The following is a 57,671-nucleotide window of genomic DNA, read 5'->3' as shown; positions in this document are numbered from 1 at the left end:
GCCGCTTCAAATATAGCATTATGTGCCATTAAAGCATTTTCAAGATCGACCGAAGAAATCCATTCTCCCCCGCTTTTAATAACATCCTTCGTACGGTCAACAATTTTCACGCAACCTTCCTCATCCACTGTGACAACATCACCAGTATATAACCATCCATCGCGAAAACCTTCGACAGTACGATCATCGTTATAATAGCTTTCAGCGATCCAAGGTGCTCGTAAACATAATTCTCCCATCTCAGTACCATCCCACTTCACTTCACCATTTGTACCGACTACTTTCATCTCGACACCAGGTACAAGATATCCTTGTTTGGAGCGAATTTCTAGTTGCTCTTCATACGATAATTCCGTTTCATAACTTTTTAAACGTGCAAGTGTTACGAGTGGACTCGTTTCAGTCATACCATATGCATGTATGAACGGAACATTATGTTTCTGTTCATATGCTTTAATAACACTTTTCGGCGCCGCTGCACCTCCGCATAGTATTCTCGTCATACTAGATAAATCGTAACTATGATTTTCTAACTCTTGTAATACGCCGAGCCAAATTGTCGGCACACCCGCAGCTAACGTCACTTTTTCTGATTGAATCATCTCTAATAAAATTTTTGGAGTAAACATCGGTCCAGGAAGAACTTGTTTTGATCCAAACCAAGTAGCCGCAAAAGGAAGTCCCCAAGCGTTCACATGAAACATCGGGACGATTGCCATTGCTGCATCACTTTCCGATAAAGCAGCTGTATCAGCTAAACCGAGTGCCATACAGTGTAATACAGTACTACGATGCGTATATACAACACCTTTTGGATTTCCTGTAGTCGCTGACGTATAACACATACCAGCAGGTGTATTTTCATCAATATCTGTTACAAATTGGAAATTCGGATCACCTTCTTCTAATAGCTTTTCATAATGATATACAGGCTTCAGCGCCGTATTTGGGAGTTCATCTTTATCAGTCATAATAATGTAAGCTTGTACAGTTGATAATTGTGATTGAATATTTTCAACAAGTGGTACGAGATCTTCATCTATAAGTAGAATTCGATCTTCTGCGTGCTGAATAATGTATGAAATATGTTGAGGAGATAAACGAATATTAATTGTGTGCAAAACAGAAGCAATACCTGGAATAGCAAAATACGCTTCCACATGCCGATGATGGTTCCATGCTAACGTTCCTACACGTTCACCTTCTTTAATTCCAAGCTTTTTCAACGCACTGGAAAGTCTTCTCGTTCTTTCCCCTAACTGCTTATACGTTAACGTTGTAACTGTATCATGTGTCCGTGAAACAATTTCTTTCTTCGAAAACAGTTTCTCTGCTCTTTCCATCATAGAACTAATTGTTAGCGGTACATTCATCATCATATTGGTTATGTCCCCCTTTAAAACGTTTTCATTTTTTCGTTTATTATAACAGACTTCTACAAATAATTACGACATTTTTCTGTATTTTCTGAATTATTTCTTTGGAAATAATTCAGAACGATAAAAAACATGTTTTGAATACATTGATTCGAAACATGTTTTTTATTTTTTATAAACTATCTACCTTTTTCCTTACTTTCTTTTTCAATTTAAAAATAAAACGATTACTGTATTCCTTATTTTCTACTAAAATCCGATACGTCTCTAACACCCCTAACACACGAACAAAAAGATAAAATCCGATAGCAATAAGTACAACACAATAAGGATAATACTGTACGAGTTCTCCCGAAGTGATTCGTTTTTTCTCAAATAAAAACGGTATCGCTCCTGCTGCAATAAAACAAAATCCAACGATCACTACTGCCGCATACTTCTTCTTAATAGTCGCATATCTTTTGGTCAATTCTTTTAGAAAGTTTTGATCAAATAGTAGTTCTTCTTTTTTCAATACATTGTATCGACTCTCTTCTATCGTTACAGGTGCCATCATTGCTCCGATCCCAAGTACTGCAATGATAATGACAAGAAACGTAGACATTGTTGCATTTTCTTTAAATAATAAGTACGGTATTGTAGATAAAATAAGCAAGCTAAATCCTAATGCAATATATTTAGAAATTTTTTGTCCATACACTACATACCCTTCTGCCATTTCCTTACTTACATAATAACCATTTTCCTTTTCGTTACTTTGCTCAGCAGTTTCTTTTAATAAATAGTCAAGTGATACTTCAAATACATTTCCAATCATTATTAACTTTTCAGTTTCAGGAAAACCTTGACCGTTTTCCCATTTACTAACCGCTTGCCTTGTTGTGTTTAATTTCTCGGCTAATGCTTCTTGAGAAAGACCCTTTTCTTTTCTTAATTTAAAAAGCTTCTCACCAAATCCCATATGTGTATCCCCCTTTGTTTTCTTAACTAAATTGTATGTAAACATTCCCCTTATCTCTATCTTCCTGCGGTTGCACTTTGTCAACTTACGGTTGCGATTGTGTTATATAGTGGTTTTGTATACGATTTAGCTATTATTCTTCTATGATTATGGCGTTAATAAACCACCCTCTCCTAATAACCAATTATAACAATTTAAGGTAATTATTGTTATAAAAAATCAAAAAACTCCTTTATTCATTTAAAGGAGTTTTAAATATGAAATATTCCAAGAGGAGCTGTTTTTTCTTCCTCCTATTGCCTCACAATTTCTTCTATATATTTTTATGTGTCATATAACGAACTATGTACAGTATATGTTTTCATCTCTTTATCTGAGGCATACTCATATATATGTAAAATATTACTCTTATTAACTACCCTAATAAAACCACTACTCAATAATCATAACGGCTTCTGCTTAAACTTTTCATAATGTCGTACTTTTAATGAAAGGATATTTCCGCAGTCTGTACAAATATAAGCATCCACCGGTGAAGATGTGAACATCGTTTCCTTTTTCCGTATTTGTGCATATCCGACAAACTCACCTTCTCCTATGTTTTGAGAACCACAATGAGAGCATGTCTGCACGGCTTTTTGTTTCATGAGAGCACCACCTTTAATCTGTTTCTACTCCCTTCGACAGTTCAATTCCATTTCCCTTCCAAAAAACTTCTTATTCTCCTACATTACAACAGGAATCTCAAAACAAAAATCGTATATATACTATGAAATATATTTATTAACGGAGGAATTTTATGACTACTGTTATGACACTCGATATAGCAACAGAAATTGAAAATGCAGAAATTGATATGCTCTCTTCTAGATTAGAGGGACTACAAGCAATGAGTGGAAATCCAATGCAAGTGCAAATGAAAAAGTTCGGTAGTGCCACTGCCTTTTCATCAAAAATAATTGCCGGTCCTGCTTTTAATACGGTAAAAGGTATTACAAATGCAGATGCGATTGATGCAATCATTTCTTATTATGAATCACTACAAATCCCTTGTCGTTTTGAAATTACCCCAGCACAAGGTACAACTGAATTATTTCAATACTTATCTCAAAAAGGTTTTTACCAATCTAGCTTCCATACTGCTTTGTATAGTATACCGAGAGAGGATTCATCACTTCTTCCTTCTAATATTACAATACGAAAATTAAAAGAAAATGAATTTGATATTTTTGCAGACATATATGTACGTGGATTTAATATGCCCTCCTTTACAAAAGATGCTGTTCGCCAAAATAACGAAATTCTTTACAATGAACCAGGATGGCATTTTTTCATAGCTGCAGTTCAAAATATCCCTGCTGGTATTGGTGTCCTGTATATAAATAAAGGTGTCGCATCATTAGCTGCTTCTGCTACTTTGCCAGAATTTCAGCGTAAAGGCTGTCACACTGCATTAATTCAAAGACGAATTAAGACAGCTATTGAATCCAATTGTACTTTAATAGTTGGACAAGCAAGGTTCGGTAGCGGCAGTCAAAATAATATGGAACGTGCCCATATGAAAATCGCTTATACGAAATCGATATGGACTGCAAAAGACATATAATTTACTTTCTTTCTCCTTCCGTTACATTTTTAAACATTTTATGACAATTCCTTTTCTATCCCGTTAATCATTTGAATATTCAAACTAAATTTGTTACGCTATTACTAGATACATCATTCAACTTGCAATATGAAAAGAAAATTCTAATCAAACTACAAGGAGGAGAAATGTATGACTAAGCACGAACACGGTTTAAAAGAAAAAGTAGAAGGTGCCATCGATAAGGTAAAGGGCGAAGTAAAAGAAGTTGTCGGGAAAGTAACTGACAATAAGAAGTTACAAGCTGAAGGAAAATGGGATAAGGTGAAAGGCACCGCTAAAGATACAGTTGGTAATGTAAAAGAAAAAGTACATGAATATAAAGAACACAAGAAAGAAAAATAAAAAAAGAGCCCATCGGCTCTTTTTTTATTTTCCTTCATTCTTCTCTAGCACGTATAAATCTTCTTCGATATTCGTTAATTTCTCACTTACAAGCTTTCTTGCATCTCCAATTGCTTGATTGTATGCAAATGGTCCAACTAATTTAATCATTTCTTCTATTAAACGCTCTGCTTGGAAACGTCCAATTTCATCTAAATCTTCTTCCATGAAAAATTGCTGAATTTGCGCTACAAGCTCTTCTTTTTTATCATTTGGTATTTTTATATTCATCATCGCTGTTACTCCTCTATATTTAAGATAATATCTTCCTTAACTCTACCATAGAAAAACGATTACCAGGACAGCTTTTTGTAACTCCTTCTAACTCTCTATGACCTAGTATATTTTCTTTCTTTATAGCAAATTGCTTCATAAACATTTTGCATAAAGAATATAATGCATTCACTTGTGCAGGAGTGGGATCGTATTTATCGAAATTTCCCGTCATACATATTCCAATTGTATGACGGTTATGGTCTTTCGCGTGCGCTCCAATATGTAAACCTCGCCCTTCCACTACTGTTCCGTCCTTTTCGATAAAATAGTTGTAACCAATCCCGCTCCACCCTTTTACAGTTTGATGAAATTCATGCGTTTTATACACGTCCCATCCATCTTCAGCTGTATGGTGAATAATCAGTTTATTTACTTTTTCTAAAGGAACTAATTCATCTTGAAATGTTAGATTGACACATTTAATTTCCATTTGAACTGCCTCCTCTTAAAAATCAATCATAATAATCGTTTTATCATCTGGCCTTATTCTTTTTTCGCCTTCTAGCTCTTCAATGATTGCTACATATTCGTTTATACTATTCTTTCTTATATATGCAACGGTTTGTTCTAATGACCAATCTGGGTGAAATAACCCGTCTGAACAAATAAAAATTCCACTCACTTCATCTGTATGTAATTCACCATGTTGTAAATAATGTATCGCTTCTTTCATTCCATTTGCAACTGAATAACCATTTGGCATATTTGCAAGATAACGATTGTATTTTAACTGTTCTCGAACATCTTGAAAAACATATTCTTCTGGTACAGATAACCCTTTTTTACGATCTTCTTCCCTCTTCTTTTTTGCTCGTTTACTAATTCCTTCAACTGTGTCTTTCGTTAATACTTGCATCGTTCCATTTTGAAAAGTTGCGACAATCATACAGTCCCCAAGCTGCGCATATTCAATTTTCTCACCAACTATTTGGACTGCCGCGATACATGTGCACCACAAATGCTCTTTTTTTCTCGTGTCTACTTCATATTCTAACATTTTGCTTTGCAATGCTTCATTTGCTTTGGCAACTGCAAATTGTAAACTATGATTCTCTCGTAATGCAGTAAAATAACTTGCAAATAAATGCGAAGCGATGTATGCTCCATTATGTCCCTTTTCATCACGAAACGGGACAAGTGGTGTTGCACCGTCACATACACCATAAATCTTATTTTCTTTATTACAAAAATAAGAATCCTCACATTCTTGCTTCAACGGGCTTTTCTGTTGATATGTTTTTATCTTCACAACTGTATCCCCTTTCAAATAATAAAATACTCAAATTCTTTTGATTAATCTAATTTACCTAAATAAACTGTTTTCACCCAAAACTTTCAATATCATATATAATCTTGAAATAATATGAATTTTTCAGTGAAGGACGGGAAAGAAATGGTCAGATTCCTTGGTGTTATTATCGGTTCTATTATTATTGCGGTTGCCTTTAATCTTTTCCTTATCCCCCACAAAATTTTAAGTAGTGGAATTGGCGGAATTGCTATTATTTTAGGGATTGTAACCCCTGTAAACACAGGCATTATTAACTTTGTATTAAACTTACCTATCCTTATTTTAGGGTACATAGGTCTTGGAAAAAAAGTAATTTTTAACACAGTTGTCTCTGTAGTTGTATTATCTGTTGCATTATACTACGTTCCAGTAAAAGTCGTAGCAACAGATCCATTGTTATCTTCTATCTTCGGAGGTGTCATCGCCGGAGCTGGTATCGGTCTTGTTTTTAACTGTAATGGATCCACTGGTGGATTTGATATTATCGGTATGCTTTTATCCCGCAAGCGAGACATTAAACTTGGCGGATTCCTTATTGTTTTAAATACAGTCGTTGTAATAATCGCAGGATTCTTCTTCACCTGGGATGTTGCACTTACAAGCTTACTTTCAATTTATGTAACTGGTAAAGTAATTGATGCTGTTCATACAAAACATCGTAAAGTTACACTTATGATTGTAACAAATGAAGCAGAAAAAATGAAAAAACAACTTCTTTCAACTGTTGTACGTGGAATAACGTTACTTGATGGCGAAGGTGCTTATTCAAGCGAGAAAAAGCGTGTACTTATGACGGTCGTTTCTCGTGAAGAATTAGCAAGTATGAAACTAACAATTTCTGAAATCGACCCGAATGCATTCGTTAATATTACAGAAACTGTAGAAGTGTTAGGACTTTTCAGAAGAAGTTAAAGACTAGGTGGGAATCCACCTAGTCTTTATTTTGCATAAATTCAATTCGGTTTCCAAATGGATCTGACACGTAAAATCGAATTACATCTGGCCGTGCATAATCATCAATCACTTTAACACCTTGCTCTATAAGTGTTTGCTTAAATTCATTAATTTCATTCACATAAAAAGCTGGATGAGCCTTTTTAGCTGGTGTAAAGTTCCGCTCGACACCAATATGGATTTCTTGATTTCCGCATTTAAACCAACATCCACCTCGTTTTTTCAACTCTTCTGGCTTTGGAATTTCTTCCATACCAATCGTATTCCCATAAAAATCACGCGCCTCTTCTTCACACCCTACAGGTGCAGCTACTTGCACGTGATCAATCCCTTGAATATAATTTTTCATTTTCTCTCCCCCTCCTCTACCCTAATGTTATACGGAAAACAGCCGTCTGTAACTTACAAAAGGTTTATAAAACAATATAAGCTCCCCTTATTACCATCCTGCATTCACCTTGCAAAAAATAAAAAAACAAAATTTATTCTATAACTTCCATTTTTTATAGAAATACACATTACATCTATATTATAGTTATGAATAGACAAATCTTTTTAGATGCTATTTGTACGGAGGAACTATTATGAGTCGTAAAAAATATTCACCAACTCAAAAAAAACGTCATCCGAACATTTCTAGACGTTTGCGAAACCATATACAAGATCGTTCATTAACAGAAATGTACGCATCTCTGTTCGAACACAATCCTGATAGTATTATTTCATTAAATTTAGAAGGAGTTATTCTACATATAAATCCTTCTGCCGAAAGAATATTAGGTTACACTTCTTTAGAATTAGAACAGAAAAATATTACCTCTATTTTAGAAGCCCATATTTCTGAGCAAGTATTACAAAATATAAAGAATACTGAAGCGGATAATCAACAAGAGTATATCTTATCTATTTATCATAAAAATGGATTCTTATTAGATGTTGTGACAAAACTAGTTCCTATTTTTGTTCAAAATCGTCTTACTGGCGTATATGCTATTATGAAGCCGCTTGAAAAATCAGAAAGAATTGAGAATATGCTAAAAGAAAGTGAGAAGAGATTACGTACATTAGTAAACTCCATGCCTGCGTTTGTTATTTTTAAAGATCATGAAGGGCGCTGGCTTGAGGCAAATGATTACGCACTTTCTTGCTTCAATTTCCATCATGTACCTTACCACGGGAAAAAAGATAGCGAACTCATTCAATATAATGAAGCATACCGAGAAGCTTTTTTACATTGTGAAGAAATCGATGAACTAGCATGGCAACAAAGACAAATTCTTCATGGCGAGGAATTTATTATACATAGAGATGATTTCGATCTAATCTTAAGTATATCAAAAGTTCCGCTTTATCATCCTGATGGTTCTCGCAAAGGTCTTATCGTGATGGGGAGAGATGTTACTGAGCTAAAAGAAACTGAAAAGTTACTACGAAAATCAGAGAAGCTCGCAGTAGTCGGACAACTGACAGCTGGAATTGCCCATGAAATTCGAAATCCACTCACTTCTCTAAAAGGTTTTCTAACGTTGCTCCTCCCTGAAATAAGTGAGGAGCAGAAATGGTATATCGATGTTATGTTAAGTGAGATTTCACAAATGGAATCCATCACGAGTCAATTTATGGCGATGTCTAAGCCACAAGTATTATCTATCCAAACTTGTAACATACAAACTTTAATTGAAGAGGTAGTTACATTTATTTTACCGACTGCAATTATGCATAGCGTTCATATCATCATGGATCATTTTGATTACGTATATGATATTCAATGTGACGGTAACCAATTAAAACAAGTGTTTATAAACATATTAAAAAATGCGATAGAAGCAATGCCAAATGGCGGAAATATTTTCATCCAAACAAAACCATTAGAGGATAATTTCATCTTAATACGAATTATCGATGAAGGTTGCGGCATTCCTGAAGATCGTATCTCCCGTCTAGGCGAACCTTTTTATAGTTTAAAAGAAAAAGGCACAGGACTAGGATTAATGATGTGTTACAAAATAATTGAAGAACATCATGGTAGATTACACATTTCAAGCGAATTAAATAAAGGTACGATTGTTGATATTGAGCTACCACTTTCTTCATCTCATCTTGCAATCCAGTCTTAAATAAAAAAGAAGCATCTGCTAATCGTTAGCAGATGCTTCTTTTTTTAAAATGCTTTGTCATACCACTCTTTTGCTTTTTCTACTTCACCCATTGTTAATTGATGCCCTCGATTTTCCCAATGCATTGTTACATTTGCATTTGCATTTTCTAATAATACCTTCAATTCCTCTGACTCTGCTGATGAACAAATTGGGTCATTTGTCCCAGCAGCAATAAACACAGATTTCCCTGCTAAATTTGCTAATTGCATTCCTCTTCTAGGTACCATTGGGTGATGAAGCACAGCACCTTTTAATGCATTCTCGTAATGGAATAATAAGCTTGCTGCGATATTTGCTCCATTCGAATAACCGATAGCTACAATGTTGTTTCTATCAAATTCATATTCTTTAGCCGCTTCATCTAAAAATTCATTTAATTCCTTCGTACGGAAAATTAAATCCTCTTCATCAAAAATGCCCTCTGCTAATCGGCGGAAGAAACGCGGCATCCCATTCTCTAACACATTTCCCCTAACGCTTAATACCGCCGATTCCGGATCAATTATTTCTGCAAGTGGTAGTAAATCTAATTCATTACCACCTGTGCCATGAAGTAATAACAACACTGGTTTTGACGTATCTTTTCCTTTTTGAAAAACATGTTTCATCATAATCCTTTTCCCCTTTCAATCACTTTAATCTAAATTTCTCACTTCAAATGGTAAAAGCGTTTGTTCAATCTGTTTTCTATGTTGTTCATATTGTTCCGGTAACTTTAATTCCTCACCCATCGTCTCTAACGATTCATCATGAGCGAAACCAGGAGGATCTGTTGCAATTTCAAATAAGATTTCACCATGTTCTCTAAAATAAATCGCGTTAAAATAATTTCGGTCTTGTACAGGAGTTACGTGATATCCAAAACGAGACACATGGTCTTTCCAGTCTAGTTGATCTGCGTCGTCACTCGCTCTCCAAGCAATATGATGAACTGTGCCAACACCCATTTGGCCACGACCAATTGTTGATAATTTCAAATCAATAATATTTCCAATGTCAGCAGAAGAACGGAATCGAACAAATTCACCCTCTTCTCCAATTTTCTCAAGACCCATAATATGTTCTAACAATTCAGCTGTTTTTTGAGGCTGTGCAGATAAAAGAACAGCACCTCCAAACCCTTTAATTGCTACTTCTGGTGTAACTTCTCCAAAACTCCAATTATTTAATTCGCCTTCTTCTCTTTCAACTAATTCTATATGCAAACCATGCGGATCATCAAATTCTAAATACCGCTCTCCAAAACGAGTCATTTTTGTATACGAAACATCGAATTTTTCTAGTCTATTTTCCCAAAACTCCATTGCACCTTTTGGTACAACGTAAGACGTAATTCCTACTTGACCGTCGCCAATAATACCTTGACGAGCACCTGCCCATGGGAAAAACGTAATAATTGTTCCGGGCTTTCCTCCTTCATTTCCAAAATAAAGATGGTACGTACCTGGATCATCAAAATTCACTGTTTGTTTCACTAAACGTAACCCTAATACACCAGCATAAAAATCTACATTTTCTTGTGGATGCCCTACAATCGCTGTAATGTGATGGATTCCTATTGTTTTCTTTTCCATTTCTTCCACTCCTTTTTTATTTCATTATAAAAATTCTTTTACATTTAAATTCATTATTCATTTTGTCCATGCTACAAAGTAAAATCCGTCATTATAATTTTATCTCGAATTCGAGATATCGATTATAAAATTACGTATTAGTGTCTAACCTATAGAAATCATCTCGAATTCGAGATAATCTACAAAAAAATATTTGTTCAATCTATAATTATAATAAACCTTGATTTAGAATGTTATTTATCTCGAACTCAAGATTTATTATAAGTTACTTATTTTTTATTGTCAATAAGTCCTTACTTTCATTTTACATGTAAAAAGAGTAAACGCTATTCATCGTTTACTCTTTTTGCAAATCATTTCATTTCTTCTTTCAGTACTGCTTCCATCTCATTAAATTCACGATGAACTGCCTTAACGGGTTCTTTCGTTAATAAACTTACAACGATAACAGTTAATAAACTACAGAAGAATCCAGGTACCATTTCATACATAATTGCTTTTAAACTTGGAATTTGTACCCATGCTATAACAACTACTGCACCAAAAATCATACCTGCAAGAACACCCCATTTATTCGTCCTTTTCCAATATAAACTTAATAAAATGGCTGGTCCGAATGCTGAACCAAATCCAGCCCAAGCATAACCTACAAGTGTTAAAATTGTATCACTTGGATGATACGCTAAAACAACTGCGATCATAGCTACTACTAATACTGACAATCTACCGATAAATACAAGTTCTTTGTCACTTGCATTACGACGGAAAAATGTTTTATAGAAGTCTTCCGTTACTGCACTTGAAATAACAAGTAATTGTGAGGAAATACTACTCATAATCGAAGCCAAAATAGCTGATAATAAAAATCCTGTAATGTACGGATGGAATAAAATATTGGAGAATGTTACAAAGACCATTTCTGGGTCTTGCAATGTCGCATTATTTTTAGCATAATAAGCGATACCAATTAGACCAGTAAGCATTGCACCTATAATTGAAATTGTCATCCAACCGATACCGATTCTACGAGAAGTCTTTAAATCTTTAATAGAGGTGATTGCCATAAAACGGACAATAATATGCGGTTGACCAAAATACCCAAGTCCCCATGCTAAAAATGAAATAATGCCAAGTATTGTGGTCCCTTTAAACATATCTAAATGCGATGCATCGACTTGTTTAATCGTATTAAATGTTTCTGTTACACCACCGACATCCGTAAAAGCAACAATTGGCACTAGTACAAGCGCAATAAACATAATACAACCTTGTACAAAGTCCGTCCAGCTTACGGCTAGAAAGCCACCGAATAGTGTATACGCAACAACGACACCCACTGTTACAAATAAACCAATTTTATAATTCAGGTTGAAAGAATTTTCAAACAAACGTCCACCTGAAACTAAACCAGCCGACGCATAAAATGTGAAAAATACTAAAATGACGATAGCGGAGACAAAACGAAGTATTTTCGTACGATCTTTAAACCGATTCTCTAAAAAGTCTGGAATCGTAATTGAATCATTTGCCACTTCTGTATACGTTCGTAAACGTGGGGCAATGATTAAATAGTTTGCATAAGCACCTATTAATAAACCTATCGCAATCCATACACTTGATAATCCTGTTGCATACATCGCACCAGGTAATCCCATTAGCATCCACCCACTCATGTCAGAAGCACCAGCTGATAAAGCTGTAACTGCTGGACCGAGTCCCCTTCCACCTAACATATAATCTGATAAATCGGATGTCTTCTTATAAGACCAATATCCGATATACAACATACCTGCCATATAAATAGCAAGCGAAACCATAATTTCAATCTTCACCAAATCTCTCCCTTATTCCATAAGCCATTCAAAATTTCGAAAAATGACTTTTTCTATTTTCTTGTTTTCGCTTATGGTTCCCTACCTTAACAAACATTTTTTGTTCTTTCAAGTGAACGAGCACTTTTCATTACATGTGAAAACCTTTATAAACGCCTTTATCGCAGTGGATTACAATGATTTTTCAAGAAATTAAAGCAATAATATTCAGAAAATTAAACAGTGTTTTTTCACACCTTATTTTCATTCGTTTACCCGATAAATTTCAAAAGAAAAAGCCATACAAATGTATGACTTTTAGCTTATTGACGTCTCAATTTTCGCTTTCTCTACATATACTTTACGAAATTTCATATAGCATCCAATACGCCAAGGTACTATATAACAAACCGCAAGAGTATAGAAAAGAATGCCGATTGACTTTGGATCTAAACCTTGTAAATGTCTTCTAAAATAAGCACGTAAAAGAACGATAACTAAAAATGTAGCAATAAAAGCGATACTTTTTTTTGCATAAATTTGACCATCTTCTCTGACTTCATACCCACTTAAAATAATAAGTGGAATTGACAATAACAGTCCGATCCCAGCAGCTATACCAATTTGCCAATCAGCAAGTTGTATCGGTGCAGCATATAAAGAAAAACCTGGTAATAAGAAAAATAATGGCAATAGTAGTCGTCTTCCTTTATTATTAATTGGTCGATTCATAGAGCGCATGCGTCTAAATATAACGAGCCCTATGACGAGTAAAAAAATTGTAATACTGTAAGAACCTTGCTGCAAGTGAATCTCTCCCTAAAAATAGTCATTTTTAAAATACTTCCCTATTATACTCCTAATTTTTCCAAAAATATGATTATTCCTTTAAAAAATCTTACATATCAAATATACTTTTAGGTTTGATTTACTATAGGAAACAATTCCGAAAGAGGAACTACTCTCCCCACCTCATCTTTAAACACAATATGCTCTCTCATTAAATGGCGCGGGCTCTTCACTCCGGCTGCCGCTGCTAATGAAAATAAACTATATCTCATACTAATAATATAATTCATGACTCGCCACTTCTTCTCATACGGATCTAACGCTTTTTGATAATGCGGATTCGTCGTAGCTACACCAGATGGACATTGGCCAGAATTACATTGAAGAGCCATAATACAGCCGCTTGCCATCATAAATCCGCGGGCTGAACTTACAGCATCCGCTCCAATCGCTAAAGCGATCGCCACTTTATCTGGTGTGATTAATTTACCCGATGCAAATACTTTAAACTTGTTACGCACACCATAATAATTTGCTGTATCGATAAATGTAAGTAATGCTGGAATAAGTGGCAGTCCCATACAATCTGCCATCGATTTATACGTTGCCCCTGATCCGCCTTCTGAACCGTCTATTGTAATAAAATCTGGGTAAATGTTTAGTTCTTTCATTGTTTTTATTAAATCTTCCAAAGGCTCCTGCTGACCAATTACAATTTTCATTCCAACTGGTTTACCCCCGCTTTCTTGCAACTGTTGAATAAAACAAAGTGTATCCGCTGCATTCTTTAAAAATGAAAATCGATTCGGTGAATTAATCGTCTCTCCCTTTCTGACGTTGCGAACAGAAGCAATTTTCTCATTTACTTTTTGTCCCTCTAGATGACCACCACGTATTTTAGCACCTTGCCCAAATTTCAATTCGAATGCTCTAATATTACTTTCTTTCGCTTTCTCCATGAATTTTCCCATTGAAAAATTACCGTCCTCATCACGGTATCCAAATAACCCTGGACCAATTTGCGCAACGATATTCGCTCCTGTATGTAAATGTTCTGGAATAACGCCACCTTCACCAGTATTAATCCACGATCCGCCTGCCATTTTTGCTCCAAAACCACTCGCTAAAATATAATTTTCTCCAATCGCGCCGTAAGAAGTCGCAGATGCACCAAACATGCCATGTAGCTTCCACGGATATTTACGGTTCTCACCGACTATAATTGCATCTTCTTCTTCATACAGCCAAAGATTCGTTGTATCCGCTGTCAATTTTTCTCTTCTTGAAAATAACCCTTCTTTATGAATCACGTACTTTTTACCTTCCCGCTCTTGCGTGAGATTCACACTTAATTCCTCAGTTAATATTGGAAATAATGTATTAGCAATATAATAGCCAGAAGATTCAAAATCTCGTTTCGATCCAAAACCAAGTATTTCAGAGCGATATTTCGCTAAAAACATAACACTTTGAAAATCATAACGTGAGAAAGGCTTTCCATCCGTATCATGATCAAACCAATATTGTCGAAATTCAGGCCCTATCTTTTCCAGTAAGTAGCGCATTCTTCCTAAGTACGGATGTAACTTTAAAATAGAATGATGTGTTCGTTTTTTTATAAAAAATGTAATGATAAAAAAGACGATTAAAAGCAACATTAAAAATAGTAATATACTAATAATAACGAGTAGCGTTTCACTCATCCCGCTTCCCCCTATGAAATCCCATAATAAAAGGAAAACACTCGATGTGCTCTCCTTTTATCTTTATTCATACTAACGTAGCAAGATGCTCTTTCGCGTCATATTCAACTAAACTTTCAGCATGTTTAATTCGATGAACAAAGTCTGGATTAGCAATTAACGGTCTGCCAAATGCCACTACATCAATCGTTCCTTCTTGCAACGCTTCTTCGGCCTCTTTCGGATTTAAATTACCAACCCCTACAATCGTACCATCCCAATATTTTCTTACTAGTTGATGAAAATTCTTTCCGTCAGCAATCTCTTGCGTATAGTTCATCGTTGAAGGATGTATCATCGTTAATCCAACTTCTTTGAACATATTTACGAACGTTTCAATTGCAAGCTCAGGGTTTTCCCACATATAAGCAGGATTATCACCTTTGAAAGCAGAGAAACGAAGAAGTGTTTTATTAGCTCCAACAGCTTCTATTACAGCCGCCGTTACTTCTTTCATAAACGTTAACCTTTGTTTTAAATTACCGCCATATTTATCTGTTCGCTTATTCGCAAACTCATACGTAAATTGATCGATTAAATATCCGTGTGCACCGTGAATTTCTACTCCATCAAATCCAGCTTCGATCGCATTTTTCGCAGCTTGTGCGTATTGACCGATCACTTCTTGTATTTCTTCTAACGTCATTGCTTCTGGCGTATCAAACGGTTTACGAAAACGTGGAACATTTCCCTCTGCAGCGATAGCAGATGGTGCTTGCGGCATTTGACCACCAATTATTTCATGATGACTCATACGCCCAACATGCCATATTTGAGCAATAATCGTCCCGCCTTCTTTATGTACTGCCTCTGTAACAGGTTTCCAAGAATTGATTTGTTCTTGTGTATAAATACCTGGTACTCCTGGGTTCCCTTTTGCTCTCGGACTAATGACAATTCCTTCTGTAATAATTAGTCCAATTCCATCCGCAGCACGTTTTCTGTAGTATTCCACTACATCAGCGCCAACTACTCCAGTCTCATTATCTGCAAAGCATCTTGTCATCGGTGCCATTGCTATACGATTACGAAGAGACCAAGCTCCAATTTGAATTGGATCAAACAACTTTGTTTCTTCAACGTTTTCAAAAGATCCACCAGCGTTTACATTTGTTCCTTCATAAATACTCGCTGCTTTATTACTTGAACTTGTCATCTTTTTTCCCCCTAAAAAATCTTACTATAATCGCATCATACTTACTTTTAGATAGTAACGTCAATTTTTACGACTTTACAATAAAACATTCGAATATCAAAAAAATAAAATGCTATAAATAATATTAAAAAGGTTTCCTTAGAAGGAAACCTTTTTTGTTGAACATATATGGCTGTCAATTCATTTATCTCTTTAATATAAAAAATACCTTATCAATAGAAGTGAATATGGTTCAGTATTCTTCTAAAAATAATAACTTATATACCTAAAACAATGAAAGCCCTACCTCTCTTTCATCCTTACGGCTCCTCGTCCGTGCCAGTGTGAATCAGGATTGCAAAGATCAAGTAACTATTTTATCGAAGTATTCAATTAAACTTCGAACATTCATAAATGAAATTTAAAAATAAAAATGGATTTGATTGTAGTAATAACAATAGAGGTAATGCTCTAAAAGTGGTGTGAAAGAGTTGAATGTCTTTGAAATGATAAATTTTCTATAATTATGTTCCCAAAAAATTCAAGATCTTTTTTGGGATATAATACATTATTTGTAATGAACCTTAACAAAAGCTTTTTATCTGATTTTCTGTGATACCTTCAATTAATCCCAGTTCACTAATCAAAAATTCATATGCGTTATCTAACATCTTCTTTTCGCTTGCATTAAGTGCTTTTTCTTTCTGTATACGCATTAAATCACGCACAACTTCAGCACCTTCTTGCATTTTACCCGTCTTTATTTTATCAGTGTTCAATTTATACCTTTGTTTCCACGTAAGTAATCTATCTGATTCCCCATGTTGAAAAATATGCATTATGTGTGCTAATGCGGTTATATCCGTAACTGGTCGTATATTCGAATTCAATATTCTCCCTGCTGGAATCATTAGTTCCATATTACTAGCCGACATTTTTATAACATAATACTGTTGTTTTTCTCCTGAGACTTCCTTCTCTTCTATGGCTTTAATTATACCTGCTCCCTGCATTGGATAAACAATGTTATCGCCAATTTGAAACAAATAATCCACCTCCATATATGGTAACCTTCTCAAGCTTAACATACTTTTAGTTTTTTAGCAAAATTTTTATTTTATCATAAAATTATTTTACACGTCAATACTTCAGAAGCAAGAAATTAAATTTACATAATACACTATAAAAACCCGCAATTTTATTAACGGTTCCACAAACATCCATTCTCTTTTAACATAAAAACACATCACTACATTTGAGTAGTAATGTGTTTTTGATAAGGCATAGATAAAGATCTACTTTTCCGTCTATATACTAACCTGCTTACTAACTATTTCCCTCGCTAAAAGAAAACTCATAATCACTTGCGCTGCTACTCTACTCGTCATATCCCTGAAATCAAGAGTTGGATCAATCTCTACTATATCCATCCCTTGAACGAGCGGTTCTTTACCAAGGAATTCAATCGCATCTAGTAAAGTCGTACTATCCATTCCACCAGGCCCAATTGCTGGACAACCTGGTGCAAACGCTTGGTCTAGTACATCCATATCAAGAGAAATATAAATAGAAGTCACACCTTGTTTTCTTAATACTTCAATACTTTCCGTGATAATATCTTTTATTTCTCGCTCTCGTACGTCTTTCATTGTATACACTGTTACGCCATGCTCTATTGCATATTCATGGTACGCACGTGCGTTAGAAAAATTACGAATTCCAATTTGAACAAGTTGTTTTCCTGTAATGACATCATTTTCTAGTAAACTACGGAATGGTGTACCATTTGACGGGCCTCCATCATCTAAATTACGTAAATCATGATGAGCATCAAATTGAATAATCCCGACCTTTCCTTTACTGTTTGCAAAGCCTGTTATACTCGGAAAACTAATCGAGTGGTCACCACCAAGAACGATTGGTATGATGTTCGGATTTACTTTCGTTACATGACCAACTGTTTTCGCAATTCGGTTATGACTTTCTTTTATATCCGTCACATGCATCGTAATATCGCCGCAATCATATAAGACACTTTCTTTCATATCGTGTTCTTCTGTAATTGCATATGTGCTGTATGCATCTAACATCGCACGAATTGTTTTTGGAGCAAAACTTGCTCCTGAATGACTAATAGATGGTTTAGAAAGGGGTGCTCCAATTAAGGCAGCACCGAATATTTCTACGCCTTCCTCCCAATCTTTAATCATCTCACTCCATTTTGTCACTTCACGATCAATAAACTTTGCATTTTTCTTTAAATAGTGGCCGTGCTCCACGATTGTTCACCTCTTGTATATGCAATATTACCATTCTTCCATACTGTATTCACATGACTTACGCCGTAATGATACGGTACGTAAGCATAATTGTAAGCATCCCATAAAACTAAATCTGCCTTACGACCAACTCTAATTTTCCCAGCTACATCACCACGGTTAATGGCATATGATGAGTTAACCGTTACGGCATTCCACACTTCTTCTGGTGTCATTTTCAGTTTTAGCATCGCAATGCTCATAATAAGCTGAATATTTTCAGTTGGACAGCTACCTGGGTTAAAGTCTGTAGCTAACGCAACTGCAACACCTTCATCAATCATTTTACGACCACGAGCAAAGCTTTCTTTATTTAAATAGAAAGTTGTTCCTGGTAATAACGTTGCTACTGTATTCGAATTTGCAAGCATTTCAATCCCTTTATCAGAAGCGCCAACTAAATGGTCCGCTGATGCTGCACCAATTTCTGCCGCTGCTTCCGCACCACCAAGAGGGTCGATTTCATCTGCATGAATTTTCACATCAAAGCCAAGCTCTTTCGCTTTTAATAAAAACTCTTTTGACTCTTCGACAGAGAACACACCTGTTTCACAGAAAATATCAACGAACTCCGCTAATTGCTTCTCTTTCATTTCTGGTAGTAGGTCTAACATCCATTGTAAAAATTCTTTCGATCTACCTTTATATTCTTTCGGAACTGCATGAGCACCTAAAAATGTGGAAACTAAATCAATCGGATGCTCTTTTTGTAATTGTGCAGTTGCCTCTAATTGTTTCCATTCCGTCTCATCATCTAATCCGTAACCGCTCTTCGCTTCTACAGTAGTAACTCCGAAAGATAGCATACGGTCTAAATGGAATTTCGCTTTTTGAACAAGCTCTTCCTTCGACGCCTGTTTCGTTGCATTTACAGTTGAAAGAATACCTCCACCTTGTTCTAAAATTTCTAAGTACGGAACTCCTTGTAATTTTAGTGCGATTTCATTTTCGCGAGATCCACCAAATACAAGATGAGTATGCGGGTCGACAAGACCAGGAGAAACCATTTTTCCGCCGCAATCAATAACTTCTTTCGCCTGAAGTCCTTTCGCTTCTTCCGCTGTTCCAACGAAAGTGATTACATCATTTTCAATTCCAACCACACCGTTTTCGATAACAGGAAGCGTGTTCATCGCTTCCCGTCTTAACAAGCCATCTTCTTGATCCATTGTTAGTAATTGACCGATATTTATTAGTAAAGTGTCCAGCATGTTTTCTCCCCCTTATTTCATCATTGGAATGTTAACGCCTTTTTCTTTCGCAGTTTCCACTGCTAAGTCATACCCTGCATCAACGTGACGAACAACACCCATACCAGGGTCAGAAGTTAATACGCGCTCAATACGTTTTGCTGCTGCTTCTGTTCCATCTGCAACAATAACCATTCCAGCGTGAAGTGAATAACCCATACCAACGCCGCCACCGTGGTGAACAGATACCCAACTCGCACCGTTTACACTATTAATTAATGCATTTAAAATTGGCCAGTCTGCTACTGCATCACTACCGTCTTTCATCGCCTCTGTTTCACGGTTTGGAGATGCTACTGAACCGCAATCTAAATGGTCACGACCAATAACGATTGGTGCTGATAATTCACCATTTGCCACCATTTCATTAATGATGCGGCCAAACTTCGCACGCTCACCGTAACCTAACCAACAAATACGTGATGGAAGCCCTTGGAACTCCACTTGTTGACGCGCCATACGAATCCAGTTACATAAATGCTCATTGTCAGCGAATTCTCGTAAAATTACTTCATCTGTTTTATAAATATCTTCTGGATCACCAGAAAGAGCTACCCAGCGGAATGGTCCTTTTCCTTCACAGAATAATGGACGAATAAATGCTGGAACAAATCCCGGGAAATCGAAAGCATTTTTCAAACCTTCATCAAAAGCAACTTGTCGAATATTATTTCCATAATCAAATGTAATTGCGCCTTTTTCTTGCATCGCAAGCATTGCTTCTACGTGCTTTGTCATGCTTTCTTTTGATAATTGTACGTAACGTTCTGGGTCTTCTTCACGAAGTTTCGCTGCCTCATCTAACGTATAACCTACTGGAATATAACCGTTTAATGGATCATGAGCAGATGTTTGGTCCGTAACTAAGTCAGGGATAATATTACGATTTACTAACTCAGGTAAAATTTCTGCTGCATTACCTAATAATCCAATTGAAATAGGCTCTTTCTTCTCTTTATACTCGTTTGCAATAGCCAATGCTTCTTCTAATGATTCTGTATACTTATCACAATATCTCTTTTCAATACGACGATCGATGCTGCGCTTATCTACATCAATAGCAATGACAACACCGCCATTCATCGTTACAGCAAGAGGTTGTGCACCACCCATACCACCTAAACCAGCAGTAAGTGTTAATGTACCTTTTAATGAACCATCGAAATGTTGACGAGCTGCCTCACCAAATGTTTCATATGTTCCTTGTAGAATCCCTTGTGTTCCAATGTAAATCCAGCTACCAGCTGTCATTTGTCCGTACATCATAAGTCCTTTTTTCTCTAGTTCTCGGAAGTGATCCCAATTCGCCCATTTTGGTACTAAGTTTGAGTTCGCTAATAGAACGCGCGGCGCATCTTCATGCGATTTAAAAATTGCTACTGGTTTTCCTGATTGAACAAGTAACGTTTCATCGCTTTCTAACGTTTTTAATGAATCTACGATTGCATTGTAGCTTTCCCAGTTACGAGCTGCACGGCCAATTCCGCCATATACAACTAATTCTTCTGGTTTTTCAGCTACCTCAGGATCTAAATTGTTCATTAACATTCGAAGTGCTGCTTCTTGCACCCAACCTTTTGTTTGTAACTCTGTACCTCTTGGCGCGCGAATTGTTTGTTGTACTTTTTCCATTTCAATCTCTCCCTTTTCTCATTTTATAGTGCTGCGTTTACATCTAATCTTTCTTTTATCGAATAATTCGTTTTTAACCAATGTGCAATATTTTCAATATCCGTTGAGAATATGCGGTCATTTGTAATAGAAGGTACTTGCTGACGCCCTTGATGGTAGAAACTCTTCGTCACTGTACTCATATTTTCAATTCCGCGATATTCTGCCGCTTGCATCGCACAAATCATCTCAATTGAAAGAACACGTCTTGCATTTTGAATAATTTGATGTGCATGGCGTGAAGCAATTGTTCCCATACTTACATGATCTTCCTGGTTAGCTGACGACGGGATTGAATCTACACTCGCTGGATGTGCTAACGTTTTATTTTCAGAAACAAGTGACGCTGCTGCATACTGCATAATCATTGCACCAGACTGAAGTCCTGGTTCTGGACTTAAAAATGGAGGTAAATCATTTAATTGCGGATTTACTAAACGCTCAATACGACGCTCTGAAATATTTGCAAGTTCTGCCATCCCTACTTTTAAGAAGTCCATCGCAAATGCAATTGGTTGACCGTGGAAGTTACCACCTGAAATTACTTTTTCTCCGCCATCAAAAATAAGTGGGTTATCTGTCGCTGCATTCATTTCAATTTCTAGCTTTTCTTTCACATAATTTAAAACTTGCCAAGAAGCACCGTGTACTTGCGGGATACAGCGAAGTGAATAGGCATCCTGTACACGTAGTTCTCCTTGTTTTGTTGTTAACTTACTATCATGAAGAATGTCACGAATTCTGCTTGCTACATCCACTTGCTCTTTATAACCACGTGCTTTATGAACATTTTCATCAAATGCATCAATAATGCCTTGTAACCCTTCAATTGTCATCGAAGCAATTAATTCAGCTTGATACGCCGTTGCTTCTGCTTCTATATAAGAAAGAACTCCTTGCGCTGTCATCGCCTGCGTACCATTAATTAATGCAAGACCTTCTTTCGCTTCAAGTTCAATCGGCTCAAGACCTTCTTCTGTAAGAGCAACCATTGCATGAACGCGTTTCCCCTTATAGAACACTTCACCTTCGCCTAATAATACGAGCGCAAGATGAGATAAAGGTGCTAAATCTCCACTCGCACCAAGCGAACCTTGTTGCGGGACAACTGGGTGAATTTTACGATTTACAAACTCAAGAAGCATATTTACAACAAGCGGTCTTACGCCTGATACTCCTTTAAGCATCGTGTTTGCTCGTAAAATTAACATTCCGCGCGATACTTCTTCCGGGAATGGATCACCTATCCCACATGCATGTGACTGAATTAAATTATGTTGAAGTGCCTTTACATCATCTTTTTGAATTAGCACATCACTAAACTTTCCAAATCCAGTTGTAATACCGTAAACGACTTTTCCGTCCTCTACAATTTTCTCAACTACTTCGCGGCACTCCGCTACCTTTTGCATACTAGTTGGACAAGCTGTTACACCTTCTCCTTCAAGTAATAACCTCTTCATTTCTTCAACTGTCAATGTATGTCCTGTTAACGTAATCATCATTTTTCCTCCTTAAAAAGGCAAAAGGGGACCTTATCTTTTTAAGACAGACTTCTGTCCTAAAAAAAGTAAGGCCCCCTTCTAACTAATAGACTATGGGCAAATCATATGTGATTAATTCCTAAACCAATCGCCTCATGCTCAGATCCTTTTACAGGTGCACCAATCGTTCCATATAATGCAACAGCAACCCATTCGCCTTCTTTTTTTCCGTCGTATGGTGTACCGCGCACAATCGCAAACCGAAGTCCTACTGTACGAAGAACGTCTGCTAACTGAATTTGACCTCTCGTCACTCCGTACAAAGCTTCCATAATTGCATGATAAAGTGCATGTGTTTCTCTGTAAACGTCTGTTTCAATAACTTGGTTGCTCTTAGCCGCTGTTTCCATTGCTGCGACAACCTTTTGCGAATTCATCGAACCCACTTTCCCCGTACAATACTTCCAACCTTTTGGAATGGATAATACAGGACTTTCATTTTCATCCGCAAGTGCCAACAGCATGGCCATACGACCAATTCGATGTGTTCCTTGAAGAAGCATGTGACTCTCTCATTTCTTTTGAATTATTTGAATATTACTTAATTTAAGAATATATGAAAACGGTTAAATCGTCAATAGTTTAAACTCACATTCAAACATTTTTTTAATCTCCTCCATTTGTGTACACAAATGATTTACACAAATTTTTCAGGCGTGCTATAGTCTCACTAACAGATACAAAGGGGCGAGATTTCAATGACAAAGCGAAAAGATATTCATTTTCGAATTGAAGAAAAATTACTTGAAAGGTTTGAATCAGCACTCCATTACGAAGGTTTAAAGAAAACGGATGTATTAACACATGCGATCCAACAATTTTGTACGAAAGTGGAATATGAAAAAATGAATGATGTAAAAAGGCAATATAGCGTCAGTAACAATTTACAAACACGTATCGATACGCATAAACATTACGAAGAAAAACAAGTGAATTTAGATGAAATCGTTATTGAACATTTACAACTTCAAGGGGAAGAAAACATATTAGAAGTTGGGTGCGCTAGCGGAAAATTCCTTTCCCTTTTACAAACAAATGGTCATAAAGGCCCATTAACCGGGTTGGATCAATCCGAAGCTATGCTTGCTGAAGCTGCTAAGACGAATAACTTAATAAAATGGAAACGAGGGGATGCTAGTAAACTCCCTTTCGAAACAAATTATTATGACCTAATAATCGCAAGACATATGTTATATCACATGAAAGATGTTGAAAAAACAATTCAAGGATTCCATAAAGTAATTCGTCCCGGTGGCTCACTTTTAGCTACAACAAATTCTAGTGTTACATTACCTCGTATAGTTGAAATGTGTAACCGCATGTTAGACGCATTTGATTTACCGAAAACAACATCATCAGTCACTCCATTTTGTTTAGAAAACGGTAAAGAGATATTACAATCCGTTTTTCCAACTGTTGAAGAAACAGTTATTCATAATGCGCTCGTTTTTCATCATTCTACCCCAATAGTAAACTATATTTCTAGCATGTTTCCGTCGCTAAATATACCTGATAATACACTTCTTCACGCGGAAATGAAGGTATGGCTAAAAGAAGAAGTAGAAAATGAATTATCACTTCATAACTGTATATGGCGCGATCCGAAAACTTTAGTTATTTATCGGTGTAAAAAAGAAAAAAGCTAGCATTCGCTAGCTTTTATACATTTTCAGATAAAAGTTTCTCCATCATCACATTACCCTTACCGCCATAAAAATTTGTATTATGTTCATTCGCTATCCCAAAGTAAGAGGCAATCGCTATTCCGAATGGTACAAATGCATGTCCTTGTGCTGTAATAATATTTGAGTGTTGCACAACTTCTTTATACACAAAATTTTCTACTGGAAAACAATCAAGTTTTTGATAATCTATGGTCACTGTATACGAGATTTCTTTGAATAAGCCTGCTTTTGCTAGCGCATACGGTCCAGCGCAAATAGCAGCTACTAATTTTTCTTGTTCGTGAAATTGGCGAATGACTGAAAAGAGTCCTTCTGCATCCTTCATATGTATCTCATCCCCACCTGGAATAATAATTCCCTCATATTCTTCTACATGCACTTCCCTTAATTCTATATGTGGTTGCACTTGCAAACCTGTTTCACTTATAATCAATTCTTTTGTTAAGCCCGCTGTAATGATTTCAAATTTATTCTTCAGCAATGCCGTTGCTACTGTTATTTCAAATTCTGCAAATGTTGGGTATACAAGTAAAAGTATTTTTTTCATAGCTCTCTCTCCTTTAACCAGTCCATAAAATATACCTCTAAATCGTCCACTGTTAATCTATTCGTGTCCACATAATTTACAGGAAATTGTTTATACCAGTCTTTTTCAGTTTCTACTAATTTAAATTGCTCCTCAAACGTACTTCTGTTTCTTGTTCTATCATTATTTTTTCTATCATATACATTCTTCTTCGTAACATCTAAGTAAAAAATCGCATCCGAACGGCATTCTCTTAATTCATATAATTCATCTTTCAATTCAGCTTCTATATCCCACTCTTCCCCTATAATCGTTGGATAAAAGAGTGTAAAAAACTCAATATCTTCTGGTCCGCGATCAAAAATTACGACTGAATCTTTCACATTTTGAAACTCCTTAATTTTTGCTTCCATAAACATTTTTTGATTCATAATAAACCCTACTTTTGAATTCATATCTAAATTCAATTTTTTTCGCTTCTCTACAATTGGATATGGATTTTCATATATAACTCGAAACCCTCTCTTTTCTAATCTTTTTGCTAATGTTGTTTTTCCGCTAGCCATCGGCCCTTGCAGTGAAATTACGTATGCCACGCCTCTCATTCCCTTACACTTTAGTACACCTATAATATACAGAATTTTGAAAACTCTAAACATTATATATATCATCTTGTTTCTTATTCTTATCTAACTTATAATGAAAAATAGAGATTATGACGGACGCATCAATAATGTAAGCTTGGAACTCCAAGCTTACATTATTTTTTGCTTTCCCTTTTCTAATAAAAAGAGTATACTATATTAGAACGTATGTTCTTAATAATTACATACAGTAAGGAGATAGAACAATGGTATACGACACAAAAGCAATTTCTTGGAATGAATCTTTAAAACAACTTCAACGCCGCTATACAAACAAACAAGTTGACCGAAAAGAATTTGAGGATATTGAACTGATGGAATTCTTTCGCGATAACGACTACATTTCTTTACCTACACATATAAGCGGCCTATCAAAAACACGTTTTACTTCTTACTCTATTTTCACAACTGAAGATAAAGATCGTAAAGTTGGCACACTTATTATTGAGTATGTTGAAGACGATAATAATAATTTATGTGTTGAACAACTATACTTCGTTTAAACTATAACGCTTGGTCAAAATGACCAAGCGTTCTTGCTTTCTATGAATCTCACTGTATATAATATGAATAAAAGAAAACCGCTATCATTAAGGGGGGGATATGCTTGCTCGAAGGATGGTTCAGTTGGTTCATTGTATTATGGACGGTTATTTTATTAGGGCTTATGTCTATCGGTGGATACTTTATGTTCAGAAAATTTTTAAAACGATTGCCAAAAGAAGACGGCATGTCCATTTTGGATTGGGAAGAACACTACATAAATAAAACGAGACATTTATGGGCTGACGAACAAAAACAATTGTTAGAAGAGCTTGTAAGTCCTGTTCCAGAACTATTTCGCGATGTTGCAAAATCAAAGATCGCTGGAAAAATCGGGGAACTTGCATTACAAGAAAATGCCTCTCAAATTACACAAGACTTAATTATTAAAGGATATATCATTGCCACACCAAAGCGTGATCATAAATTTTTAATTAAAAAACTACAAGAAAAAAAGATTGATTATTCTAACTATCAATCTTTACTCGCAAAGTAACTTCATATTATTTTCGATAAAAAGACAGCGCCTTTGACGCTGTCTTTTTATTTGGTACATATACAGTTTTTAAGTTAGCTTCATATCTTTTTCATTATAAAAACCATCTTCTTTTTCCATTTCCTTCTGTAATTTCGTAAAGGAACGATACATTGCAATTCTCCATGACACAATCATCGCAAACGCTAGTAAGAAGAACATGCCACTAAGTTGTCCTAAATCAAGAGATTGGCTTAAGTATGTTTTAAATACAATCCGCACTACAAGTAATCCAATTAATATAAAAACAAAGGCTTTTGAACGCTTCAAATAAATCTCTTGTCCTCTAATTTCAAATTTAGATGTTTTAATAAGAAAAATAGAGAAAATCAAACCGACACCAATCGCTTCTAACATTTCTGCTGGAGTTAATCGAAATTCAGGAAAAACATACATCAATGCGCCCGTACTCATAAAAAATGGTGGAAGTATAATTTTTTTCAATGTTGCAGGTTTCTTAGCTGCTTTTAAACGAATAAACATCGCACCGACAGCCATACAAACAGCAACGATACTGGATAAAACAACTATGTTCATATTTTCTCATCCTTTTTTGTGGCTATATGCAAAATATACTTTCATTATATGCTTTTCCGTTAGTATTTCCAACATTTTCGCAGAATAATACTAAAAACCGGTAAAACCACCAAATAAACTTGAGAAATATACGATAATTTTCGTCATCCAGTTAAAGTATAGGAAGACACCCATAACAATCATAATATATCCTCCGATTTTCATGAAGGCCATACTATTTCTTTTAATCCAAGACATTTTCGTAATAAAGAATGACAGTACGAAAAACGGGATAGCAAACCCTAGTATGTAAGCAATCATGTAAATCATTGCTGATTCTGGGTTTGTTGCTGCTAATCCAATTACGGACACTAGAATTGGTCCGGTACATGGCGTCCACCCTGCTGCAAAGGCTAATCCAATTAGTACTGATCCAAAATAGCCACTTGGACGATTTTTAAATGTAAATTTACGGTCTTGCATTAAAAATTTCGGCTTAAACACCCCGACAATAATTAAACCGAACACGATGATAAAGATACCACCTAACTGTCTGATTAAATCTTTATAGTCAGTAAAGATTCCTCCAATAAAACTTGTACCAAATCCAATTGCAATAAATATAATTGAAAATCCAAGTAAGAAAAACGCTGTATGTATCATACTTCTTTTGCGAAGCATTGCATTTTCTTCTTTCAATTCAGAAACCGACATACCTGTTATGTACGATAAAAATGCCGGATAAAGCGGTAAGCAACATGGGGAAATAAATGATAAGAACCCGGCGCCAAACGCTAAAAAAATACTAATATCTTGCATCATTCCACTCCTCTCCCTAAATATTGTAACAAAAACACATAAAAATACTATGAACAATTCGTGAAATCACTTTTACAACGTGGCAATAAGAAAAAACATATTTCCTCACAGTTTCTAATAAAACGTTTTCATTTCCTTCTATTATATAGAAAAAACTCAAATGCATTATGAAACTCCTTTAATTGTTATTAACATAACAAAGGTAACATAGTTTCTCAAATAATTAGCACGCTACTAGTACGTCTATATACATATTGGTTTAAAAAATATTTTTTTCAAATGCTATCTCTATACAATGCAAAGTTGATTTTATAATACTTCTACTATTAATAATTTCAAGATTATGCATAAATATCATACTTTTATTATTATTCTATAAAATGTCATACTTTTCTTTCATTTGACCCTTTATTTCTAATTTTGTATACTTCCCTCTAGTTATATATTTTCGATACGGAACAACTTCATATAGATGGGAGGAATTTTTCATGCTTCGTTATTCTCTTTTAGTTTTATTAGGAGCGTGTAGTTATGGAATTTTAGCTATTTTTGTTAAGCTTGCATATGCAGAAGGATTTTCACTTGGAGAGGTAATTGGCAGCCAATATTTGTTCGGTTGGATTATTTTGCTTGCTATTACACTTCTATTTTCTAGACATCGCGTTCCTTTAAAGCAAGCATTACTTTTATTCGTTGCAGGAACATCTGCAAGTTTTACCGGAATTTTTTATTATGCCTCATTAAAAACTGTACCAGCTTCTATTGCAATTATTCTTTTATTCCAATTCGTTTGGGTCGGAATTATCATTGAAGCAGTCGCAACAAAAACATTACCTTCAAGAGAAAAAGTTATTTCTGTTATTTTCTTACTTGTAGGGACATTTTTATCAAGTGGTTTACTAGAACAATCAGCAGGTGCTTTCGATACGACTGGAATCATTTTAGGTTTATTATCTGCTGTTACATTCGCAACATACATTTTCGTGAGCGGAAAAGTTGCTGTTGAAGTACCTTCATTACCGCGCGGTGTTCTCTTAATGACTGGTGCTTTAACTTTAGTCATGATTGTATTCCCACCAACATTTATTTTTAATGGTGCCATTTCTCAAGGTCTTTGGAAATACGGTTTAGGATTAGGAACATTTAGTATCGTCATTCCATCTATTGCCTTTACAATCGGGATTCCAAAAATCGGTTCTGGCTTAGCGACTATTCTTGGTGCAGCGGAACTACCAGTTACAACAATTATGTCAGTATTCGTTTTAAAAGAGGCTGTACTATCTTCACAATGGTTCGGTGTATCACTTATATTAATTGGGATTGCAATCCCGCAAATTGCATACGCAATGCGTGGACGTTATCGTAAACATCATACGCATAAAAAAGTCGCAGCATAAAGTGAAACTTTAATTAGTTGAACCAATCGGGCTTTTATGAGATAAACGAGAGAGGATTTCCATTTGAGAATCCTCTCTTTTATTGTTGTATACTTATGGTAAATATTTTGCTTAAGAAAGAAGGCATACTACATGGTATCTATTTCAAATCACCTAAAAGAAAAACTTATCTCCATCCGCCGACATTTACATGAGTATCCAGAACTATCATATGAAGAGTTCGAAACAACAAAAGCAATAAAAAATTGGTTAGAAGAAAAAAACATTACTATCATTGATTCCAATTTAGAAACAGGAATTATCGCTGAAGTATCTGGTAATAAAAACGGGCCAATTGTAGCAGTTCGTGCTGATATTGATGCCCTTCCTATTCAAGAAGAAACACATGTGTCCTATGCATCTAAAGTGCCAGGGAAAATGCATGCTTGTGGACATGATTTTCATACAGCTGCTATTTTAGGTACTGCTTTCTTATTAAAAGAAAGAGAATCTTCCCTAAATGGAACGATTCGCTTCATATTCCAACCAGCTGAAGAAAGTAGTAATGGCGCTTGCAAAGTTATTGATGCTGGACATTTACGTAATGTGCAAGCGATTTTCGGCATGCATAATAAACCTGATTTACCAGTAGGTACAATTGGCATTAAAGATGGTCCACTGATGGCCGGAGTTGATCGATTTGAAATTGAAATTCACGGAGTTGGTACACACGCGGCTGTACCAGATGCTGGCGTAGATCCTATTGTCGCATCCTCTCAACTTGTGATGGCACTGCAAACAATTGTAAGCCGAAATATAAGTTCATCTCATAATGCGGTTGTTAGTGTTACAAATATTCATGCAGGAAATACGTGGAACGTGATTCCTGAAAAAGCTACGTTAGAAGGAACTATTCGCACGTTCCAAGCTGAAACACGTGAAAAGATCCCAGCACTCATGGAGCGTATTATTAAAGGTGTATCTGATGCATTAGGTGTAAAAACGGAATTCCGTTTTTTTTCAGGTCCTCCTGCTGTTCACAACGATAAAGCTCTTACAGACTTATCTACTCACGTTGCCACAAAGATGAATCTTAATATCATCTCGCCTAGTCCGTCAATGGCTGGAGAAGATTTTTCATTTTACCAACAGGAAATACCAGGTTCATTCGTCTTTATGGGAACGAGCGGTACACATGAATGGCATCATCCTGCTTTTACAATTAATGAAGAGGCACTGCCTATAAGTGCCGAATACTTTGCTTTACTAGCCGAAAGAGCACTTAAACAATTCTCATAAAAAAAGCCGTTCAAAGTGTGCATCTCAGCACCCTGAACGGCTTTTCTTATTAAGTTAAATCACGTTTTAAAAACACAGTATATGAAATACATAAAAATACGAACAAATAAAGTAGTAACATACATGATGCAAACGGGAATGTTACTCCATCAATAAAACTTCCATTCTTTGAAATACTATATAAATCTGTGTTTGCTGGCAATAAATATTTCGCCCAGTTATATCTAGTGGCTGCTAATAACGCAATATTGCCTGATAAAGCAAGGAATAGTGAAATACCAATTGCACCTCCACTAGATCTCGTTAACACAGAAATCATAAATGCAAACGATGCATACACAACCGTTGGTAACCACGATAAAACATAATATTTACTTGCTTCCACAAAAATATTTTGTTTTATTATATTTCCATCTTGGAAAATAAACTCACTCCATGCAGGCTGTTGGAATTTATAAATAACAAGTCCACATAAAGCGGAGAAAATCATATTAAATATAAACAATAAAGCTGCAAATATAACGATTGCTAAAAACTTTGCTGTTAAAATTTTAAATCGACTCGCCGGACGGATTGTTAAAAATTTATATGTTCCCCAACTATATTCATTCGCAAAAATTGTACTTGCATACACGAGGATAAATGGGAGCAAAATTGGAAATACGATAAAACCTGTATCTCTCATGAAAGAAAGTGGAGAACTGCTTGCCGGTGCTGTATCCGTATCTAAATGCTTCATCTTAAGCTGGTATTCTTTTACAAGCTCATCCCCTGATTTTTCTGCTAAAATAGCTTCTTTTTTCATGCCAAGCTTTTTCTCAATTTCTACAGTACGTTCTGTATAATCTACTTTCCATCCTTTTGTTTCCGGTTCAAAATACTTTACCGTAACCCACCCTAATCCGATTATTAATACTGCAATAACCGCAAATGGAATAATCGTTCGCTTCCGCTTAAATATTTTATACAGTTCGTTATATACTAAATTAAACAATATCTTTTCCCCCTGTTAATTCTAAAAATTGCTCTTCTAACGTTTTTCTTTCTTCATATACACGATACACTTGAATATTTTTCTCAAGCAATGTACGAATAACATTTGGGATTTCTTCATCTTTTACGTTAATAATTAATTCATTATCTTCTACTAAAACATCATGCCCTAACATTTCCGCTGCTTTATTCACATCATCTACACGTATACGGATCGTCTCCATCTCTTCACTTTGACTATGCTGAATATTTTGCGTAGCCACATATTCCCCGTGCTGAATAATGATAACTCTGTCACACATTAATTCAACTTCTGAAAGTAAGTGACTCGATACAAGTACAGCTTTTCCTTGTTCATGTGCAATTTTTTTTATGTACATTCTCATTTCATGTATTCCACTAGGGTCTAATCCATTCGTCGGTTCATCTAGTACCAACACATCCGGATCGTGAATAAGCGCCTGAGCGATTCCTAAACGTTGTCTCATGCCGAGTGAATATGCTTTTACTTTACGATTAATTACTTGTCCCATTCCTAACAATTTCACTACTTCATCGATACGCTCTTCGGTCACATTACCATTCATTCGTCCGAAATATGTTAAATTTTCATACCCGCTCAAAAAAGGATAAAATTCGGGTGTCTCAATTACCGCCCCAATTTTCGCAGCGGTTTTTTCAAATTGCTGTTTCACAGATTGACCATCAATCCATACTTCACCTTCTGTCATACGGATCATACCAACCATCATTCTCATTAAAGTCGTTTTTCCAGCACCGTTTGGTCCGAGTAAACCGACAACCTCGCCTTTTTTCACTTCAAAACTAATATTTTGTACAAGTGTCTTTGATCCGATTCGCTTCGTTAACCGATCGACTTTTACAATTGATTGTTCATTTGTCATTCTATACAACCTTTCCTTCCCATTCTTTGTCAGGTCTTTTCACTGTAACATGATTATTTTTATGTGTAAAATAGAAAAAAGCATGATTTCTCATGCCCTTTCTTTTAATCGCAACGAATTTTCATCTTTTAAACTTCGAAAAAAATGATAACATTGCATCATCGTTATTAAAACGACAGTCATCATAATTATACTAATAATTACAACTGCATATATTGTAATTGGCGCACTATTTACTCCTTGTATCCCTGCGATTTTCATAAAGATAACCGTGAATAATTTCAAAAATAGCATCCCATTAATTAATCCGAAAACAAATGCTGCTCCATAAATGAATAATTGCTCCTGACATAATAAACATAGTACTTCTTTTCTTTTCATATTTTCTGCTACATAAGATGTAAACTCCTCTCTCCTCACTAGCAAAAGGGAGTACATCATTTTATATGTAGTAAAAATACATATGAAAATTAGTACAATAAACAGTGTGTAAAAATACATTTGAAATACAAATGCATCCCCTACTTTCAAAATAGCTCCTTCATTAAATTGTAACGATATCATAAAAAACAAAATCATAGTACTCATAGCAATCCAAATAAATTGCTTCATCCTTTTGGTAGCAAATGTTCTAATATTTTTTCTCGCTAACCGACATAAAGACATAAAATTCTTCCCCTACCTTATTACATACGCATTCTATACTACTAGTGTATAAAAATATGACATTTTAAACATCGCACTACAATCGGAATTTCTTCTAAGTCTTTAGTCCTAGAAAACGAAATGATAAAAAAAGCATATTTAGAATATAATTGTAAAAAGGAGGAGATTGCATGCGTATAAAATTACTATTAATCTTGTCTTTATTATTACTCACAAGTTGTAGCCAACTAAAAAACAATGAAGTTGCCATTGTTGAGCCATACAAATTAACAAAAGAGCAAGCTTCTATTTTACAAATGACTCCTTTTCAAGAAGGAAATAGCATGTTTTATAACATTACGCTTAAAAATGATAAAGATGAATTAAATGCTACAATTGATTATTATAACAATGGTAAAAAAACAAAAGAAATCGCTTACATTGCTACCTCACATTTTCTAGAAAAGAAAATAAAACTCTCTTTCATATCGCCATACCCCCACTTTAATGAAGATGTACAAGAAAAAGGGCAATGGTATATTAATATTAATGGTGGTTCAACACTTGTTCCTGAAGAAGCGCCACCAAGCGTAAATAGCTCTGCAACTACTACAATCCAATCTATAAAAAATTTAAAATACAATCAAAAAACAATTTTAGCTGCTGTAATCCAAACCAGTAAAGAAACTGTAAGCGTTCCTATCATTGATGAAGAAACAGGTATTGATCTACTCTTAAAAGAAAATGAACACGTTTATCTATTTAGTATCGAGCTAAAAAAAGAACAATAAAGCGGAAATGCAACTTAAGTTGCATTTCCGCTTTATTGTTTAATAAGGTGTACTTTTATGGATCTGAATTAAATCCATTTTCTGTTACTACTATTACTCGTCTTCTACTTCTATTCTTTTCTTCTCTCTTGCAATTTTTAAAAACTCTAGCAGCTCTGGATTACTATTCATTTTTTTGTAAGCCACTGACATTTCTGCAACAAAATTAGAATCATATAACTCTTTATATACAACTTCTGTTTTATATAACTTATTTGCCGACACGGGTATTACTGTAATTCCAATCCCTGCTGCTACAAGCCCCATAACTGTTTGATACTCTGTTGCTTCTTGTACAATACGCGGACTAAATCCAACTTCTCTGCAAAGAGATAAAATTGTATCATACAAAGCTGGCCATACTGGTCTCGTAATAAATACAAACGGCTCATCTCGTAAATCTTCTATATGTATTTCACCTTTCTCTGCAAGCGGATGTGCCTTTGGTAAACATAAGGTGCAAGATAACCTTTGAATTGGCTCTAATTCTAATAATTGCGTTGGAATTGGTGGACGTAAAAAGCCAATATCAATACGGTTATCATGAAGTGCATGAACTTGATCTGGTGTTGACAATTCATGTAATGCAACAGACACTCTCGGAAATTTCTTTCTATATTCCCTAACAATTGATGGTAAAATATCATATATCGCCGCACCTACAAAACCAATTGAAAGTGATCCTACTTCTCCCCTTTGCGCACTTTGTGCAACTTCTACTGCTTTTTCAATTTGTTCAAACGCTTTTTTTACTTCTTTTAAAAACATTTCTCCTGCTTCTGTTAGTTCAACCTTTCTTTTCGTTCTTGAAAATAATGTAACTCCCATTTCTTTTTCTAATTGCTGTATTTGTTGACTAAGTGGTGGTTGTGTCATTTGTAAACGAGCAGCCGCCCGTCCAAAGTGTAACTCTTCTGCCACAACAACAAAATATTGCAAATGCCGTAATTCCATTTTTGGACACCCTTTTCACTTTCGATTAATATGTCTAATATATTAATAACATATAATTTATATATTAGACAAATATTTTGAATGAACGTATAGTAGAAATTGTTAATTCTTTTTTACAATTTTTATGTAAAAAAAGAAAGAGGGGTTACTGTATGAAATGGTGGAAGTTAAGCGGACAAATTTTATTACTATTTTGTTTCGCTTGGACAGGTGAATGGATTGCAAAACAGGCACACCTCCCAGTTCCAGGAAGTATAATCGGTATTTTTTTATTATTAATTTCATTAAAATTTAACCTAGTTAAAAAAGAATGGATACAGGACGGAGCAGATTTTTTATTAAAAGAACTTATTTTATTTTTCATCCCTTCTGCAGTCGCTGTCATACGTTACAGAGATACACTAACACAATATGGAATCGATCTCATTTTAATTATTATGATTAGCACTCTTTGCGTTACCTTAGTTACAGGACTTTTAACAGAATTGCTACTAAAGCGGAAAGGATCAACGCAATGATCGGATTTCTTTGTTTACTATTAACACTATTCACATATTGGCTATCAAAAAAAATGTATCAACGCTGGAATTGGAGTCTACTTTCTCCTCTTCTCGTCTGTCCCATTATTTTAATTGCTTTATTGCTCGGATTAGATACACCTTATGAAACATACGAAACTGGTGGTCACTGGTTAACTGAATTATTAAAACCCGCAACAGTTGCTTTTGCATGGCCAATCTATAAATACTTTGATTTATTAAAGAAACATGGAATGGCTATCTTACTTAATGTCATTGTCGGTTCGTTTTTATCAGTCATTACTTCAGCACTACTAGCAAATTATTTTCAAATTGATTCATCACTAGAACATAGTTTAGCGCCACATATCGTAACAACACCAATCGCAATGGCTATTTCAGAAATGATTGGTGGTATGTCACAATTAACTGCTGTCTTTGTCGTTTTAACTGCCTTAACAGGAGCATTGCTCGGTCCTTCTCTCATACGTATTTGCCGTATTAAAACAGCAATTGCAAAAGGTATTATGTTAGGAACGAGCGCAAACGGAACCGGTACATCAAAAGCATTCGAAATCGGTCCTGTGGAAGGAACAATTGCAAGTTTATCCATGCTTTTAACAGCAGGCGCTAGTTTAGTTATCGTTCCGCTTTTCTTGTCTTGGATACATTAAAGAAGCAAGTATTTACATACTTGCTTCTTTATTTATATATTGGCACAGCAATTCATAATCCTCTGGAAAAGCTAAACACAATTGTTCAACTTCATATATCCCTTTCCAAGCAATTTCATGTATTAACTCATCAGGATCTTGGATTTTCATATTACCGCCTATTTGTTTAACAAAATAATAATGGACATACACTGGAATTCCGTATGTAATACCCTCTTTTTCATATATTTTATTTACAACTTCCACATTGTAACCTGTTTCTTCCCAAACTTCCCTGATACAACATTCTTCTAGTGTCTCTCCCTTTTCAAGTCCTCCACTTGGGACAGACCACCTTTTTTCTTCTCCCTCTTTGCCCTGCAATACCATTAAAACTTCATTTTTTTCATTTACACATACCGCTGCACTACCTATCCATCTCTCCATAAACATCCCTCCCCTACTAAAATTCGCCTTCTTTATTATTTTCCCCTTGAAAAAAAGAGGAAAATAATAAAACAATGACGAAAAGTTACATCAACTTCATAGACAATCCCTTCTTAGAAATTAAAACTGGAAGGATGAAAATATGATTTCTAATTATGTTGTGGAATGTGTCTTTTGTGAAGAAAATCGAAAACCTCGCCAAGCTATTGTCACAGTTCCCGCCACTACTCAGCTACTAGCCCTTGAAAAAGTGCGCGCGGAATGCAAACGTCGCTTCGGAAAAACTGTATTATTGCAAACAGAAATTAAAGAAGAAATAATTTTCGAACAAAAAGAAAGCTGACCATAAATTGGTCAGCTTTCATATCCGATCATATTTTCACATGAAGATTAGGGGCATCCTCTTTAAGGATCGGGATTTTCCCATTATGTACGTTCCATAATGGTCATCGAACAATATATTTCTATGCAATTAACTATTGAATAGAATAGGGCAAAACTTGTTCGCATTTTTAGAAAAGGGATAGGGATATAATTCAAGTAGTACTTCGAATACTCGAACTTTACACTCATAATATTAAAACAAATCCTTTTATATGGGAAATATGAATTACCTATATAATTCATTCGTAAAATATATTAATAGTTTGCTATATTAATTTTATCCCGCTATTTGTAGGCAGTAACCCCCTACTGATTATAATTTCACTTTATTCCATCAATAGCATACATCCAGCTAAAACCGGTGTCATAATCATCGAAAACCTCAAAAGCGTTCGCGGTGCATAATTTGTAAACTTCGCGCCAATGTATGCCCCTAACATGGTCCCAATCAATACTTGCAATAACAATATATAATCTAAATATCCTTCCGAACTATATCCTAGCCCGCCTCCAATTGCAATCGGTAATATAACAAGCATTGTTGTCCCTACAGATTGCTGAATCGTAAGTCCCAATAGAACCATTAATCCAAGTTGAATAAACGGTGCAGAACCAATCCCAAATGAACCAGCCATCATTCCAGTAACTAATCCAAGGCATACACATTTCAACAAGTAGTTCGCGGAAAACTCTTTATGTTTATATAAAGACGACTGTTCTTTGTTTTTGAACATAATTAATTTAATAAACATAAAAATTGCCGATAAAAATAACATCCCAGCTGTAAACCAATGAAGAAGATGTGCTGGTATAAGTGAACCAAATTTAGAACCAATATAAGAGCCAATTGCGCCAAATCCCCCAACAATCCCGCCTATAATAAGTGCAACATTGCCTTCACGGTAATGACTTACAACACCTGATAATGTCGTAAATGCCATTGCAGTTAAAGATGTTGCAAGAGCAACATGAATAGGAATTTGGAATACTAAAGTGAGTATCGCGATAATAAACCCAGCTCCTCCAGCTCCAACAAATCCTAATAAAATACCCATTACTAACATTGTTATAATAATTGCCACAGACTTTCCCTCCAGTAACACAATTATCCATCATATTTATCCTTACATACAAATAAAAAGCATCCTAGACGGATGCTTTTTATTTCAATGATATGTACTTAATCTTGATTAATCAAAATAACCGCTGGACCAGCGACCACTACTCCAGCTACTTCTATCTTTTCAAATTCCTTTACTGTAATAGATATAACTCCTTCTCTTTCCATCAATTCTTTACTCAGGACATCAGTCGGGATTGCTTTCACCGTCTTACCTCCTTTTCATTTATACAATATGATAAAGTGAAATTTTAATCAGTGGGGTTTTTGCCCACCCTTATTGATTATTAACCCTCATCAATCGGGTTAATAATCACCCAATGCATCTATATATATGCATCACCTCCGCTTTCATTCCTTATTCCACTCAAAAACCTTCTCTCCCTTCCGTGACATATTGAAAAATAAAAAAGAAGCTATAACATATAGCTTCCCTCTACGTTTCTTTAATCTTTATGCACCGTATATTCCATGACTTTACCATCTCTATCAAATTGTAAAACAAGCTGTTCGCTATCTATTGGAATAAAGCCACGTTCAGTCCCAAGATAATACAAAGTGATACCTCCTTCTTCCCCACTTCTCGTGTCCGTTGGAGCTCCTAACAATTGTGTAATTTCTTCATTTGATTTCCCTATTAATTTATATTTTTGTAATAGATCATCTACCATATGTACCCGTTTCTCTGCATGATTTAACCATCTATTTTGATTAAACTTTGACGTATATTCATTTACACTTAGTTGTACAGTGCATACTATTAATGGTATGAGTGCTACTATTAAAACCCCAGACATTTGCTTCTTTTCTTCATTACGATTTTTAGAAACATATAAAATAGCCCTTTGAACCATGACTAATAAAACAAATGGTATGAATACTACAAAAATGCTCCTTACACTTAAGGGCATATGGATCATATCGATGACGAATATAAATAGAATGTACATTACTATATACAAACAAAAATAGACATACAAAATGCCACGTAACATAGCGCTCAGAAAGATCTCCCCTTTTAACTCACTATATAATTCATCCTGCTAATCATTTCTCGAATCTGTTCTAATTCTTGCACTGTATATACTATTTTCCCTGCTAAGATTTCATTTCTGAAGAACGTTACAATTTGCTCCCGATCTTTTAATCTAGGTGTTTCCTCACTTGAAAGATCTATTATTTCTTTTCCATTTTCATTATAAAAATATACAACTGGTTTTACCTTTTCTTTTATACTATTAGCCTGCATTTCTTTCAAACAATTGTATAAAATTTGAGATAGTTTCTTCGCCTTATATACTGGGTTCCCTTCATTTTTCACTTGTATAGTTGACGAATCTTTACCTACTATATATTCAAATGTCTCTTCTTTTTCAACTTCTTGTTGATACTTACCCATTTCATCAATCATAAATGAATATATACCAGCATTTTCTTTCGTTAAACCATGAATTAATTTCTCTTCCCATTCTTTCGTCTCAAGTAGATAAATACCAGTTTTGCACAAGATGAGATGATGGATTCGATTATCGTTTATTTCACTATTATTTTTAATAAAAACATTCGGCATGATTTCAATTTCAGCATCTAATATGATGCCTTGCTCTATGAATCCTCGCTTCATATAATGTAATGTTTCGTACGTATTCATTTCAGCGCCGTTTTTAGTATATTCTCGTAAATTTGCAATTAATTTTTGAAACATATGTATTTCGTTATTATGTTTATTTTGTATTTCACTACGTTCTTTACTATGTTGTATAGCTAATTGATTTTTCATCATACGCATATTTTCAATTTCTCTATTTGCACTTACTTGTAAATCATTGTATTTTTTCTGTTCCATATTTTTTAAATTATTTTGTTGTTCTTTATGCTCTATCACCGTAGCTGCAATTTCATTTTCATACGTTTCAATTGCTTGTTTCTTTTCAAATTCTACTTGCTGACTCTCTGATTCTAACTGTTTATTTTTATAAAACAGCACAAATACTACAGCTAATAATATTAAAACCGCACCTATTAGCACATAATTCATATTTTTACCCCTTTATTTCATTTTCTATTATTTTTTATAAATATATCTACTATAGTATACTATGGTTTCGATATAGACTTTGTAAAAGTTGTACATTTTTAATAAAGTGAAACTTTAATCAGTGGGGGTTTTGTTCATTCCCCACTGATTATTAGTTGAACCAATCGGGCGTTTACTGGCAATTGATCCCCACCTAACTTCTTTGCTTCCGCTGAATTTTGAGGTGGGGGTCTTACCGCCAGTTAATGCGGGATAAAAGGCACCTCTGACAGGGCACCTTTTATTTTTACTCTATTGTACACCATACTGAATATAACTTGGATCGTAGTATATCCATTGATTTGTCCCTAAGCAAAGCCATCCATCTTGCTTACTCCATACTCGATACGATTCACCATGATGTAACTGTCTTATAACATTTCCTTTTAATGATGGAGCGTCACGCAAATTTACATTATCACCAGTAATAGTCGCCACATAATGTTTATACTGAATATAACTCGGATCATTATATACCCACTGATTTGTCCCTAAACAAAGCCATCCATCTTGTTCTCCCCAAACTTCATATGTTTCGCCACGATTCAATTGGCGAATTACACTAGACTGCAAAGATGGTCCACTTCTCAAATTCACATTATCTCCATTAATTATAGCAACCCCATACACTGGAGTTGCATTATTAGGCGGAGAAACATTCCCTCCACCACTTGCTCCATTCCCTTGTAAAGCTTCTAGTGAAACTGCAGCTGATACATCACAATTTCCTACACCTGAAATTTGTCCAGAATCTGTGTACTGCCATGCTGTCCACGCTGTCCATCCACCAGCATCAGCAGGCGGTGTACTCGAGTATTTAGCAATCCAAAGTGGAATATCACTTAATCCGCTGATTCCGAACTCATTAATATACCAAACTCCTGTATATAACATTACATCTTTTCCAGTAGCCTGTTTCACATAATTTATGAAGCTTCTTGCCCAATTCGATATAGCGCTACCAGTTAAATTACTATTACTCGGATCTGTTGGTGATTCTAAATCCAGAACTGGCATTAAGTCTGTCTGGTTACTTTGTAATATACTCACAAAATATTTTGCCTCTGAAATTGCATCATTTTGTTCTGGGCGTGCAAAATGGTATGCACCAATTAATATATTCGCACTTCGGGCTGCTTGTACATTTTTAGTAAAAGTAGGATCAATGTAATTTACACCTTCTGTCGCTTTTGCATACGCTGCTGGAATTCCAGATGCCTTCACTGCATTCCAATCAATATTCCCTTCCCAATGAGACACATCAATAAACGTAACATTTGAACTCGATCTGTTTTGCATATAAAATCTCCTATCAATTTTTTTACTTCGTATACATACAATATGTACAAGTTTCATAAGAGGACACGACATTTATGCTATAGAAACAAAGAGTAAATATATTTTGTATACAAAATAAAAAAGACCTTGTATTTACAAGGCCTTTTGCAAACTCCCTTTATTTTGTAACAAGTACATATTATAATACAAACCTTGCTCACTTAGTAATTCTTGATGTGTTCCTCTTTCTACTATCTCTCCATCATGCATCACAAAAATTTGATCTGCATCTTGAATTGTAGATAACCTATGCGCAATGGCTATCGTCGTTCTACCTTTTCGCATTTGTTGCAACGCTGTTTGAATAGCCTCTTCTGTTTCTGTATCGATATTAGCTGTTGCTTCATCTAATACTAATACTTTCGGATTCGTTGCTATCGTTCTAGCAAAAGCAATTAATTGTCGTTGACCGCTTGAAAATGCTGCACCTCTTTCTACTACTTCTGTTTCATACTGCTCTGGTAACTTTTCAATAAACGTATTCGCTTGCACAAATCGAGCAGCTTCTTTTACTTCTTCATCCGTAATTTCTTCATTATACATACGAATATTTTGCTTTACATTTCCAGCAAATAAAAATGCATCTTGCAATACGAGTCCTATTTTCTTTCTAATTTCTCGTTCTTCAAATTTTTCTAAATCTACACCGTCTATTACAATATTTCCTGACTTAATATTATAAAATCGCATTAACAAATTCATAATCGTACTTTTTCCGCTACCAGTATGCCCAACAAAAGCAACCGTTTGCCCTTGTTTCACGTGAAATGATACATTTTTTAAAACGTCACGCTTTCCATCATACGAAAAAGTAACATTTTTAAATTCAATATCTCCATCCACAACTTGAGGATTCTCATTGCCTTTTTGAACCGGTGCTAAATCTTTCTCGTCCATTAAATGAAATACACGTGATGACGAAACAAGTGCCTGTTGGAAAAAGGACAATTTCATCATCATCTCATTTACAGGTTGGAAGAAACGATGTATATAGTTAACAAAAGCATATAAAACTCCTACTTCAACAGGGCTCTTTAAGGCATCAATCCCAAATAAACCTAGTACTAACGCAATAGCTACAATATGTACTAAATCCGTAGCTGGTCGTAAAAGTAATGCGTCTAACTTCAAAGTACGTCGTCCTGCACTATAATGTTTATTATTCACTTCTTCAAACTCTTTTCTCATACGTTTTTCTTGTCTGAACACTTGAACAATATTCATTCCTTGTATGGACTCGTTCAATTTTGCATTTAACACGCTTAGTTGATTACGTACTTCTAAATAAAAAGCTGCACTTTTCCGGCGATATAATACCATAATCGCAAACATTATCGGAATTAATACGAGAGAAAATAGCGCTAATTTTACATCTAATAAAAACATCGCTATTAAAATACCTACTAAAAAGACTACATTTTTCACAAATGTTGATAATACACTGACATAAAAATCTTTAATCGCTTCCGTATCATTCGTTATACGAGATACGAGCGTACCAATTGGCGTACGATCAAAGAAACTTAATGACAGCTTTTGAACATGTTCATATACTTCAACTCGCATATCTTGAACAATCTTAAAAGCAATGTTCTGAAAGTACAATAGATTTAAATACGTAAATAATACTTTTAATAAATGAGCAACTATGTAAATTACAAATAAAGTAACGAGTGCTGATTGTTCAAAATCCCGCGGTACTAGGTGTTCATCAAGGAATTGTTTAATTAAAAAAGGCCCCATCATTTCCGTTACTGTCGCACCAACTAAAAAGATAAATGCTAAAGATAGCAACCCTTTATATGGCTTCATATAAGAAAGCAATCTACTTAAATCACTTCGCTTCTTCTCTACCATCATACGCCTCCTTTCTCGACTAAAGCTTCTAATTGCTGGCTTTCATACATTTCCTTATACCAGCCGTTTTCCTTCATTAATTCCTCATGTGTACCTCTTTGTACAATTCTACCTTCATCAACAACAAGAATAAGATTGGCATGCTGAATTGCACTTAATCGGTGTGCAGTAATAATCGTCGTTTTCCCTGCTCTTTCCCTCTTTAAGGCACTTAAAATCGTCTCTTCTGTTTTTGCATCTACCGCTGATAAACAATCATCCAAAATTAAAATTTCAGCATTTGTTAATAAAGCACGAGCAATAGAGATTCGCTGTTTTTGACCACCAGATAACGAAACGCCTCTTTCCCCTACTACTGTTTCATATCCTTCTGAAAATTGGAGGATGTCATTATGAATACAAGCAATCTCTGCAGCTTGGGTAATTTCATTATATGTAGCATCCGCCTTTCCAAAGGCAATATTCTCACCAATACTTGCTGAAAATAAAAAATGATCTTGCGGCACGTATGAAATAGCAGAACGGACACCATGAAGTGTTAAATCTCGAATATCTCGCTCCCCAACTTTTAATTCACCATTAAAATGATCATACTCACGGATTAAACATTTTAATAAAGTCGTTTTCCCTGCACCTGTACGTCCTACAACTCCTAGCGTTTCGCCCTTCTTCAAATCAAAGTAAATATCGGTTAAATGTAACAGTTCATTTTTCTTATACGAAAATGAATCAACAGCAAACGAAACATTACCGCTCGCTATTGTATGTACAGCATTTTCTCTATTTACTACATCTGATTTTTGTGAAAGAATTTTTTCTACACGGTCATATGAAGCACGCCCACGCTCCATAATATTGAACAACCATCCAAACGCTAACATTGGCCAAACGAGGGTACCTAAATATGTCGTAAATGTAACGAGATCACCTACTGTTAGTTCACCTCTTACAACTAATACCGATCCGTAACATACTGCAATTAAAAAAGAAAATCCAACGATAAGAGCGATTGTCGGATCAAATAACGAATCAATACGTGCAACTAACACATTTTTATGCACAACATCTTCTGATTTTTTTCGAAACGCCTGCAAATCTTCTTTCTCTTGTCCAAGCGATCGAATCACTTTCATTCCACTCATACTCTCTTGCACTTTATCGTTAATTTCCGAAAACGATTGCTGTGCTTTATGAAACCTTTTATGTAATAACGTTCCATAATAATTTGTCGAAATGGCTACAATCGGCATCGGAATTAAACTTAACAATGTTAACTTCCAACTAATTGTAAAACCCATCGCTACGAGTACACATCCCCCAACAGCTAATGAGTCAACAAGCGTTAAAACACCCGCTCCAGCAGTTTGCTGTATCGCTTGAATATCATTGGTCGCATGTGCCATTAAATCACCTGTTCGATTTGACTGATAGAAAGATGGACTCATCTTTGTAAAATGTTCAAATAAATTTTTTCGTAATTGGCGAGCTAATTTTAACGAAGACCCGAAAATCATAATACGCCATATGTAACGTAATATGTACATCGTAATACCTACAATTACTAATAGTACAACCCAATTTAGTAACTTATCGGTCGTCAATGTTCCATCATTAATTTCATCTACAACGATTCCAATTACTTTTGGTGCTACAAGTTCTAAAAGTGCAACGCCAAATAATAAAATAATTCCGGTTATGTACGCTCGTTTTTCTTGTTTAAAAAACCACGCTAAATTCATAAACACTTTCATTTTTTTCCTCCTCCCTTAAAATGAGCGATGTTTTCAGTTTATCAAAAATACAGAATTTTTAAAAGTTTTAAAAACTATAACTAACAAAAAGAAAGACACTCTTAGCGAGTGTCTTTTAGCGCTTATTTCATTTGTTGCTTGTTCATCGCGCTCATCATTTGATTGATTTTCTTTTGGGAAGGTTTTTGTCCCATTTGCATCATCATCATTTTTAACATTTGTTCGTTAATTGGTGGATTTTTTTGTAAGTAATTCATCATATATTTGCGGGCAATGAAAAATCCTAACGCCACGCCTGCTACTAGTGCTACTACGCCCACTAGAATACCTAACCAAATTGGCATATATTTTCCTCCTTCATGTTGTCTACCTTACAGTGTACTAAAACCTTTTCAATAAGACAAGATACAATTCGACATTTTTTACACATATGTTCGTACTTGTTTTAGAGGATTCAGCCATCCGTACTTTGTATTTTCATAATCCATAGCTAAAAATGTTAATTCACACTTTCTTAACACCTCAAAGAAAGTCGTTTCCATAGAGACATTTCCAGAGGTATTCATACGAATATAGTGCGGTTTCACCATTATTTCGCCGTACTCCGCTCCCGTATAAAGTGTATGTGTATGATGTGTTCTATCATATTTACCAAGAACGCGCAAAGCTTGTTCTAATTTATGATGAATTTTCATTACTTGCAATGGCATCGTTATATACATCATTTGCTTATATAACACTTTTTTCTCCGAAAGGGACCCAGATTCTGAAAATCGAGCAAATAAATCAAAAAACAAATATTCACGACCAAAATAAGCTTTCGCAATATCCTCTTGAATTAAATACAATTCATACGTTTTCATTTTTCCACTCCCAATCTGGACAACCTTTTCTCTTCATTATATATAAGAAAATTTGCAATGATTGTCTGACTGCGGAGAGATAAAAAACTTTTTCTGTCGAAAAAACTCATTTACATAGAAAAACCTCTCCATGCCGGAGAGATTTTTCTGAAATCATTAAAGCATTTCTTTTACTTTACGAACAACGTTCTCTACAGTAAATCCATACTCTTCCATAATCTTCTCACCAGGAGCAGAAGCACCGAATGTATCGATACCTAACACATCTCCTTCAAGACCTACGTAACGGTGCCATCCGAATGTAGCACCCATTTCGATTGCGAAACGTTTTGTTACTGCTTTTGGTAATACAGATTCTTTGTACTCTGCAGTTTGAGCTTCAAAGCGATCCATAGATGGCATGCTGACAACAGATGCGTCAACGCCGTCTACTGCTAATGCTTTTTGAGCTTCAACAGCTAGGCTTACTTCAGATCCAGTTGCAAGTAAGATTACATCAGCCGTTTCTTTCTTGCTTGCAGAAACTACATATGCACCTTTTGCTACTTTTTCATACGTATCATCTTTTGCACCTTCTAATGTTGGAAGGTCTTGACGAGTTAATACTAAAGCAGTTGGTTTGTTTGTAGATTCTAAAGCTAGTCTCCAAGCTGCAACAGATTCGTTACCATCAGCTGGACGGATAACAGAAACGTTTGGCATTGCACGAAGCGCTGCTAATTGCTCGATTGGTTCATGTGTTGGACCATCTTCACCAACAGCGATACTGTCATGTGTGAATACATACGTTACTGGCAATTGCATTAATGCTGCAAGGCGAATTGCTGGACGTAAGTAATCAGAGAATACGAAGAACGTACCACCGTAAGTTTTTAAACCGCCATGTAGTGCAATACCGTTCATTGCTGCACCCATTGCGAACTCACGTACACCGTACCAAATGTTTTTACCGCTGTAATCGTCTCTTGTAAAGTCTTTTTCGTTATTCATGTATGTTTTGTTAGAACCAGCAAGGTCAGCAGATCCACCGAAGAATGATGGTACAGACTCTGCAATTGCATTAATTACAGTACCAGAAGAATTACGAGTTGCTGCTTTTGATCCTAATTCATAAGTTGGTAAGTTTTGCTCCCAACCTTCTGGAAGTTGACCGTTCATTGCTGCTTGGAATTCGTTTGCTAATTCTGGGTATGCTTGTGCATATTCACCTAGCATAGTGTTCCACTCTGCTTGCGTAGTTTCACCAACATCTTGTACTGTTTTACGGAAGTTGTCGTATACCTCTTCTGCTACGTGGAAGTCTTGCTCAGCAGTCCAAGCATATGCTTCTTTCGTTAATTTTGTTTCTTCTACGCCAAGTGGAGAACCATGTGAAGCTGATTTTCCTGATTTGTTTGGAGAACCGAAACCAATTGTCGTTCTTACTTCAATTAGCGTTGGGCGTTTTTCGTCAGCTTTCGCTTCTTCAATTGCTTTCGCGATTGCTTCAATATCGTTTCCATCCTCAACACGGATTACTTGCCATCCGTATGCTTTGTAACGATCTTCTACACTTTCAGAGAATGAACGATTTAAATCGCCATCTAATGAAATATCGTTTGAATCATAAAGCACAACAAGGCGACCTAATTGTAAATGAGCAGCTAATGAAGATGCTTCAGCAGAAACGCCTTCCATTAAATCTCCATCACCACAAATAGCGTATGTATAATGATCTACTACATTATACGCATCACGGTTATATTTAGCAGCTAAATGTCTTTCAGCCATTGCCATACCTACAGCAGTTGCAATACCTTGTCCAAGTGGACCAGTCGTTGCATCTACACCAGCTGTATGACCGTACTCAGGATGTCCTGGAGTTTTGCTTCCCCATTGACGGAAGTTCTTTAAGTCATCCATTGTTACATCATAACCAGATAGGTGAAGTAGGCTGTATAATAACATTGAACCATGACCTGCAGATAATACGAAACGATCACGGTTAAACCACGTTGGGTTATTTGGATTGTGTTTCATAAATTGAGTCCATAATGTATAAGCCATTGGTGCTGCACCCATTGGCATTCCTGGGTGACCAGAGTTTGCTTTTTCAATCGCATCGATGGATAATGTGCGAATCGTGTTGATAGAAAGTTGTTCGATTGAATGTGACATGCTATTCTTCCCTTCGCTTATATTAGTAAACGTTTTATACATTTATATGATAGCTTCCCACGCAAGATTATACAACATGTATCGACAAATATGTTGATATTTTTTTGGTTTTTTATAAAAAAATCAATGTTTCCGGGAATGTATGGGCATTCAATATGACATACTTTTTCATTATTTTTATTTTAAAAAGAAAGAGAATTATCTGTATATTTATACAAACTTCTTTTCTATACTTACTTTTTTCAATATGTTTTTAAAAACACAAAAAAGCATCTAACTTCGATGCTTTTCAAATAAGTTAAACAATCCGTTTCCGAATCGAACTTGAAATCAAATCAATTATAATTACCATTAAAATGATACCTAATAAAATAATCCCAACACGAGACCAATTCCGTGAACTCAGCGCAAAAATTAACGGTGTACCAATCCCTCCTGCTCCAATAACCCCTAAAATCGCAGCGGATCGTACATTAATTTCAAATCTGTATAACGTATACGATAGAAAATCCGGTAACACTTGTGGTAACACTGCATACCAAAGTATTTGAAAACGATTTGCTCCTGTTGCTAGTAACGCTTCCGTCGGTCCTTTATCTATGTTTTCAATTCCTTCTGAATATAGTTTCCCTAACATTCCAATAGAATGTAATCCTAAGGCTAATACTCCTGCAAAAGAGCCTGGACCAACAGCTTTTATAAATAAAAGAGCCATAACTAATTCAGGAAACGTACGAACAAAACTAAGTACAAATTTCCCAGATCCTGAAGTTAATTTTCCACTACTCATATTCGTTGCCGCCCAAAAGGCAAACGGAACAGATAAAAATGCAGAAATAAATGTACCTAATATCGCAATTGCCAACGTATCAATTAATCCATGTAATAAATCTTCACCATCTGGCAAAGATACATACGACCAGTCTGGATTCAATATCCCTGTCATAATTGCTTTCGTGATTTCACCTGCTGTGTCCTTTATCCCTTCTAATGGCACTCCTGAAAAGGCCCATACATATACAACTGTAAGTGCTATTAAAATAATCCAGCGATATATACTCGGTTTCTTCGGTTTTGGAACAATCATCGTCGTTCTATTCATTATAGTTTCTCCCGCAACAACGTACTAATGTAGTCAATTAACAAAACAACAATAAGGGTATAAATAATTATAGAAGCAGTTTGTTGATATTGTAAAAATCCAAGTGTACGATCATAATATAGTCCAATACCACCTGCTCCTACTAAACCTAGGACAGCCGCTGCACGTACATTCACCTCAAATGTATATAGTACATAGGAAACAAAGTGCGCTTTTACTTGTGGAATGACTCCATAAACAATCCATTGCACCTTATTAGCCCCTACAGCTGTCATCGCTTCTAGTGGGCCAGGGTCAATTGATTCAATTGATTCATACAACAATTTCGCTACGAGTCCAATTGAGAAAAAAGTAAGAGCCAAAATACCTGGAAGTGGCCCAATTCCAAAAATTGCTACGAAAATAGCCGCCAATAATAAATCTGGTATCGTTCGTATAAAATTTAAAATCATTCGAGCTGGACTGTATAAAAATGTGTTAGTAAACACATTACTTGCTGCAAACAATGCAAGTGGAATGGCTAAAATCGCTCCTAAAGTCGTCCCAATAATCGCCATACGTATTGTATCTAACATCGCTGTTGTAATAACTTGAAAATAACTCCAATCAGGTGGCACCATTTCTTTCAATAGATCTACCATATTTGGAAAACCGTCTACCAGTTTTGAAAATGATGCATCTACTTGTACACTACTACTCCACAGCATTAAAATAACTAAAATAAACGTTAATATATGTTTCAATTTACTCGGCGGCTTCGGTATTTCATTTGAATATATCGTCACGTCATTCATTTTACTGCCACCTCTAATAATTCGCTTTTCTGAGCAACGTCCCCATAAATTTCAGCAAATTTTTCATCCGTTGCTTCTTCTACTAAACCGTCAAAAACAATTTCTCCTGCATGTAATCCGATAATACGTGTCGCATATTGTCTAGCCAAATCAATAGAATGTAAATTTACAATTGTCGTGATTCCAAAATCTTCATTAATTTTTTTCAAATCATCTAGCACTTGCTTTGTCGTAAGTGGATCTAACGATGCAACAGGCTCATCTGCCAATATGATTTTTGCTTCTTGCGCCAATGCTCTAGCTATCGATACACGTTGCTGTTGTCCTCCTGATAATTCATCAGCACGTGCATATGCTTTTTCTAAAATATTCACTCTTTTTAATGCTTGAAATGCGAGCTCCACATCTTCTTTCGGAAACAAACCTAACGTTGTACGTAATGTGGAATGATAGCCAACACGACCAGCTAATACATTTTTTAATACTGTTGATCGCTTTACAAGGTTAAAACTTTGGAAGATCATACCGATATCTCGGCGCATACGCCTTAATCCTTTTCCTTTTGCAGCAGTAATAGACTCACCTTCAATAAAGATTTCTCCTTCTGTAATCTCATGAAGACGATTTACGGATCTGAGAAGTGTAGATTTTCCAGCTCCGGATAACCCGACCATTACAATAAACTCACCTTTTTGAATCTTTAAATTTATATTATTCAATCCCTTTGTGCCATTCGGATACATTTTGGAAACATTTCGAAACTCTATCACACATCTTACCTACTTTCAATGTATTATCAATAACTAAAAAACGGCAAACTAACTGAAATCTCACACCTTCCAGCTAGCCGCCAGTTCACTATGTATTATTGCGTCTTCACTGTCTTTCCATATTCACGAACAATATCAAATTTACTATCATCAGATTTAATATATCCTTCATGGGAATATACTTCTTTAATGATTTTACGGCCTTCCTCATTTTTTCCAATTTCAATGAAAGCATCTTGTAATTTCTTGCTCCACTCTGCATCTAAATCAGAGCGTACAGAAATTGTATCGTTCGGAATTTTCTCAGTAAATTTCACTATTTTCGTTTGATCAAATATATTTGGATAATCTTTTTTTACAATATTACGAGCATCTTGGAATACAACAGCCGCATCTACATCACCATTTAAAAGAGCAATAAGCGACTGATCATGACCTTTTAATGTAACAGGTTTCACATCCTTTAGCGGATCAATTCCCTCTTTTAATAGAACAGCTGCAGGCCATACATACCCTGCTGATGATGTTACATCTTGATAACCAATTTTTTTACCTTTTAAATCTTTTACACTATTTATATTAGAGTCTTTTTTAACAACAAATTCAGATTTATAATAGTCTACTAAATCTTTTGTAGGAGCTCCTGTTTCATCCTCTACTCCAAAACGTTGCGCTTGTAAAATTACATTTGCAGCCTTCTTTTCATGTGCTAATACGTACGCTGTTGGTGGTAAAAACCCTACATCTACTTGTTTAGATGCCATCGCTTCTACAATTGTATTGTAGTTAGTTGAAATACTAACTTTTACCGGAATATTTAATTTATCGCTTAATAGCTTTTCCAATGGTTTTGCCTTTGCCTCTAACGTATCCGCATTTTGAGAAGGAACAAATTGAACATTTAAGGTCTTTGGTACATAACCTTTTTTCGTATCTTCATTTTTACTTGCACTTGACTCTTTCGTCCCGCAGCCACTTAATAATCCCGCTGCTAGTACAACTGTTGTACTCATTGCAAAAACTTTTTTCAACATATTAATGCCTCCATTTTTCTTGTTATATAAATACCTTCCGTAAACATGAAGAAATATATCACATATTTTGATACACAATTGGTTATTTACAGAATCTTTACACATTCTATACATTCACATCAAATTTCACTTCACATATTTGATATGATTAATTGGAAGATAACAATAGAAAAGGTGAGTCATATTGGAACATAATCAAACTGTAACTTTAAACATCTTATTAACAAGCGATATACATGGCACTGTTTATCCCATTCACTACCAAGATAACTCCCCAGCAGAACTTGGTTTAGCTAAAATTTCTACTCTTATAAAAAAAGAACGTTCCCAAAATATAAACGTTCTTTTAATTGATAATGGCGACTTTATTCAAGGAACACCATTTACTTATCATTATGTTACATACGAAAAAAACAAAAAAAACCCAATGTCCTTATTAGCGAATCACTTACAGTATGACGCTGCAATTATCGGCAATCATGAATTTAATTACGGAATGGATATATTAAATAATGCTGTGACTACTGCGAACTTCCCGTACCTATCAGCAAATATTTTAGATAAAAACATAAAAAAACCCTATTTCGGAAAACCTTATATAATCAAACAGATTGAATCCAATATAAAAATTGCTATTTTAGGGGTAACAACACATTACATCCCAAATTGGGAACAGGCCCATCACATTAAAGATTTACTATTTGAAGATGCATTAAAGACTACAAAAAAATGGGTTTCTTATATTCACGAACATGAGAAACCAGATTTATTAGTCGTAGCCTATCACGGTGGATTCGAAAGAGATTTACAAACTGGGGAACCGACTGAAGTGTTAACAGGTGAAAACCAAGGATATGCAATGTGCCATGAAATTGAAGGTATAGACCTTTTACTAACAGGTCATCAACACCGAGAAATTTCTCACACAATGGCTAACGGTATAACAATTTTACAGACCGGATGCAATGGACACTCAGTTGGAAAAGTAAAAGTAACATTCGAAAAAACAAAACATAAATGGGTGAAAAAAGAGAGCTCTTCTGAATTATTATCTGTACAAGGAGTTGAAGCGGACCAAAATGTACTTTCATTGGTAGCCGATTACGAAGAGAAAACACAAAAGTGGCTTGATCAACCTATTGGAATCATTCAGGGAGACATGCAAATTTCAGATGCTATGCAAACTCGTTTGCATGATCATCCTTTTATCGAATTTATAAATAAAATACAGATGGATATAGCTAATGTATCCATTTCTTGTACAAGTTTGTTCCATAATACATCTCCAGGTTTTCCGGAACATGTAACAATGCGTGACATCGTTTCTAATTATATTTATCCAAACACATTAAAAGTAATTAGAATAACTGGAGCAGATATAAAAGATGCTCTTGAACTCTCTGCTTCTTATTTCACATTAAAAACAGATGGATCCATCATCGTAAGTCCTACCTACATAGAACCAAAGCCACAACATTATAATTACGATATGTGGGAAGGGATTTCATACGTATTAAACATTTCAAAACCAATTGGTGAAAGAGTAGAATCTTTACAGCATAACAGTGTTCCTCTTAATATGAATGAAGAATATGACGTTGTAATGAATAATTATCGTGCAAGTGGCGGTGGAAATTTCTTTATGTTTCAAAACAAACCGGTAGTAAAAGATATACCAACAGATATGTCTGAACTTATCGCTAATTATATATTGGAACATAAAACGATAGAAGCAACAGTTAATAACAACTGGAAAGTTATTAAATAACGATTTTTACAAATAAAAAAAGATGGGCTTCGCCCATCTTTTAATTTAATTTTGCATTATCTTGCTTTTTTAAAGCTTTTAATTTCGTCGGTGTAACATCTGTACCTTCTTCGTTAACAACTTTAATTCCTTTAAGTTCGTTTAACATATTTTGACGAAATCCTTTTAAATATTGTTCACGTAGCGATTGACGCTCACGTTGCTCTTCTTCAGTTAAACCTTCAGCTTTTGCTTTTTTCGCTAAGAAGTTAATGCGTTCAACGAGTTCGTGATTAATCATCTCGAATCCCCCTTCTAATCAAAACTGATTATTATCATACAATAGTTACTCTTCTTTATCAAGCAATTGCTTCGTATACTCTACATATCTACGATGTACAGTCGCCTTTGAAACATTATGACCAAATCCACGTAGTGTTGCTGCAATTTCTTCAAACGTGAGTTCACTTTTTCGCAAACGTACAATTTCCTCAATTGGCACTTCTTTTTTCTCTCTTCCTACACTTAAATGCCGATTTTTTAAATTTTTTTCTGGACGATAGCCTTTTTCTACTGCACGTTGCATACCTCGTTTAATTTTCAAATTATGAATCTTTCTTTGATATTCTTCAACAATACCAATAATATCTAATACCATCGAATCAGAATCCGACAATTGTAATTCACCATTATGTGTATGCGTATATACTTTTATACCTTCTTTATGTAAACAATGCATTAATGCGATTTTCGCATTTCCTCTACCAAGTCGCGTTTCATCTTGTATAAGTAACACATCAATTTGTTCGTCTCGAATTGTATCCAACACCTCTAATATACCGTCACGCTCAATTGTATATCCACTAGCCTGCTCTTCAATCACCTTAGAAACATTCATTTGATAGCGCTCAGCTAAATGCAATAATTCATCTTTTTGACGTAATAATGATGTTTCTTGTGCTTCTTTCGTTGTACTCACACGTGCATAAATAATTGCATTCATTTTGAACCCCTCTTTCTCCCTATTATTTCCCTATAGTGTAACATAAATCAGCCATTTGTTCGAACTTATGTTTGTAGAATGTTTTTTCACATGTTATACTTATTAATAAGAAAAATGAAAGAAAACGAGGTGTTAGAAAACATGGAAAAGTTAACGAAACGCCAGCAAGACATTCTCGACTTTATTAAGCTAAAAGTACAAGAAAAAGGATATCCACCTTCCGTACGTGAAATCGGTCAAGCAGTCGGCCTCGCTTCTAGTTCTACAGTGCACGGACATTTATCACGATTAGAAGAAAAAGGATACATTCGACGCGATCCAACGAAACCACGAGCGATTGAAATTTTAGGCGTAGACCGAATCGATACAGAAACACAATCTGTTATTCAAGTTCCAATTGTCGGAAAAGTTACTGCTGGTTTACCAATTACAGCTGTCGAAAGCGTAGAGGAACATTTCCCACTTCCAGCTAGTATTGTTGCTGGAGCAGACCAAGTGTTCATGTTACGTATTTCTGGAGATAGTATGATTGAAGCTGGTATTTTCGATGGAGATTTAGTTGTTGTTCGCCAACAACAGTCTGCATATAATGGTGAAATTGTAGTCGCTTTAACAGAAGATAACGAAGCAACTGTTAAACGTTTCTATAAAGAAAAAGACCATTTCCGTCTACAACCAGAAAACTCTTCATTAGAACCTATCATTTTAAAACAAGTGTCAGTTATCGGGAAAGTAATTGGCGTATATCGTGATTTACATTAAAAATAACAAAAGAAGATAATTACCTTATTTATATACGGTAATTATCTTCTTTTTTGTATTTTGATAGATTTCCATACATTCTATTTCTTATTAACGAGTTTCAATCGTCACATCTCCAGCAGCCGTTTTACCGCTAATCTTTTTACTACCATTTCCAATTGTTACGTTATTATTTTCTTCATTAAAAATTGTTACATCTCCGGCAGCACTTTGCCCAGTAATTACCGCATCTTGTGGTTTTTCCGATAAAGTAATATCTATATCTCCCGCAGTTGAACTTGCTTCTAGATTATACTTAGAATCATGATCTTGAATATTTATTTCCCCACTTGTTGTTTTTGCGGTCACTTTCCCTAATACCTTCTTAAAGTTCACCTCACCAGCTTTTGTCGATCCCTCCACATTCTTAGCCGTTACTTGTTTCAACTCTACTTCTCCAGCAAGTGTTCTAACACTTACGCTATCACTTTTCACATCACTCATTTCGATTTGTCCGGCAGATGAATTTACTTTTACATCTTGGTAGGAGCGTTCGGGCACAAGGAGAGTCAATTTAGACGTTTGAAACCTAAAATCGTAAAAAGAAAAATCAAATGAAGCACCTTTTTCTCTTTCCCCAATAATTTTTAATGTGTCACCATCTTCTGCGATACGAATCTCTTGTTTACGTACATCTCCTGATTGCTTGATATAAAAAGAAGAGTCAGGAGATTTTTGGACAATAATATCCCCGGCATCTAACTTAACTTCTATATTTTTTAATGTTTCGTTTTTAATTATATTTTCTTTATCGCCTTTTTCAGCAGTTTGTGCTGCTTTTTCATATGTTTGGGAAATTCCTATTACTCCAATAATGATACAAGCGATAGCGATTAAAAATAGTTTTTTCATCATTTACTCTCCTTTTATCATTTTGAAGTTCCATATTACATATCGTACACACAATCTCTTAAACCACTTTGTACTATAAAAAGCGATAATACATAATAATAAACCTACTCCAACAAACGTTATACTAACGAAAAGATCCAACCATATAAAAGTACCCATAAATACTTTTCCAATCACGAAAAATGGTGTTACTACACTAGCAATACCACCAATCCAAAAAGAAAATATAAAAGCAATAATTGCGACTAACGGGCCTAACACAATAATAAAATTAAACAAACTAAGTCCAATCGCTGCCATAACAGCTCTTGTCACATTTGAAGTCGATGGATTTTTTTTCATTTCATCGAAGCGATACATCGCAAGTAATTCTTTTGCGATTACTTTCGGAGAACCAAGGCCCTGTATTATTTCTGATTCAGTTTTCCCCTCTTCTATCCCAAACTGAAAGTGCTCTTCATAATCCGATAAAATATCTTGCCTCTCTTCCCCTGGTAACTTTCTAAGATAACTTGATAATTCTTTAAGAAACCCTTCTTTACTCATCCCATTCCACCCCTTCAATAATTTCTTGTACCCCTTTCGCAAAATCACGCCATTCTGTTACTAACAAATGAAATTGCGTTTCCCCTTGCTCTGTTAATTGATAATATTTACGAGGTGGCCCTTCCGTAGATTCCTTTAAATACGTTTGAAAATACCCTTCTTTCGTCAAACGGCGTAATAAAGGGTATACTGACCCTTCCGATATTAAAAATTTATTAGAAATTTGCTGAACAAGTTCATAACCGTAACTATCTTTACGTTTTACAAGTGCTAATACACAAAGTTCAAGCACACCTTTTTTAAACTGAACGTTCAAGTGCCATCCTCCTTTCCTATCTTAGTACTGTTCAATACACGGTACCTGTTTTATCCACAATATACCACTTGGTATTGTTTATTGCAAGGTACTAAGCTATATTTATTCCCTAAATTTAGAAAATGAACTAACGAACCCCTGAATAAGACTGCGTTATAACTAAGCATCATTCAAGGTTTCATTTCATTTACATTAGACTTCATTCACTCTTTCCTCTTGAAGAATCCACCACAACCTTATTCACTATAGCTAATGAGAAAAAGCCCCAATACTTATCGGTTGAAGTGAACCCTGAAAACGGGACACCTATCAAAACACCTAAACCACTTGTTCCCTAAATTCTTTAGGGGATAGGTGGTTTAATTTTTCTTGAATTCGCACACAATTGTAG

The 57,671-nt window shown here is 35.3% G+C and carries 64 protein-coding genes (1 of these 64 running past the window's edge); 15 read left to right on the top strand and 49 right to left on the bottom strand.

The window, feature by feature from the left end; all coding sequences use genetic code 11:
* The 3 genes from MR170_RS04875 to MR170_RS04865 all read right to left on the bottom strand — a co-directional run.
* On the bottom strand, positions 1–1,379 hold the 5' portion of the coding sequence (locus MR170_RS04875; RefSeq protein WP_242307410.1) for a long-chain fatty acid--CoA ligase. It extends 235 nt beyond the left edge of the window; the window shows 1,379 of its 1,614 coding nt (coding positions 1–1,379); the start codon lies at positions 1,377–1,379; the stop codon falls past the left edge of the window.
* Positions 1,380–1,548: 169 nt separating this feature from the next.
* Entirely contained in the window at positions 1,549–2,337 is a 789-nt protein-coding gene (locus MR170_RS04870; protein ID WP_346749463.1) for a helix-turn-helix domain-containing protein, read from the bottom strand.
* A gap of 443 nt (positions 2,338–2,780) precedes the next feature.
* Positions 2,781–2,984 (bottom strand): hypothetical protein, encoded by a 204-nt coding sequence (locus MR170_RS04865; RefSeq protein WP_075719524.1) that lies wholly within the window; start codon positions 2,982–2,984, stop codon positions 2,781–2,783.
* A 152-nt stretch (positions 2,985–3,136) separates the two neighbouring features.
* On the opposite strand from MR170_RS04865, the gene MR170_RS04860 reads away from it, so the two are divergent.
* A complete protein-coding gene (locus MR170_RS04860; protein ID WP_242307407.1) occupies positions 3,137–3,943 on the top strand; it encodes a GNAT family N-acetyltransferase in 807 nt (268 codons plus the stop codon).
* Between the two features lie 171 nt (positions 3,944–4,114).
* Complete coding sequence (locus MR170_RS04855) at positions 4,115–4,327, top strand: CsbD family protein (RefSeq protein ID WP_000160425.1); 213 nt, start codon at positions 4,115–4,117, stop codon at positions 4,325–4,327.
* Positions 4,328–4,351: 24 nt separating this feature from the next.
* Here MR170_RS04855 and MR170_RS04850 read toward each other — a convergent pair whose 3' ends face one another.
* The 3 genes from MR170_RS04850 to MR170_RS04840 are packed head-to-tail and all read right to left on the bottom strand — an operon-like array spanning position 4,352 to position 5,909.
* Entirely contained in the window at positions 4,352–4,600 is a 249-nt protein-coding gene (locus MR170_RS04850; RefSeq protein WP_000981064.1) for a DUF2164 domain-containing protein, read from the bottom strand.
* Positions 4,601–4,619: 19 nt separating this feature from the next.
* Positions 4,620–5,072 (bottom strand): peptidoglycan recognition protein family protein, encoded by a 453-nt coding sequence (locus MR170_RS04845; protein WP_029443046.1) that lies wholly within the window; start codon positions 5,070–5,072, stop codon positions 4,620–4,622.
* A 15-nt stretch (positions 5,073–5,087) separates the two neighbouring features.
* A complete protein-coding gene (locus MR170_RS04840; RefSeq protein WP_242307406.1) occupies positions 5,088–5,909 on the bottom strand; it encodes a protein phosphatase 2C domain-containing protein in 822 nt (273 codons plus the stop codon).
* A 126-nt stretch (positions 5,910–6,035) separates the two neighbouring features.
* On the opposite strand from MR170_RS04840, the gene MR170_RS04835 reads away from it, so the two are divergent.
* On the top strand, positions 6,036–6,845 hold the full coding sequence (locus tag MR170_RS04835; protein WP_000251348.1) for a YitT family protein: 810 nt from the start codon (positions 6,036–6,038) through the stop codon (positions 6,843–6,845).
* Between the two features lie 19 nt (positions 6,846–6,864).
* Here MR170_RS04835 and MR170_RS04830 read toward each other — a convergent pair whose 3' ends face one another.
* Positions 6,865–7,236 carry a VOC family protein gene (locus tag MR170_RS04830; protein ID WP_000800772.1) on the bottom strand — a complete coding sequence of 124 codons (372 nt, stop codon included), beginning with the start codon at positions 7,234–7,236 and terminating at the stop codon, positions 6,865–6,867.
* A 235-nt stretch (positions 7,237–7,471) separates the two neighbouring features.
* On the opposite strand from MR170_RS04830, the gene MR170_RS04825 reads away from it, so the two are divergent.
* The gene (locus MR170_RS04825) at positions 7,472–9,004 is read left to right on the top strand and encodes a BA3702 family sensor histidine kinase (protein ID WP_000087652.1); all 1,533 of its coding nucleotides are present in this window, start codon (positions 7,472–7,474) and stop codon (positions 9,002–9,004) included.
* A gap of 44 nt (positions 9,005–9,048) precedes the next feature.
* On the opposite strand, the gene MR170_RS04820 is transcribed toward MR170_RS04825, so the two are convergent.
* The 12 genes from MR170_RS04820 to hutP all read right to left on the bottom strand — a co-directional run bounded on the left by MR170_RS04820 (position 9,049) and on the right by hutP (position 23,383).
* On the bottom strand, positions 9,049–9,657 hold the full coding sequence (locus MR170_RS04820; RefSeq protein WP_043315358.1) for an alpha/beta hydrolase: 609 nt from the start codon (positions 9,655–9,657) through the stop codon (positions 9,049–9,051).
* 24 nt (positions 9,658–9,681) lie between these two features.
* Complete coding sequence (locus MR170_RS04815) at positions 9,682–10,620, bottom strand: ring-cleaving dioxygenase (protein WP_242307403.1); 939 nt, start codon at positions 10,618–10,620, stop codon at positions 9,682–9,684.
* 353 nt (positions 10,621–10,973) lie between these two features.
* Complete coding sequence (gene putP, locus MR170_RS04810) at positions 10,974–12,452, bottom strand: sodium/proline symporter PutP (protein WP_242307402.1); 1,479 nt, start codon at positions 12,450–12,452, stop codon at positions 10,974–10,976.
* Between the two features lie 297 nt (positions 12,453–12,749).
* Positions 12,750–13,238 (bottom strand): cytochrome c biogenesis protein CcdC, encoded by a 489-nt coding sequence (locus MR170_RS04805; RefSeq protein ID WP_043936438.1) that lies wholly within the window; start codon positions 13,236–13,238, stop codon positions 12,750–12,752.
* 110 nt (positions 13,239–13,348) lie between these two features.
* Positions 13,349–14,923 carry a glutamate synthase-related protein gene (locus MR170_RS04800; RefSeq protein ID WP_242307396.1) on the bottom strand — a complete coding sequence of 525 codons (1,575 nt, stop codon included), beginning with the start codon at positions 14,921–14,923 and terminating at the stop codon, positions 13,349–13,351.
* A gap of 67 nt (positions 14,924–14,990) precedes the next feature.
* A complete protein-coding gene (locus MR170_RS04795; protein ID WP_043936440.1) occupies positions 14,991–16,118 on the bottom strand; it encodes an alkene reductase in 1,128 nt (375 codons plus the stop codon).
* A 563-nt stretch (positions 16,119–16,681) separates the two neighbouring features.
* Positions 16,682–17,143, bottom strand: coding sequence for a CarD family transcriptional regulator (locus MR170_RS04790; protein ID WP_172452095.1), 462 nt, complete (start codon positions 17,141–17,143; stop codon positions 16,682–16,684).
* A 261-nt stretch (positions 17,144–17,404) separates the two neighbouring features.
* Positions 17,405–18,376, bottom strand: coding sequence for a formimidoylglutamase (gene hutG, locus MR170_RS04785; RefSeq protein ID WP_043936441.1), 972 nt, complete (start codon positions 18,374–18,376; stop codon positions 17,405–17,407).
* Positions 18,355–19,626: an imidazolonepropionase gene (hutI, locus tag MR170_RS04780; RefSeq protein WP_000887549.1), complete on the bottom strand. Its 1,272-nt coding sequence runs from the start codon at positions 19,624–19,626 to the stop codon at positions 18,355–18,357. Before hutI ends, hutG begins: the two co-directional genes overlap by 22 nt.
* Before the next feature lie 12 nt (positions 19,627–19,638).
* Positions 19,639–21,297: a urocanate hydratase gene (gene hutU / locus MR170_RS04775; RefSeq protein ID WP_242307393.1), complete on the bottom strand. Its 1,659-nt coding sequence runs from the start codon at positions 21,295–21,297 to the stop codon at positions 19,639–19,641.
* Positions 21,298–21,320: 23 nt separating this feature from the next.
* Positions 21,321–22,838, bottom strand: coding sequence for a histidine ammonia-lyase (gene hutH / locus MR170_RS04770; RefSeq protein ID WP_000631871.1), 1,518 nt, complete (start codon positions 22,836–22,838; stop codon positions 21,321–21,323).
* 104 nt (positions 22,839–22,942) lie between these two features.
* A complete protein-coding gene (hutP, locus tag MR170_RS04765; protein WP_000926516.1) occupies positions 22,943–23,383 on the bottom strand; it encodes a hut operon transcriptional regulator HutP in 441 nt (146 codons plus the stop codon).
* Between the two features lie 195 nt (positions 23,384–23,578).
* Here hutP and MR170_RS04760 point away from each other — a divergent pair, with 195 nt between their 5' ends.
* Positions 23,579–24,526, top strand: coding sequence for a class I SAM-dependent methyltransferase (locus MR170_RS04760; RefSeq protein ID WP_242307391.1), 948 nt, complete (start codon positions 23,579–23,581; stop codon positions 24,524–24,526).
* A gap of 13 nt (positions 24,527–24,539) precedes the next feature.
* Here the strand turns inward: MR170_RS04760 and MR170_RS04755 are convergent, their stop codons facing one another.
* Both MR170_RS04755 and MR170_RS04750 read right to left on the bottom strand, forming a co-directional pair.
* Positions 24,540–25,112, bottom strand: coding sequence for a DJ-1/PfpI family protein (locus MR170_RS04755; protein ID WP_016080634.1), 573 nt, complete (start codon positions 25,110–25,112; stop codon positions 24,540–24,542).
* A complete protein-coding gene (locus MR170_RS04750; protein WP_242307390.1) occupies positions 25,109–25,696 on the bottom strand; it encodes an AAA family ATPase in 588 nt (195 codons plus the stop codon). Before MR170_RS04750 ends, MR170_RS04755 begins: the two co-directional genes overlap by 4 nt.
* A 245-nt stretch (positions 25,697–25,941) precedes the next feature.
* On the opposite strand from MR170_RS04750, the gene MR170_RS04745 reads away from it, so the two are divergent.
* Complete coding sequence (locus MR170_RS04745; protein ID WP_000262400.1) at positions 25,942–26,238, top strand: hypothetical protein; 297 nt, start codon at positions 25,942–25,944, stop codon at positions 26,236–26,238.
* A gap of 104 nt (positions 26,239–26,342) precedes the next feature.
* Positions 26,343–26,774: a DUF2621 domain-containing protein gene (locus MR170_RS04740; protein WP_000889371.1), complete on the top strand. Its 432-nt coding sequence runs from the start codon at positions 26,343–26,345 to the stop codon at positions 26,772–26,774.
* A gap of 69 nt (positions 26,775–26,843) precedes the next feature.
* Here the strand turns inward: MR170_RS04740 and MR170_RS04735 are convergent, their stop codons facing one another.
* From MR170_RS04735 to MR170_RS32440, 3 genes are all read right to left on the bottom strand, one after another.
* Positions 26,844–27,350, bottom strand: coding sequence for a CcdC family protein (locus MR170_RS04735; protein WP_001028640.1), 507 nt, complete (start codon positions 27,348–27,350; stop codon positions 26,844–26,846).
* Positions 27,351–27,440: 90 nt separating this feature from the next.
* Positions 27,441–28,148 carry a cytochrome c-type biogenesis protein CcdA gene (gene ccdA, locus MR170_RS04730; RefSeq protein ID WP_001152674.1) on the bottom strand — a complete coding sequence of 236 codons (708 nt, stop codon included), beginning with the start codon at positions 28,146–28,148 and terminating at the stop codon, positions 27,441–27,443.
* 16 nt (positions 28,149–28,164) lie between these two features.
* Positions 28,165–28,314 carry a hypothetical protein gene (locus MR170_RS32440; RefSeq protein ID WP_002152557.1) on the bottom strand — a complete coding sequence of 50 codons (150 nt, stop codon included), beginning with the start codon at positions 28,312–28,314 and terminating at the stop codon, positions 28,165–28,167.
* Between the two features lie 322 nt (positions 28,315–28,636).
* Here MR170_RS32440 and MR170_RS04725 point away from each other — a divergent pair, with 322 nt between their 5' ends.
* Together MR170_RS04725 and MR170_RS04720 are read left to right on the top strand one after the other, a co-directional pair.
* Positions 28,637–29,545: an EamA family transporter gene (locus MR170_RS04725; protein ID WP_000947043.1), complete on the top strand. Its 909-nt coding sequence runs from the start codon at positions 28,637–28,639 to the stop codon at positions 29,543–29,545.
* Between the two features lie 132 nt (positions 29,546–29,677).
* Positions 29,678–30,823: a M20 peptidase aminoacylase family protein gene (locus MR170_RS04720; protein WP_043936447.1), complete on the top strand. Its 1,146-nt coding sequence runs from the start codon at positions 29,678–29,680 to the stop codon at positions 30,821–30,823.
* 49 nt (positions 30,824–30,872) lie between these two features.
* Here MR170_RS04720 and MR170_RS04715 read toward each other — a convergent pair whose 3' ends face one another.
* The 3 genes from MR170_RS04715 to MR170_RS04705 all read right to left on the bottom strand — a co-directional run bounded on the left by MR170_RS04715 (position 30,873) and on the right by MR170_RS04705 (position 33,387).
* Positions 30,873–31,817, bottom strand: coding sequence for an ABC transporter permease (locus MR170_RS04715; RefSeq protein WP_000482759.1), 945 nt, complete (start codon positions 31,815–31,817; stop codon positions 30,873–30,875).
* Positions 31,810–32,721, bottom strand: coding sequence for an ABC transporter ATP-binding protein (locus MR170_RS04710; RefSeq protein ID WP_242307388.1), 912 nt, complete (start codon positions 32,719–32,721; stop codon positions 31,810–31,812). The genes MR170_RS04715 and MR170_RS04710 overlap by 8 nt, the downstream gene beginning before the upstream one ends.
* A gap of 90 nt (positions 32,722–32,811) precedes the next feature.
* Entirely contained in the window at positions 32,812–33,387 is a 576-nt protein-coding gene (locus MR170_RS04705) for an ABC transporter permease family protein (RefSeq protein WP_242307384.1), read from the bottom strand.
* A gap of 170 nt (positions 33,388–33,557) precedes the next feature.
* On the opposite strand from MR170_RS04705, the gene MR170_RS04700 reads away from it, so the two are divergent.
* The gene (locus MR170_RS04700; RefSeq protein ID WP_242307382.1) at positions 33,558–34,157 is read left to right on the top strand and encodes a histidine kinase; all 600 of its coding nucleotides are present in this window, start codon (positions 33,558–33,560) and stop codon (positions 34,155–34,157) included.
* 93 nt (positions 34,158–34,250) lie between these two features.
* Here the strand turns inward: MR170_RS04700 and alsR are convergent, their stop codons facing one another.
* Entirely contained in the window at positions 34,251–35,150 is a 900-nt protein-coding gene (alsR, locus tag MR170_RS04695) for an acetoin biosynthesis transcriptional regulator AlsR (RefSeq protein ID WP_242307380.1), read from the bottom strand.
* Between the two features lie 152 nt (positions 35,151–35,302).
* On the opposite strand from alsR, the gene MR170_RS04690 reads away from it, so the two are divergent.
* Positions 35,303–35,668 carry a CidA/LrgA family holin-like protein gene (locus MR170_RS04690; RefSeq protein WP_000872365.1) on the top strand — a complete coding sequence of 122 codons (366 nt, stop codon included), beginning with the start codon at positions 35,303–35,305 and terminating at the stop codon, positions 35,666–35,668.
* Positions 35,665–36,342, top strand: a complete 678-nt coding sequence (locus MR170_RS04685) for an LrgB family protein (protein ID WP_016080627.1) — start codon at positions 35,665–35,667, stop codon at positions 36,340–36,342. Before MR170_RS04690 ends, MR170_RS04685 begins: the two co-directional genes overlap by 4 nt.
* Before the next feature lie 12 nt (positions 36,343–36,354).
* On the opposite strand, the gene MR170_RS04680 is transcribed toward MR170_RS04685, so the two are convergent.
* Entirely contained in the window at positions 36,355–36,768 is a 414-nt protein-coding gene (locus MR170_RS04680; RefSeq protein ID WP_000442974.1) for an NUDIX hydrolase, read from the bottom strand.
* A gap of 142 nt (positions 36,769–36,910) precedes the next feature.
* Here MR170_RS04680 and MR170_RS04675 point away from each other — a divergent pair, with 142 nt between their 5' ends.
* Entirely contained in the window at positions 36,911–37,111 is a 201-nt protein-coding gene (locus MR170_RS04675; protein WP_000625226.1) for a DUF3903 domain-containing protein, read from the top strand.
* Between the two features lie 367 nt (positions 37,112–37,478).
* Here the strand turns inward: MR170_RS04675 and MR170_RS04670 are convergent, their stop codons facing one another.
* The 14 genes from MR170_RS04670 to MR170_RS04605 all read right to left on the bottom strand — a co-directional run bounded on the left by MR170_RS04670 (position 37,479) and on the right by MR170_RS04605 (position 52,015).
* Entirely contained in the window at positions 37,479–38,234 is a 756-nt protein-coding gene (locus tag MR170_RS04670) for a sulfite exporter TauE/SafE family protein (protein WP_016080626.1), read from the bottom strand.
* A gap of 98 nt (positions 38,235–38,332) precedes the next feature.
* Entirely contained in the window at positions 38,333–38,479 is a 147-nt protein-coding gene (locus tag MR170_RS04665; RefSeq protein ID WP_000644411.1) for a BC1881 family protein, read from the bottom strand.
* Between the two features lie 239 nt (positions 38,480–38,718).
* Complete coding sequence (locus MR170_RS04660; RefSeq protein ID WP_043936450.1) at positions 38,719–39,267, bottom strand: hypothetical protein; 549 nt, start codon at positions 39,265–39,267, stop codon at positions 38,719–38,721.
* A gap of 23 nt (positions 39,268–39,290) precedes the next feature.
* The gene (locus MR170_RS04655) at positions 39,291–40,310 is read right to left on the bottom strand and encodes an NERD domain-containing protein (RefSeq protein WP_029443063.1); all 1,020 of its coding nucleotides are present in this window, start codon (positions 40,308–40,310) and stop codon (positions 39,291–39,293) included.
* A gap of 291 nt (positions 40,311–40,601) precedes the next feature.
* Positions 40,602–41,648, bottom strand: coding sequence for a GH25 family lysozyme (locus MR170_RS04650; RefSeq protein ID WP_029443064.1), 1,047 nt, complete (start codon positions 41,646–41,648; stop codon positions 40,602–40,604).
* Positions 41,649–41,780: 132 nt separating this feature from the next.
* Positions 41,781–43,544, bottom strand: a complete 1,764-nt coding sequence (locus tag MR170_RS04645; RefSeq protein ID WP_016080622.1) for an ABC transporter ATP-binding protein — start codon at positions 43,542–43,544, stop codon at positions 41,781–41,783.
* A complete protein-coding gene (locus MR170_RS04640) occupies positions 43,544–45,295 on the bottom strand; it encodes an ABC transporter ATP-binding protein (RefSeq protein ID WP_242307377.1) in 1,752 nt (583 codons plus the stop codon). Before MR170_RS04640 ends, MR170_RS04645 begins: the two co-directional genes overlap by 1 nt.
* Before the next feature lie 122 nt (positions 45,296–45,417).
* On the bottom strand, positions 45,418–45,639 hold the full coding sequence (locus MR170_RS04635) for a YneF family protein (RefSeq protein ID WP_001123317.1): 222 nt from the start codon (positions 45,637–45,639) through the stop codon (positions 45,418–45,420).
* 78 nt (positions 45,640–45,717) lie between these two features.
* Entirely contained in the window at positions 45,718–46,158 is a 441-nt protein-coding gene (sirA, locus tag MR170_RS04630; RefSeq protein WP_000860645.1) for a sporulation inhibitor of replication protein SirA, read from the bottom strand.
* Between the two features lie 156 nt (positions 46,159–46,314).
* Complete coding sequence (tkt, locus tag MR170_RS04625; RefSeq protein ID WP_016080620.1) at positions 46,315–48,315, bottom strand: transketolase; 2,001 nt, start codon at positions 48,313–48,315, stop codon at positions 46,315–46,317.
* Positions 48,316–48,613: 298 nt separating this feature from the next.
* Positions 48,614–49,417, bottom strand: coding sequence for a phosphonate ABC transporter, permease protein PhnE (phnE, locus tag MR170_RS04620; RefSeq protein WP_001082388.1), 804 nt, complete (start codon positions 49,415–49,417; stop codon positions 48,614–48,616).
* Positions 49,417–50,211 (bottom strand): phosphonate ABC transporter, permease protein PhnE, encoded by a 795-nt coding sequence (phnE, locus tag MR170_RS04615; protein WP_016080618.1) that lies wholly within the window; start codon positions 50,209–50,211, stop codon positions 49,417–49,419. The genes phnE (MR170_RS04620) and phnE (MR170_RS04615) overlap by 1 nt, the downstream gene beginning before the upstream one ends.
* On the bottom strand, positions 50,208–50,981 hold the full coding sequence (gene phnC / locus MR170_RS04610) for a phosphonate ABC transporter ATP-binding protein (RefSeq protein WP_016080617.1): 774 nt from the start codon (positions 50,979–50,981) through the stop codon (positions 50,208–50,210). Before phnC ends, phnE (MR170_RS04615) begins: the two co-directional genes overlap by 4 nt.
* A 95-nt stretch (positions 50,982–51,076) precedes the next feature.
* Complete coding sequence (locus MR170_RS04605) at positions 51,077–52,015, bottom strand: phosphate/phosphite/phosphonate ABC transporter substrate-binding protein (RefSeq protein ID WP_000915063.1); 939 nt, start codon at positions 52,013–52,015, stop codon at positions 51,077–51,079.
* 184 nt (positions 52,016–52,199) lie between these two features.
* Here MR170_RS04605 and MR170_RS04600 point away from each other — a divergent pair, with 184 nt between their 5' ends.
* The gene (locus MR170_RS04600) at positions 52,200–53,783 is read left to right on the top strand and encodes a bifunctional metallophosphatase/5'-nucleotidase (protein WP_016080616.1); all 1,584 of its coding nucleotides are present in this window, start codon (positions 52,200–52,202) and stop codon (positions 53,781–53,783) included.
* 40 nt (positions 53,784–53,823) lie between these two features.
* Here MR170_RS04600 and MR170_RS04595 read toward each other — a convergent pair whose 3' ends face one another.
* A complete protein-coding gene (locus tag MR170_RS04595) occupies positions 53,824–54,063 on the bottom strand; it encodes a DUF896 domain-containing protein (protein WP_000607015.1) in 240 nt (79 codons plus the stop codon).
* A gap of 45 nt (positions 54,064–54,108) precedes the next feature.
* Entirely contained in the window at positions 54,109–54,765 is a 657-nt protein-coding gene (locus MR170_RS04590) for a YneB family resolvase-like protein (RefSeq protein WP_016080615.1), read from the bottom strand.
* 141 nt (positions 54,766–54,906) lie between these two features.
* Here MR170_RS04590 and lexA point away from each other — a divergent pair, with 141 nt between their 5' ends.
* Complete coding sequence (lexA, locus tag MR170_RS04585) at positions 54,907–55,527, top strand: transcriptional repressor LexA (protein WP_016080614.1); 621 nt, start codon at positions 54,907–54,909, stop codon at positions 55,525–55,527.
* Positions 55,528–55,617: 90 nt separating this feature from the next.
* Here the strand turns inward: lexA and MR170_RS04580 are convergent, their stop codons facing one another.
* The 4 genes from MR170_RS04580 to MR170_RS32435 form a co-directional block, all read right to left on the bottom strand.
* Entirely contained in the window at positions 55,618–56,421 is an 804-nt protein-coding gene (locus MR170_RS04580; protein WP_242307376.1) for a DUF4097 family beta strand repeat-containing protein, read from the bottom strand.
* Positions 56,422–56,964, bottom strand: coding sequence for a DUF1700 domain-containing protein (locus MR170_RS04575; protein ID WP_242307375.1), 543 nt, complete (start codon positions 56,962–56,964; stop codon positions 56,422–56,424). It lies immediately after the preceding gene.
* Complete coding sequence (locus MR170_RS04570; RefSeq protein ID WP_001102628.1) at positions 56,957–57,280, bottom strand: PadR family transcriptional regulator; 324 nt, start codon at positions 57,278–57,280, stop codon at positions 56,957–56,959. The genes MR170_RS04575 and MR170_RS04570 overlap by 8 nt, the downstream gene beginning before the upstream one ends.
* A gap of 318 nt (positions 57,281–57,598) precedes the next feature.
* Positions 57,599–57,671 (bottom strand): IS3 family transposase (locus tag MR170_RS32435; protein ID WP_326245104.1); only part of this gene is annotated, 73 nt, incomplete at its 5' end.

This window comes from Bacillus cereus group sp. BfR-BA-01524 (assembly GCF_022662595.1).
Lineage (GTDB): Bacteria > Bacillota > Bacilli > Bacillales > Bacillaceae_G > Bacillus_A > Bacillus_A thuringiensis_S.
This window is presented reverse-complemented; position numbering and strand designations above follow the sequence as displayed.

What these genes read in the sequence shown, in the direction of transcription:
- MR170_RS04645 (WP_016080622.1), bottom strand. Translation starts at nt 43,544, where the DNA reads ATGGTAGAGAAGAAGCGAAGTGATTTAAGTAGATTGCTTTCTTATATG.
- MR170_RS04710 (WP_242307388.1), bottom strand. Translation starts at nt 32,721, where the DNA reads ATGACAAATGAACAATCAATTGTAAAAGTCGATCGGTTAACGAAGCGA.
- MR170_RS04725 (WP_000947043.1), top strand. Translation starts at nt 28,637, where the DNA reads ATGCTTCGTTATTCTCTTTTAGTTTTATTAGGAGCGTGTAGTTATGGA.
- MR170_RS04735 (WP_001028640.1), bottom strand. Translation starts at nt 27,350, where the DNA reads ATGAACATAGTTGTTTTATCCAGTATCGTTGCTGTTTGTATGGCTGTC.
- MR170_RS04675 (WP_000625226.1), top strand. Translation starts at nt 36,911, where the DNA reads ATGATTTCTAATTATGTTGTGGAATGTGTCTTTTGTGAAGAAAATCGA.
- MR170_RS04760 (WP_242307391.1), top strand. Translation starts at nt 23,579, where the DNA reads ATGACAAAGCGAAAAGATATTCATTTTCGAATTGAAGAAAAATTACTT.
- hutI (WP_000887549.1), bottom strand. Translation starts at nt 19,626, where the DNA reads ATGCTGGACACTTTACTAATAAATATCGGTCAATTACTAACAATGGAT.
- MR170_RS04690 (WP_000872365.1), top strand. Translation starts at nt 35,303, where the DNA reads ATGAAATGGTGGAAGTTAAGCGGACAAATTTTATTACTATTTTGTTTC.
- MR170_RS04850 (WP_000981064.1), bottom strand. Translation starts at nt 4,600, where the DNA reads ATGATGAATATAAAAATACCAAATGATAAAAAAGAAGAGCTTGTAGCG.
- hutH (WP_000631871.1), bottom strand. Translation starts at nt 22,838, where the DNA reads ATGATTACGTTAACAGGACATACATTGACAGTTGAAGAAATGAAGAGG.
- MR170_RS04655 (WP_029443063.1), bottom strand. Translation starts at nt 40,310, where the DNA reads ATGAATTATGTGCTAATAGGTGCGGTTTTAATATTATTAGCTGTAGTA.
- MR170_RS04575 (WP_242307375.1), bottom strand. Translation starts at nt 56,964, where the DNA reads ATGAGTAAAGAAGGGTTTCTTAAAGAATTATCAAGTTATCTTAGAAAG.
- MR170_RS04860 (WP_242307407.1), top strand. Translation starts at nt 3,137, where the DNA reads ATGACTACTGTTATGACACTCGATATAGCAACAGAAATTGAAAATGCA.
- alsR (WP_242307380.1), bottom strand. Translation starts at nt 35,150, where the DNA reads ATGGAATTACGGCATTTGCAATATTTTGTTGTTGTGGCAGAAGAGTTA.
- MR170_RS04795 (WP_043936440.1), bottom strand. Translation starts at nt 16,118, where the DNA reads ATGACAAGTTCAAGTAATAAAGCAGCGAGTATTTATGAAGGAACAAAT.
- MR170_RS04855 (WP_000160425.1), top strand. Translation starts at nt 4,115, where the DNA reads ATGACTAAGCACGAACACGGTTTAAAAGAAAAAGTAGAAGGTGCCATC.
- ccdA (WP_001152674.1), bottom strand. Translation starts at nt 28,148, where the DNA reads ATGCAAGATATTAGTATTTTTTTAGCGTTTGGCGCCGGGTTCTTATCA.
- MR170_RS04830 (WP_000800772.1), bottom strand. Translation starts at nt 7,236, where the DNA reads ATGAAAAATTATATTCAAGGGATTGATCACGTGCAAGTAGCTGCACCT.
- MR170_RS04865 (WP_075719524.1), bottom strand. Translation starts at nt 2,984, where the DNA reads ATGAAACAAAAAGCCGTGCAGACATGCTCTCATTGTGGTTCTCAAAAC.
- MR170_RS04800 (WP_242307396.1), bottom strand. Translation starts at nt 14,923, where the DNA reads ATGAGTGAAACGCTACTCGTTATTATTAGTATATTACTATTTTTAATG.
- MR170_RS04590 (WP_016080615.1), bottom strand. Translation starts at nt 54,765, where the DNA reads ATGAATGCAATTATTTATGCACGTGTGAGTACAACGAAAGAAGCACAA.
- MR170_RS04815 (WP_242307403.1), bottom strand. Translation starts at nt 10,620, where the DNA reads ATGGAAAAGAAAACAATAGGAATCCATCACATTACAGCGATTGTAGGG.
- lexA (WP_016080614.1), top strand. Translation starts at nt 54,907, where the DNA reads ATGGAAAAGTTAACGAAACGCCAGCAAGACATTCTCGACTTTATTAAG.
- MR170_RS04650 (WP_029443064.1), bottom strand. Translation starts at nt 41,648, where the DNA reads ATGCAAAACAGATCGAGTTCAAATGTTACGTTTATTGATGTGTCTCAT.
- MR170_RS32440 (WP_002152557.1), bottom strand. Translation starts at nt 28,314, where the DNA reads ATGCATTTGAGTTTTTTCTATATAATAGAAGGAAATGAAAACGTTTTA.
- phnE (WP_016080618.1), bottom strand. Translation starts at nt 50,211, where the DNA reads ATGAATGACGTGACGATATATTCAAATGAAATACCGAAGCCGCCGAGT.
- MR170_RS04595 (WP_000607015.1), bottom strand. Translation starts at nt 54,063, where the DNA reads ATGATTAATCACGAACTCGTTGAACGCATTAACTTCTTAGCGAAAAAA.
- MR170_RS04820 (WP_043315358.1), bottom strand. Translation starts at nt 9,657, where the DNA reads ATGATGAAACATGTTTTTCAAAAAGGAAAAGATACGTCAAAACCAGTG.
- MR170_RS04755 (WP_016080634.1), bottom strand. Translation starts at nt 25,112, where the DNA reads ATGAAAAAAATACTTTTACTTGTATACCCAACATTTGCAGAATTTGAA.
- tkt (WP_016080620.1), bottom strand. Translation starts at nt 48,315, where the DNA reads ATGTCACATTCAATCGAACAACTTTCTATCAACACGATTCGCACATTA.
- MR170_RS04700 (WP_242307382.1), top strand. Translation starts at nt 33,558, where the DNA reads ATGCGTATAAAATTACTATTAATCTTGTCTTTATTATTACTCACAAGT.
- hutU (WP_242307393.1), bottom strand. Translation starts at nt 21,297, where the DNA reads ATGGAAAAAGTACAACAAACAATTCGCGCGCCAAGAGGTACAGAGTTA.
- hutP (WP_000926516.1), bottom strand. Translation starts at nt 23,383, where the DNA reads ATGCTTCTTCAAGGAACACATCGAATTGGTCGTATGGCCATGCTGTTG.
- phnE (WP_001082388.1), bottom strand. Translation starts at nt 49,417, where the DNA reads ATGAATAGAACGACGATGATTGTTCCAAAACCGAAGAAACCGAGTATA.
- MR170_RS04745 (WP_000262400.1), top strand. Translation starts at nt 25,942, where the DNA reads ATGGTATACGACACAAAAGCAATTTCTTGGAATGAATCTTTAAAACAA.
- MR170_RS04680 (WP_000442974.1), bottom strand. Translation starts at nt 36,768, where the DNA reads ATGGAGAGATGGATAGGTAGTGCAGCGGTATGTGTAAATGAAAAAAAT.
- MR170_RS04870 (WP_346749463.1), bottom strand. Translation starts at nt 2,337, where the DNA reads ATGGGATTTGGTGAGAAGCTTTTTAAATTAAGAAAAGAAAAGGGTCTT.
- MR170_RS04720 (WP_043936447.1), top strand. Translation starts at nt 29,678, where the DNA reads ATGGTATCTATTTCAAATCACCTAAAAGAAAAACTTATCTCCATCCGC.
- MR170_RS04825 (WP_000087652.1), top strand. Translation starts at nt 7,472, where the DNA reads ATGAGTCGTAAAAAATATTCACCAACTCAAAAAAAACGTCATCCGAAC.
- MR170_RS04750 (WP_242307390.1), bottom strand. Translation starts at nt 25,696, where the DNA reads ATGAGAGGCGTGGCATACGTAATTTCACTGCAAGGGCCGATGGCTAGC.
- MR170_RS04640 (WP_242307377.1), bottom strand. Translation starts at nt 45,295, where the DNA reads ATGAAAGTGTTTATGAATTTAGCGTGGTTTTTTAAACAAGAAAAACGA.
- MR170_RS04835 (WP_000251348.1), top strand. Translation starts at nt 6,036, where the DNA reads ATGGTCAGATTCCTTGGTGTTATTATCGGTTCTATTATTATTGCGGTT.
- MR170_RS04635 (WP_001123317.1), bottom strand. Translation starts at nt 45,639, where the DNA reads ATGCCAATTTGGTTAGGTATTCTAGTGGGCGTAGTAGCACTAGTAGCA.
- MR170_RS04845 (WP_029443046.1), bottom strand. Translation starts at nt 5,072, where the DNA reads ATGGAAATTAAATGTGTCAATCTAACATTTCAAGATGAATTAGTTCCT.
- MR170_RS04580 (WP_242307376.1), bottom strand. Translation starts at nt 56,421, where the DNA reads ATGATGAAAAAACTATTTTTAATCGCTATCGCTTGTATCATTATTGGA.
- MR170_RS04685 (WP_016080627.1), top strand. Translation starts at nt 35,665, where the DNA reads ATGATCGGATTTCTTTGTTTACTATTAACACTATTCACATATTGGCTA.
- MR170_RS04705 (WP_242307384.1), bottom strand. Translation starts at nt 33,387, where the DNA reads ATGTCTTTATGTCGGTTAGCGAGAAAAAATATTAGAACATTTGCTACC.
- sirA (WP_000860645.1), bottom strand. Translation starts at nt 46,158, where the DNA reads ATGAAAACGTATGAATTGTATTTAATTCAAGAGGATATTGCGAAAGCT.
- MR170_RS04605 (WP_000915063.1), bottom strand. Translation starts at nt 52,015, where the DNA reads ATGTTGAAAAAAGTTTTTGCAATGAGTACAACAGTTGTACTAGCAGCG.
- MR170_RS04660 (WP_043936450.1), bottom strand. Translation starts at nt 39,267, where the DNA reads ATGTTACGTGGCATTTTGTATGTCTATTTTTGTTTGTATATAGTAATG.